Source organism: Leclercia sp. (genome assembly GCF_036780805.1).
Classification (GTDB): Bacteria; Pseudomonadota; Gammaproteobacteria; order Enterobacterales; family Enterobacteriaceae; genus Enterobacter.
On the sequence record NZ_DAIQCE010000001.1, the window covers coordinates 230687 to 288357 of the forward strand.

At 52.7% G+C, this 57671-nt stretch carries 54 protein-coding genes and 2 riboswitches (2 of these 56 running past the window's edge); of the genes, 28 read left to right on the forward strand and 26 right to left on the reverse strand.

Annotation, left to right across the window (positions count from 1 at the left end):
* Positions 1-192, forward strand: the 3' portion of a protein-coding gene (locus tag V7Q49_RS00980) for an SDR family oxidoreductase (RefSeq protein WP_333848864.1). Its footprint begins 582 nt before the window's first position; the window shows 192 of its 774 coding nt (coding positions 583-774); the start codon falls outside the window, past its left edge; it ends in the stop codon at positions 190-192.
* A 1-nt stretch (position 193) separates the two neighbouring features.
* Here V7Q49_RS00980 and V7Q49_RS00985 read toward each other — a convergent pair whose 3' ends face one another.
* Both V7Q49_RS00985 and V7Q49_RS00990 read right to left on the reverse strand, forming a co-directional pair.
* Entirely contained in the window at positions 194-754 is a 561-nt protein-coding gene (locus V7Q49_RS00985) for a DedA family protein (protein ID WP_333848865.1), read from the reverse strand.
* 24 nt (positions 755-778) lie between these two features.
* Positions 779-1045: a hypothetical protein gene (locus tag V7Q49_RS00990; protein WP_333848866.1), complete on the reverse strand. Its 267-nt coding sequence runs from the start codon at positions 1043-1045 to the stop codon at positions 779-781.
* A gap of 150 nt (positions 1046-1195) precedes the next feature.
* Here V7Q49_RS00990 and V7Q49_RS00995 point away from each other — a divergent pair, with 150 nt between their 5' ends.
* Together V7Q49_RS00995 and pbpG are read left to right on the forward strand one after the other, a co-directional pair.
* Positions 1196-1783 carry a Yip1 family protein gene (locus V7Q49_RS00995; RefSeq protein WP_333848867.1) on the forward strand — a complete coding sequence of 196 codons (588 nt, stop codon included), beginning with the start codon at positions 1196-1198 and terminating at the stop codon, positions 1781-1783.
* Between the two features lie 167 nt (positions 1784-1950).
* Positions 1951-2871: a D-alanyl-D-alanine endopeptidase gene (gene pbpG / locus V7Q49_RS01000; protein ID WP_333848868.1), complete on the forward strand. Its 921-nt coding sequence runs from the start codon at positions 1951-1953 to the stop codon at positions 2869-2871.
* A 77-nt stretch (positions 2872-2948) separates the two neighbouring features.
* Here pbpG and V7Q49_RS01005 read toward each other — a convergent pair whose 3' ends face one another.
* Together V7Q49_RS01005 and dld are read right to left on the reverse strand one after the other, a co-directional pair.
* The gene (locus V7Q49_RS01005; protein WP_333848870.1) at positions 2949-3503 is read right to left on the reverse strand and encodes a GNAT family N-acetyltransferase; all 555 of its coding nucleotides are present in this window, start codon (positions 3501-3503) and stop codon (positions 2949-2951) included.
* Positions 3504-3606: 103 nt separating this feature from the next.
* Positions 3607-5364, reverse strand: a complete 1758-nt coding sequence (gene dld / locus V7Q49_RS01010) for a D-lactate dehydrogenase (RefSeq protein ID WP_333848871.1) — start codon at positions 5362-5364, stop codon at positions 3607-3609.
* A gap of 189 nt (positions 5365-5553) precedes the next feature.
* Between dld and bglX the strand changes: the two genes are divergently transcribed.
* From bglX to V7Q49_RS01035, 5 genes are all read left to right on the forward strand, one after another.
* Positions 5554-7851 (forward strand): beta-glucosidase BglX, encoded by a 2298-nt coding sequence (gene bglX / locus V7Q49_RS01015; protein ID WP_333848872.1) that lies wholly within the window; start codon positions 5554-5556, stop codon positions 7849-7851.
* A gap of 145 nt (positions 7852-7996) precedes the next feature.
* On the forward strand, positions 7997-8914 hold the full coding sequence (gene osmF, locus V7Q49_RS01020) for a glycine betaine ABC transporter substrate-binding protein OsmF (protein ID WP_333848873.1): 918 nt from the start codon (positions 7997-7999) through the stop codon (positions 8912-8914).
* 16 nt (positions 8915-8930) lie between these two features.
* Positions 8931-10088: an ABC transporter permease gene (locus V7Q49_RS01025; RefSeq protein ID WP_333848874.1), complete on the forward strand. Its 1158-nt coding sequence runs from the start codon at positions 8931-8933 to the stop codon at positions 10086-10088.
* A complete protein-coding gene (locus tag V7Q49_RS01030) occupies positions 10081-11031 on the forward strand; it encodes an ABC transporter ATP-binding protein (protein WP_333848875.1) in 951 nt (316 codons plus the stop codon). The genes V7Q49_RS01025 and V7Q49_RS01030 overlap by 8 nt, the downstream gene beginning before the upstream one ends.
* Positions 11015-11752 (forward strand): ABC transporter permease, encoded by a 738-nt coding sequence (locus V7Q49_RS01035; RefSeq protein ID WP_333848876.1) that lies wholly within the window; start codon positions 11015-11017, stop codon positions 11750-11752. The genes V7Q49_RS01030 and V7Q49_RS01035 overlap by 17 nt, the downstream gene beginning before the upstream one ends.
* Here the strand turns inward: V7Q49_RS01035 and V7Q49_RS01040 are convergent.
* Together V7Q49_RS01040 and mlrA are read right to left on the reverse strand one after the other, a co-directional pair.
* Positions 11727-11840: a protein YohO gene (locus V7Q49_RS01040; protein WP_333848877.1), complete on the reverse strand. Its 114-nt coding sequence runs from the start codon at positions 11838-11840 to the stop codon at positions 11727-11729. The genes V7Q49_RS01035 and V7Q49_RS01040 overlap by 26 nt on opposite strands.
* Positions 11841-11899: 59 nt before the next feature.
* A complete protein-coding gene (mlrA, locus tag V7Q49_RS01045; RefSeq protein WP_333848878.1) occupies positions 11900-12634 on the reverse strand; it encodes an HTH-type transcriptional regulator MlrA in 735 nt (244 codons plus the stop codon).
* A 217-nt stretch (positions 12635-12851) separates the two neighbouring features.
* Here mlrA and V7Q49_RS01050 point away from each other — a divergent pair, with 217 nt between their 5' ends.
* From V7Q49_RS01050 to V7Q49_RS01060, 3 genes are read left to right on the forward strand one after another with little or no spacing between them, the layout of a single operon-like run.
* Positions 12852-14540, forward strand: coding sequence for a sensor histidine kinase (locus tag V7Q49_RS01050; protein ID WP_333848879.1), 1689 nt, complete (start codon positions 12852-12854; stop codon positions 14538-14540).
* Complete coding sequence (gene btsR, locus V7Q49_RS01055; RefSeq protein ID WP_333848880.1) at positions 14534-15253, forward strand: two-component system response regulator BtsR; 720 nt, start codon at positions 14534-14536, stop codon at positions 15251-15253. Before V7Q49_RS01050 ends, btsR begins: the two co-directional genes overlap by 7 nt.
* Positions 15254-15300: 47 nt before the next feature.
* Positions 15301-15771: a DUF1456 family protein gene (locus V7Q49_RS01060; RefSeq protein WP_333848881.1), complete on the forward strand. Its 471-nt coding sequence runs from the start codon at positions 15301-15303 to the stop codon at positions 15769-15771.
* Between the two features lie 107 nt (positions 15772-15878).
* Here V7Q49_RS01060 and metG read toward each other — a convergent pair whose 3' ends face one another.
* Positions 15879-17912: a methionine--tRNA ligase gene (gene metG / locus V7Q49_RS01065; RefSeq protein WP_333848882.1), complete on the reverse strand. Its 2034-nt coding sequence runs from the start codon at positions 17910-17912 to the stop codon at positions 15879-15881.
* Positions 17913-18048: 136 nt separating this feature from the next.
* Here metG and apbC point away from each other — a divergent pair, with 136 nt between their 5' ends.
* Positions 18049-19158 carry an iron-sulfur cluster carrier protein ApbC gene (gene apbC, locus V7Q49_RS01070; protein ID WP_333848883.1) on the forward strand — a complete coding sequence of 370 codons (1110 nt, stop codon included), beginning with the start codon at positions 18049-18051 and terminating at the stop codon, positions 19156-19158.
* A 106-nt stretch (positions 19159-19264) separates the two neighbouring features.
* Here the strand turns inward: apbC and V7Q49_RS01075 are convergent, their stop codons facing one another.
* A complete protein-coding gene (locus V7Q49_RS01075; protein ID WP_333848884.1) occupies positions 19265-19597 on the reverse strand; it encodes an RcnB family protein in 333 nt (110 codons plus the stop codon).
* Positions 19598-20093: 496 nt separating this feature from the next.
* Between V7Q49_RS01075 and V7Q49_RS01080 the strand changes: the two genes are divergently transcribed.
* From V7Q49_RS01080 to V7Q49_RS01090, 3 genes are read left to right on the forward strand one after another with little or no spacing between them, the layout of a single operon-like run.
* On the forward strand, positions 20094-21233 hold the full coding sequence (locus V7Q49_RS01080; protein ID WP_333848885.1) for a polysaccharide export protein: 1140 nt from the start codon (positions 20094-20096) through the stop codon (positions 21231-21233).
* Positions 21233-21697 carry an arsenate reductase/protein-tyrosine-phosphatase family protein gene (locus tag V7Q49_RS01085; protein WP_333848886.1) on the forward strand — a complete coding sequence of 155 codons (465 nt, stop codon included), beginning with the start codon at positions 21233-21235 and terminating at the stop codon, positions 21695-21697. Before V7Q49_RS01080 ends, V7Q49_RS01085 begins: the two co-directional genes overlap by 1 nt.
* A complete protein-coding gene (locus tag V7Q49_RS01090; protein WP_333848888.1) occupies positions 21679-23877 on the forward strand; it encodes a polysaccharide biosynthesis tyrosine autokinase in 2199 nt (732 codons plus the stop codon). The genes V7Q49_RS01085 and V7Q49_RS01090 overlap by 19 nt, the downstream gene beginning before the upstream one ends.
* A 43-nt stretch (positions 23878-23920) precedes the next feature.
* On the opposite strand, the gene V7Q49_RS01095 is transcribed toward V7Q49_RS01090, so the two are convergent.
* The 6 genes from V7Q49_RS01095 to V7Q49_RS01120 all read right to left on the reverse strand — a co-directional run bounded on the left by V7Q49_RS01095 (position 23921) and on the right by V7Q49_RS01120 (position 30192).
* Positions 23921-25387, reverse strand: coding sequence for a pyridoxal phosphate-dependent decarboxylase family protein (locus tag V7Q49_RS01095; RefSeq protein ID WP_333848889.1), 1467 nt, complete (start codon positions 25385-25387; stop codon positions 23921-23923).
* A gap of 18 nt (positions 25388-25405) precedes the next feature.
* Positions 25406-26788: a diaminobutyrate--2-oxoglutarate transaminase gene (locus tag V7Q49_RS01100; RefSeq protein ID WP_333848890.1), complete on the reverse strand. Its 1383-nt coding sequence runs from the start codon at positions 26786-26788 to the stop codon at positions 25406-25408.
* Between the two features lie 226 nt (positions 26789-27014).
* On the reverse strand, positions 27015-27491 hold the full coding sequence (locus tag V7Q49_RS01105) for a hypothetical protein (protein WP_333848891.1): 477 nt from the start codon (positions 27489-27491) through the stop codon (positions 27015-27017).
* A gap of 456 nt (positions 27492-27947) precedes the next feature.
* The gene (locus V7Q49_RS01110; RefSeq protein ID WP_333848893.1) at positions 27948-28340 is read right to left on the reverse strand and encodes a hypothetical protein; all 393 of its coding nucleotides are present in this window, start codon (positions 28338-28340) and stop codon (positions 27948-27950) included.
* Entirely contained in the window at positions 28337-29722 is a 1386-nt protein-coding gene (locus V7Q49_RS01115; protein WP_333848894.1) for a PAAR domain-containing protein, read from the reverse strand. Before V7Q49_RS01115 ends, V7Q49_RS01110 begins: the two co-directional genes overlap by 4 nt.
* Positions 29722-30192, reverse strand: a complete 471-nt coding sequence (locus V7Q49_RS01120; RefSeq protein WP_333848895.1) for a PAAR domain-containing protein — start codon at positions 30190-30192, stop codon at positions 29722-29724. The genes V7Q49_RS01115 and V7Q49_RS01120 overlap by 1 nt, the downstream gene beginning before the upstream one ends.
* A 221-nt stretch (positions 30193-30413) precedes the next feature.
* Positions 30414-30510: riboswitch (TPP riboswitch) on the forward strand.
* A 67-nt stretch (positions 30511-30577) separates the two neighbouring features.
* On the opposite strand from V7Q49_RS01120, the gene V7Q49_RS01125 reads away from it, so the two are divergent.
* Positions 30578-31879, forward strand: a complete 1302-nt coding sequence (locus V7Q49_RS01125) for an integrase (protein ID WP_333848896.1) — start codon at positions 30578-30580, stop codon at positions 31877-31879.
* A gap of 225 nt (positions 31880-32104) precedes the next feature.
* Here V7Q49_RS01125 and V7Q49_RS01130 read toward each other — a convergent pair whose 3' ends face one another.
* The 3 genes from V7Q49_RS01130 to V7Q49_RS01140 form a co-directional block, all read right to left on the reverse strand.
* Positions 32105-33100: a hypothetical protein gene (locus V7Q49_RS01130; protein ID WP_137455908.1), complete on the reverse strand. Its 996-nt coding sequence runs from the start codon at positions 33098-33100 to the stop codon at positions 32105-32107.
* A 1-nt stretch (position 33101) separates the two neighbouring features.
* Positions 33102-34784 carry an AAA family ATPase gene (locus tag V7Q49_RS01135; RefSeq protein ID WP_333848897.1) on the reverse strand — a complete coding sequence of 561 codons (1683 nt, stop codon included), beginning with the start codon at positions 34782-34784 and terminating at the stop codon, positions 33102-33104.
* Positions 34785-35283: 499 nt separating this feature from the next.
* On the reverse strand, positions 35284-35859 hold the full coding sequence (locus V7Q49_RS01140; RefSeq protein WP_333848898.1) for a recombinase family protein: 576 nt from the start codon (positions 35857-35859) through the stop codon (positions 35284-35286).
* A gap of 471 nt (positions 35860-36330) precedes the next feature.
* Here V7Q49_RS01140 and V7Q49_RS01145 point away from each other — a divergent pair, with 471 nt between their 5' ends.
* Entirely contained in the window at positions 36331-37137 is an 807-nt protein-coding gene (locus V7Q49_RS01145) for a chaperonin (protein WP_333848900.1), read from the forward strand.
* 42 nt (positions 37138-37179) lie between these two features.
* On the opposite strand, the gene V7Q49_RS01150 is transcribed toward V7Q49_RS01145, so the two are convergent.
* The 4 genes from V7Q49_RS01150 to V7Q49_RS01165 form a co-directional block, all read right to left on the reverse strand.
* Positions 37180-37536, reverse strand: a complete 357-nt coding sequence (locus V7Q49_RS01150) for a hypothetical protein (protein ID WP_333848901.1) — start codon at positions 37534-37536, stop codon at positions 37180-37182.
* An 11-nt stretch (positions 37537-37547) separates the two neighbouring features.
* Positions 37548-38321, reverse strand: a complete 774-nt coding sequence (locus V7Q49_RS01155) for a hypothetical protein (RefSeq protein ID WP_333848902.1) — start codon at positions 38319-38321, stop codon at positions 37548-37550.
* Between the two features lie 886 nt (positions 38322-39207).
* Positions 39208-40737, reverse strand: a complete 1530-nt coding sequence (locus V7Q49_RS01160) for a type III restriction endonuclease subunit R (RefSeq protein ID WP_333848903.1) — start codon at positions 40735-40737, stop codon at positions 39208-39210.
* Positions 40738-41091: 354 nt separating this feature from the next.
* Positions 41092-41268, reverse strand: a complete 177-nt coding sequence (locus V7Q49_RS01165; RefSeq protein ID WP_333848904.1) for a hypothetical protein — start codon at positions 41266-41268, stop codon at positions 41092-41094.
* A gap of 451 nt (positions 41269-41719) precedes the next feature.
* Positions 41720-41816: riboswitch (TPP riboswitch) on the forward strand.
* A 35-nt stretch (positions 41817-41851) separates the two neighbouring features.
* Here V7Q49_RS01165 and thiM point away from each other — a divergent pair.
* From thiM to V7Q49_RS01210, 9 genes are all read left to right on the forward strand, one after another.
* A complete protein-coding gene (thiM, locus tag V7Q49_RS01170) occupies positions 41852-42622 on the forward strand; it encodes a hydroxyethylthiazole kinase (protein WP_333848905.1) in 771 nt (256 codons plus the stop codon).
* The gene (gene thiD, locus V7Q49_RS01175; RefSeq protein ID WP_333848907.1) at positions 42619-43419 is read left to right on the forward strand and encodes a bifunctional hydroxymethylpyrimidine kinase/phosphomethylpyrimidine kinase; all 801 of its coding nucleotides are present in this window, start codon (positions 42619-42621) and stop codon (positions 43417-43419) included. Before thiM ends, thiD begins: the two co-directional genes overlap by 4 nt.
* A gap of 106 nt (positions 43420-43525) precedes the next feature.
* Complete coding sequence (fbaB, locus tag V7Q49_RS01180) at positions 43526-44578, forward strand: class I fructose-bisphosphate aldolase (protein ID WP_333848908.1); 1053 nt, start codon at positions 43526-43528, stop codon at positions 44576-44578.
* Positions 44579-44916: 338 nt separating this feature from the next.
* Positions 44917-46071, forward strand: coding sequence for a mandelate racemase family protein (locus V7Q49_RS01185; RefSeq protein WP_333848909.1), 1155 nt, complete (start codon positions 44917-44919; stop codon positions 46069-46071).
* Between the two features lie 33 nt (positions 46072-46104).
* Positions 46105-47721 (forward strand): ABC transporter substrate-binding protein, encoded by a 1617-nt coding sequence (locus tag V7Q49_RS01190; protein ID WP_333848910.1) that lies wholly within the window; start codon positions 46105-46107, stop codon positions 47719-47721.
* Positions 47718-48755 (forward strand): ABC transporter permease, encoded by a 1038-nt coding sequence (locus V7Q49_RS01195; RefSeq protein WP_333848911.1) that lies wholly within the window; start codon positions 47718-47720, stop codon positions 48753-48755. The genes V7Q49_RS01190 and V7Q49_RS01195 overlap by 4 nt, the downstream gene beginning before the upstream one ends.
* On the forward strand, positions 48752-49657 hold the full coding sequence (locus V7Q49_RS01200; RefSeq protein ID WP_333848912.1) for an ABC transporter permease: 906 nt from the start codon (positions 48752-48754) through the stop codon (positions 49655-49657). The genes V7Q49_RS01195 and V7Q49_RS01200 overlap by 4 nt, the downstream gene beginning before the upstream one ends.
* Positions 49629-50492, forward strand: coding sequence for an ABC transporter ATP-binding protein (locus V7Q49_RS01205; protein ID WP_333850461.1), 864 nt, complete (start codon positions 49629-49631; stop codon positions 50490-50492). Before V7Q49_RS01200 ends, V7Q49_RS01205 begins: the two co-directional genes overlap by 29 nt.
* Before the next feature lie 9 nt (positions 50493-50501).
* Positions 50502-51275: an ABC transporter ATP-binding protein gene (locus V7Q49_RS01210; RefSeq protein WP_333848913.1), complete on the forward strand. Its 774-nt coding sequence runs from the start codon at positions 50502-50504 to the stop codon at positions 51273-51275.
* Positions 51276-51357: 82 nt separating this feature from the next.
* On the opposite strand, the gene yegS is transcribed toward V7Q49_RS01210, so the two are convergent.
* Positions 51358-52257, reverse strand: a complete 900-nt coding sequence (gene yegS, locus V7Q49_RS01215; RefSeq protein WP_333848914.1) for a lipid kinase YegS — start codon at positions 52255-52257, stop codon at positions 51358-51360.
* A 1108-nt stretch (positions 52258-53365) separates the two neighbouring features.
* Here yegS and V7Q49_RS01220 point away from each other — a divergent pair.
* Positions 53366-53656, forward strand: coding sequence for a hypothetical protein (locus V7Q49_RS01220; protein WP_333848915.1), 291 nt, complete (start codon positions 53366-53368; stop codon positions 53654-53656).
* Between the two features lie 495 nt (positions 53657-54151).
* Here V7Q49_RS01220 and trhP read toward each other — a convergent pair whose 3' ends face one another.
* The 4 genes from trhP to ycgZ form a co-directional block, all read right to left on the reverse strand.
* Entirely contained in the window at positions 54152-55513 is a 1362-nt protein-coding gene (gene trhP, locus V7Q49_RS01225; RefSeq protein WP_333848916.1) for a prephenate-dependent tRNA uridine(34) hydroxylase TrhP, read from the reverse strand.
* Positions 55514-55685: 172 nt separating this feature from the next.
* Positions 55686-55964, reverse strand: a complete 279-nt coding sequence (locus tag V7Q49_RS01230; protein ID WP_333848918.1) for a biofilm development regulator YmgB/AriR family protein — start codon at positions 55962-55964, stop codon at positions 55686-55688.
* A gap of 39 nt (positions 55965-56003) precedes the next feature.
* A complete protein-coding gene (locus V7Q49_RS01235) occupies positions 56004-56318 on the reverse strand; it encodes a hypothetical protein (RefSeq protein ID WP_333848919.1) in 315 nt (104 codons plus the stop codon).
* A gap of 140 nt (positions 56319-56458) precedes the next feature.
* Positions 56459-56698: a regulatory protein YcgZ gene (ycgZ, locus tag V7Q49_RS01240; protein ID WP_333848920.1), complete on the reverse strand. Its 240-nt coding sequence runs from the start codon at positions 56696-56698 to the stop codon at positions 56459-56461.
* Positions 56699-57003: 305 nt separating this feature from the next.
* On the opposite strand from ycgZ, the gene V7Q49_RS01245 reads away from it, so the two are divergent.
* A protein-coding gene (locus V7Q49_RS01245; RefSeq protein WP_333848921.1) for a diguanylate phosphodiesterase crosses the window boundary here: on the forward strand, positions 57004-57671 show its 5' portion. The gene runs 553 nt beyond the window's last position; the window shows 668 of its 1221 coding nt (coding positions 1-668); it begins with the start codon at positions 57004-57006; its stop codon lies beyond the right edge, outside the window.

Genomic DNA, 57671 nt, shown 5'->3' on the forward strand with positions numbered 1-57671 from the left:
AATATGGACGACAGCGAAGTCAAGCCGGGCTCCATGCCGAACATTCCGCTGGCAAGGCCGGGGCATACCAAAGAGATCGCCAGCCTGGTCGCCTGGCTCTGTGACAGCGACGCCAGCTACGCCACCGGACAATCCTTTATCGTCGATGGCGGCTTTATGCTGGGCAATCCGCAGTTTAAACCGGCGGAGTAAGTTAGCGGCGATCCCGGCGTTTCAGCCACCAGCGTACCGCGAGAACCAGCACCACCACCAGGATCAACCAGATCCAGTGGCGCAGGTGCTGGTTGAGCGTGTGCAGCCACGGCTCCAGCACTTGACCCCCGACGTAGCCTAAGGTGGTGAAGATCAGCGCCCAGGCAATAGCGCCGATAATGTTCAGCGGCAGGAAAATTTTCGGCGGCAGGCGACTGGCACCAATCAGCAGCGGGCCAATGATACGGAACCCGTACATAAAGCGGGTACCGATAACGAACAGGTAGGGGTGACGCTGGATCAGCTGTTGGGCGCGGTCGATTTTCTTCTGGTGACGCGAAAAACGTCTCAGGATCGTCGGACCAAACCGCACCCCCACCAGGTAGAGCAGCTGATCACCGATCATCCCGCCCAGCGCCACGGCGGCCACCACCAGCGGAAAACGTAATAATCCCTGATGCGCCGCCACGCCACCCAGCAGGGTGATGGTTTCGCCTTCCGCTATGCTGCCAACAACCAACGCGGCATAGCCATATTGTGCAATGAGAGTATTGATATCCATAGGTTAAGCGTAGCGCAGGATACGCTAGTTGCCGAACAGGTATCCCACGACCGCCATAATGACAATGAGCAGCCCACTAAAGATGGCACCTGTCGCCCAGGCGAAGGGGGCGATCTCTTCTTCTTTTTTGATATCGGCCAGACGGGCCAGCGCACGCTGGCTGTCTGCGGCAAGTACCTCTTCAAACTGCTTTTTATAGCCCTGGGCGAGCAACAGCGCGGCCCCCTGCACGTCAGCCTTCTCCAGCGCAGTGGTTTTATTTCCTTTTTTGAAAAAAACGAATTCCGGCATCAGAGACTCCTTCCTGTAAAACCCTGTTTAACAGGGATTAACATACCAGAACCCTGGCCCCTCAGCGGCAATTTTATACTGTACAAAAAATAATCTCAGGCCTGCATTATACTTGAGTTATCGCTAGCGGGCCGACAACAAGGGGGCGTTATGAACCATGTCTGGGGACTCTTTTCCCATCCCGATCGTGAAATGCACGTCATCAGAGGCGAAAACGAAACGGTCAGTCATCACTATACGCACCACGTATTGCTGATGGCCGCCGTGCCGGTCATTTGCGCGTTTATCGGTACCACGCAAATTGGCTGGGATTTTGACGACGGCAACATTGTGAAGCTCTCGTGGATGACCGGTCTGGCACTGGCCGTAGTGTTTTACGGACTGATGCTGGCAGGAGTGGCAGTGATGGGGCGGGTGATTTACTGGATGGCGCGCCGCTATCCACAGCGGCCCTCGCTGACACACTGCATGGTCTTTGCCGGTTACGTCGCGACGCCGCTGTTTCTGAGCGGGATTGTGGCGCTCTATCCGATAGTCTGGCTGTGCGCGCTGGTGGGGACCCTGGCGCTCTGTTACACCGGCTATCTGCTTTATATCGGCATTCCTACCTTCCTGAATATCAACAAAGAAGAGGGGCGCAGCTTCTCCGGTTCAACGCTCGCCATCGGCGTGCTGTTGCTGGAGGTTCTGCTCGCGCTGACAGTTATTCTTTGGGGTTATGGATACCGTCTCTTCTGACATCACTGCATTGCTGGCGTAATTGCCAGCAATGCAGCATCTGTTCATGATTAACTACTGGCAGCAAGGCATCCGGACGGCTATGATGCCTTAGCCAGCCCGCGTTCGCGCTATGATCCGGGCGGTGTACGTTATTACGTGCATGAATAATTATCAGAAATCTCACCATGCTGAAATTCCGCGTTTCATTACTGAGTCTTGCGCTGTTGCTGGCTGTGCCAGTGGCGACCCCGGCGATCGCCAAACCTGCGGCTGTGACTACGGCTGCACAGCCGGAGATCGCCTCCGGTAGCGCCATGATCGTCGATCTGAATACCAACAAAGTGATCTATTCCAGCCACCCGAATCTGGTGCGCCCGATCGCTTCGATTACCAAATTAATGACCGCGATGGTGGTGCTGGATGCACGACTGCCGCTGGATGAAAAACTGCGCGTCGACATCAGCCATACGCCGGAGATGAAAGGGATCTACTCCCGCGTGCGCCTGAACAGCGAAATCAGCCGCAAAAACATGCTGCTGCTGGCGCTGATGTCCTCGGAAAACCGTGCCGCGGCAAGCCTCGCGCACCACTATCCGGGCGGCTATGACGCGTTTATCCGCGCGATGAACGCGAAAGCGAAAGCATTGGGAATGGTCCAGACGCACTTTGTGGAGCCAACCGGCCTGTCGATTCATAACGTCTCGACGGCGCAGGATCTGACGAGACTGCTGATTGCCACTAAGCAGTACCCGCTGCTTGGCCAGCTCAGCACGACGCGCGAAGAGATGGCGACCTTCTCGAACCCGGCGTATACCCTGCCGTTTCGTAACACCAACCATCTGGTCTACCGCGATAACTGGAATATCCAGCTGACCAAAACCGGCTTTACCAACGCCGCGGGCCACTGTCTGGTGATGCGTACGGTGATTAATGGCAAGCCGGTCGCGCTGGTGGTGATGGATGCCTTCGGCAAATATACCCACTTTGCCGATGCCAGCCGTCTGCGTACCTGGATTGAAACCGGGAAGGCGCAGCCGGTACCGGCCGCGGCCCTGAGCTATAAAAAGCAGAAAGCCGCCCAGATGGCGACCGCGCAAAACGATTGAGTGGTCTGTCAATGCTGGGTGGCGCTACGCTTACCCGGCCTACATAACCCGTAGGCTCGTGCAAGCGTAGCGCCGCCTTAACCAGGCGGCGTCCAGTCACCGTCGTTGAGGGGGCGCTGCATAATCAGCGTATCGCGCCAGTCCCCTTTTTTGTATCCCACGCTTCTCAGCTGTCCCGCCACTTCGAATCCGTGCTTTTTATGCAGGCGTAGCGAACCGGCATTGTTTGGCCCATCCCCGACGATAGCGATCATCTGCCGCCACGGCCCCTCTTCGCTGCGGGCAATCAGGGCGCTCAGCAGCGCGCTGCCAAAGCCGCGTCCGGGCGTGCTGGCCTCAACGTAAATTGACTCTTCAATGGTGTAACGGTATCCGGGGCGTGAACGATAGTGGGTGGCGTAACAGTAGCCCACCACAATCCCCCGATAGAGCGCCACCAGCCACGGCAAACCCTGGCTGGTTACCGCGTTCATGCGCTGGCGCATTTCGTCTACGGTAGGGGGAACCTCTTCAAAGGAGGCGCGCCCGTTAAGAACGTGCCAGGCGTAGATGCCAGTAATGGCATGCGCATCCTCCGCCTCGGCATCGCGAATCTGAACGTCAGTTTCGGAGAAAGTTTCAACAGCCGACATAATATGTCCGCTCCTCATCAAAAAAAGCCAGAGAAACGATTCTCTGGCGACCCGTGGCTACTCTAGTACGAATTGTATGGGCTTAACAGCGGGCCCAATCCGGCTAACTGGTTTGATCAGTGGCTTGCAGGTCATTACTCACTGCTTCAGGTTCCCCTTTCCAGTTTTTCTGCTTGCTGGTTTTACCAATGCCCGGGTTCATGCTGTTTGTCGGGTCATTTGCACGATAAAACTGCTTTAATGCGGCCGGAGCTTCGTAAATGTGACCGACATTATGTTCCGCCGGGTATTGCGCCCCGCGCGCCTGTAATAACGTCAGCATCTGTGCCTTCAGGGCGTGGGCGTCGACCCCTTTTTTGACGATGTAATCCTGATGGAAGACGTAGCACATAAAGTGGCCGTAATAGAGCTTATGTACCAGCTGGCTGTCGATCTCCAGCGGCAGCGTCTCGAACCAGTCGGTATCGTTGCGGCGCAGGGCGATATCCAGCGCCAGAATGTCTTCCACCTCGTCGGCGTGTACCGCCTGATAGCGGATCGCGGCCCCGGCGGCGGCAAAGCGGTGTAAAAAGGCCTTGCTGCCCTCTTCAGGGGTACAGGCAAAGAAGTCGCCCTCGGCGTTTTTGAAGAATTCGCTCAGCCAGCTCTGCGCTTCGGCAATGCCGTCGCCCGCCATCTTCAGCAGCAGGTGGTGCTCGTACTTATCGCGCCAGCTTTTCATCCGCGGCGGCAGGTGCGCCGGGAAGGCGTTGCCCAGCTTTTGCATAAAACGGTCGGTAAAGTGCGGCTTAAACAGCGACACCTTCTCCAGCATCGCATCGGTGCGCCCCTTCATGGTGAAGAAGAAGGGCATCTTGTCAGTGCCGAGCTTGTCGATCATCAGGAAGGTATCTTTGCCGTAGCGTTCGGCAATGTCGTAAATATCCCGGTGCATATACTCACCGGCGACCGGCAGGTGGGCGAACTCTCCGAGAATGTGGCGACGAATAGTGGTCAGCACCTCAGGCTGGTTAGTGCCGATGTAAAACACCTGCTGGCGTTTCTCTGCCGGGAAGGTGTCGAGGCGCACGGCGAAAACCGCCAGCTTGCCCGCGCAGCCGGAGGATTCAAACAGGCGGTCCGGGTCGGCGTTATAGCGCGCCGGGGTGTCGGCGTCGATTTCGCGCACCCGGCTGATGTAGTCATGATCGTGGGCATGACGTCCGTCGTGCAGCACATCGCTGTCCTTGACGCGATCGTCATCCAGCTTGCTGAGGATCTGCTCTGGCGTAACGCCCAGATCGATCCCCAGGTGATTCACCAGGGTCAGCTTGCCCTGCTCATCAATGCGGGCGAACAGCGACATTTCGGTGTAGGCCGGGCCGCGCTGCACCAGCGAGCCGCCGGAGTTGTTGCAAATGCCGCCGATCACCGAGGCACCGATACAGGACGAGCCAATCACCGAGTGCGGCTCCCGGCCCAGCGGCTTCAGCGCCTTTTCCAGCGAATAGAGCGTGGTGCCCGGATAGGCCAGCACCTGCTCGCCCTTGTCCAGCAGATGCAGCTTGTCGAGGCGCAGGGTGCTGATGATCACAATGTCGCGGTCGTAATCGTTGCCGTTCGGCGTGGAACCTTCGGTCAGGCCGGTATTCGCCGCCTGCATCAGAATGATTTTGTCTGCCGCCACGCAGGCGCTCAGCACCCGCCACAGCTCCAGCAGGGTGCCAGGGAACACCACCGCCAGCGCGTCCCCTTGTCCGGAGCGAAAGCCCTTGCGGTAGCGGGCGGTTTTCGCGGCGTCGGTCAGCAGGTGCGCAGATCCCACCAGTCGCGTCAGTTCATTAATAAAGTCGGTGTTATTGTGCGGTTGTTCAAAAGACATCATCCACCCCTTGTGGTCAGTCGAATACGTCGTCCAAAATCATAGCGCGATTAATGTTTAAGCGAACCAGTATTCACCAGAAAAATCAGAGAATAAACCCTGCAAGGTTCACAGGGTTTATGGCACACTGCGCTTTTCGTACGGTCTGGCCGCGACTATCCGGCGGTTATTGATGAGAGAGTAAACGAGATGAAATGGCTTTGTTCTGTAGGGGTAGCTGTAAGTCTGGCGCTGCAACCCGCGCTGGCTGACGACCTGTTTGGCAATCATCCGCTGACGCCGGAAGCCCGTGACGCATTTGTCACCGATCTGCTCACAAAGATGTCGGTCGATGAGAAAATCGGCCAGCTGCGTCTGATCAGCGTCGGACCGGACAATCCGAAAGAAGCCATTCGCGAGATGATTAAAAACGGCCAGGTGGGGGCGATTTTTAATACCGTCACCCGCCAGGATATCCGCAAAATGCAGGACCAGGTGATGGAACTCAGCCACCTGAAAATCCCGTTATTCTTCGCCTATGACGTGGTGCACGGACAGCGTACCGTCTTCCCGATTAGCCTTGGCCTGGCCTCCTCCTTTAACCTCGACGCGGTGAAAACCGTCGGCCGCGTGTCGGCTTACGAAGCGGCGGACGACGGTCTGAACATGACCTGGGCACCAATGGTCGACGTCTCCCGCGATCCGCGCTGGGGCCGCGGCTCCGAAGGCTTCGGGGAAGATACTTATCTGACCGCAACCATGGGCAAAACCATGGTTGAAGCGATGCAGGGCAAAAGCCCGGCCGATCGCTACTCGGTGATGACCAGCGTCAAGCACTTCGCCGCCTATGGCGCAGTGGAGGGCGGGAAAGAGTACAACACCGTCGACATGAGCCCGCAGCGCCTGTTTAACGACTATATGCCGCCGTACAAAGCCGGGCTTGATGCCGGTAGCGGCGCGGTGATGGTGGCCCTGAACTCGCTGAACGGCACGCCTGCGACCTCGGATTCCTGGCTGTTGAAAGACGTGCTGCGCGACCAGTGGGGCTTTAAGGGCATCACCGTTTCCGACCACGGCGCGATTAAAGAGCTGATCAAGCACGGCTCGGCATCGGACCCGGAAGACGCGGTGCGGGTGGCGCTGAAGTCCGGCATCAACATGAGCATGAGCGACGAGTACTACAGCAAGTACCTGCCGGATCTGGTCAAGAGCGGCAAAGTCACCATGGCGGAGCTGGATGACGCCACGCGCCACGTCCTGAACGTGAAGTACGACATGGGGCTGTTTAACGATCCGTACAGCCATCTGGGGCCAAAAGATTCCGACCCGGTGGACACCAACGCCGAGAGCCGTTTACACCGTAAAGAAGCCCGCGACGTGGCGCGCGAAAGCCTGGTACTGCTGAAAAACCGTCTCGAAACGCTGCCGCTGGCGAAGTCCGGCACCGTGGCGGTGGTAGGGCCGCTGGCTGACAGCAAGCGCGACGTGATGGGCAGCTGGTCTGCGGCAGGCGTGGCCGATCAGTCCGTGACCGTGCTGACCGGCATTAAAGATGCGCTGGGCGACAAGGGCAAGGTGATTTACGCCAAAGGTGCCAACGTCACCAGCGACAACGACATCGTCACCTTCCTCAATCAGTATGAAGAGGCGGTGAAGGTCGATCCGCGACCGGCGCAGGAGATGATTGACGAGGCGGTTAACGCCGCGAAGCAGTCTGACGTCGTCGTTGCCGTGGTGGGTGAAGCCCAGGGCATGGCCCATGAGGCCTCCAGCCGTACCGATATCACCCTGCCGCAGAGCCAGAAGGCGCTGATTGCTGCGCTGAAAGCCACCGGCAAACCGCTGGTGCTGGTGCTGATGAACGGCCGTCCGCTGGCGCTGGTTGACGAGAATCAGCAGGCTGACGCGATCCTGGAAACCTGGTTCGCCGGTACCGAGGGCGGTAACGCCATCGCCGACGTGCTGTTTGGCGATTACAACCCGTCGGGCAAACTGCCGATGTCCTTCCCGCGCTCCGTCGGGCAGATCCCGGTGTACTACAGCCACCTCAACACCGGCCGTCCGTACAACGCGGATAAACCGAACAAGTACACCTCGCGCTATTTCGACGAAGCCAATGGTCCGCTCTATCCGTTTGGCTATGGCCTGAGCTACACCACCTTCACCGTTTCTGACGTGAAGATGTCTGCTCCGACGATGAAAGCGGACGGTAACGTCACCGCCAGCGTCGAGGTGACCAACAGCGGCAAACGCGAAGGGGATACGGTGATCCAGATGTACGTCCAGGATGTCACCGCCTCCATGAGCCGCCCGGTGAAACAGCTGCGTGGCTTCGAGAAGGTGCACCTGAAACCCGGCGAAACCAAAACCGTCAGCTTCCCGATTGACGTGGATGCGCTCAAGTTCTGGAATCAGCAGATGAAATACGCCGCTGAGCCAGGCAAATTCAACGTCTTTATCGGCGTCGATTCTGCCCGGGTGAACAGAGGCGAGTTCGAGCTGCTGTAACCTTCCTGCCTTTGCATCCCCCGTCTCGCGGGGGATGCGTCTTACCTTATGCTAAAAAGGCATTTTGACGGTTAATTCCGCCGTTTTAAGCTACGCTTTTCTCTCAAGCCTCTGAAAAAGGCAGCAAAAAAATGAGGATAGCGCTATGACGATTGCAAAGGGGATGTTGGGATCTACGGTGTTGCTGGCGGCGCTGAGTCTGCCGTTACAGGCGGCGGAGCCGGTAAAAGTCGGCTCTAAAATCGATACCGAAGGCGCGCTGCTCGGCAATATCATTTTGCAGGTGCTGGAAAGCCACGGCGTAAAAACCGTCAATAAAGTGCAGCTGGGCACCACCCCGGTCGTGCGCGGCGCGATTACCTCCGGCGAGCTGGATATCTACCCGGAATACACCGGCAACGGTGCTTTCTTCTTCAAAGACGAAAACGATCCGGCATGGAAAAATGCGCAAGCCGGGTATGACAAAGTCAAAAAACTCGATGCCGACCAGAACAAACTGATCTGGCTCACCCCGGCACCGGCCAACAATACCTGGACCATCGCGGTACGTAAGGACGTGGCGGAGAAAGGCAAACTCACCTCCCTTGACGATCTTAGCCGCTACCTGAAAGAGAAGGGCGATTTCAAACTCGCCGCCTCGGCGGAATTTATCGAGCGCCCGGATGCCCTGCCGGCGTTTGAAAAAGCCTATGACTTCAAGCTGGACCAGAGCCAGCTGCTGTCGCTTGCGGGCGGCGATACCGCAGTTACCATTAAAGCGGCAGCCCAGCAAACCTCGGGCGTGAATGCGGCGATGGCCTACGGCACCGACGGCCCGGTGGCGGCGCTGGGTCTGCAAACCCTGACCGATCCGAAAGGCGTTCAGCCAATCTATGCCCCGACGCCGGTGGTGCGCGAAGCGGTGCTGAAGGCTTACCCGGAGCTGGACGCCTGGTTGAAGCCGGTATTTGAAAGTCTGGACGAGAAAACCCTGCAACAGCTGAATGCCAGTATTGCGGTGGAGGGGCTGGATGCCAAAAAAGTGGCGGCAGATTACCTGAAGCAAAAGGGACTGGTGAAGTAGCCCCCAGGATAACGCTGTGCCGATAAAATGCCATAACCGCGTCCTGCTGCTGCTGGCGATTGTCGCCCTGGTCGCAGGCGCATTACCTTTCGTCAATTTCGCTCCTAACCGGCTGGTGTCCGGGGAGGGGCGCGCCCTCTGGCAGGTGTGGTCGTTTTCCCCTGTGCTGCTGCTGTTACCGCTGGGCCTGCTGCTGGGGTTAACCCTGGCTCGCGGACGCTGGGCGCTGGCAGCGACGCTGGTGGTCTGCGAACTGCTGTTCGCCGCGCTGGTCTGGAGCGCCGGGCTGGCGGCGTCCCACCTCGCCACCAGCGAAAGCCCGCTGGCGCGTACCGCCGTGGGCAGCGGCCTGTGGCTGTGGCTGGCGCTCTGTCTGCTGGCCTGTAGCGATGTCATTCGTCGGCTTAGCCCGCAGCCGCTCTGGCGCTGGGTGCTACAGGCGCAAATCTGGATCCTGCCGCTGGCGGTGTTGTTTAGCGGCGAGCTCAATTCTCTCTCCCTGCTGAAAGAGTATGCCAACCGCGAGGATGTCTTTGACGCGGCCCTCGCGCAGCATCTTACCCTGCTGCTGGGAACCCTGGTTCCGGCGCTGCTGGTCGGCGTGCCGCTGGGGATCCTCTGTTATCGCCGCCCGACGGCACAGGGGCCCGTGTTTGCGGTGCTCAACGTGATTCAGACCGTGCCGTCCGTGGCGCTGTTTGGCCTGCTGATTGCCCCGCTCGCCGGGCTGACCCGCGCCTGGCCGTGGCTGTCATCGCTGGGGATTGCCGGGACAGGCATGACCCCGGCGCTGATCGCCCTGGTGCTCTATGCCCTGTTGCCGCTGGCGCGCGGGGTGTTGGCGGGGCTCAGCCAGGTACCGGCCGAGGTGCTGGAGAGCGCCGACGCGATGGGGATGAATACCCGTCAACGCTTCTGGCAGATCCAGCTTCCGCTGGCGCTGCCGGTGCTGCTGCGCGGCCTGCGGGTGGTAGCGGTGCAGACGGTGGGGATGGCGGTGATTGCGGCCTTAATCGGTGCCGGAGGGTTCGGGGCGCTGGTGTTCCAGGGGCTGCTGAGCAGCGCCCTGGATCTGGTGCTGCTGGGGGTTATCCCCACCATCGTGCTGGCAGTGGTGGTGGATGCGCTCTTTGCCCTGTGGATCGCCCTGCTGCGAAGGAGAACCAATGATTGAATTCCATGATGTAAATAAAACCTTTGCCGGCGAACCTGCAGTCAGCGATCTCAATCTGACCTTTGCCGAAGGGGCATTCTCGGTGCTGATTGGCACGTCGGGGTCGGGTAAATCGACCACCCTGAAGATGATCAACCGGCTGGTGGAGCACGACAGCGGCCTGATCCGCTTTGCCGGAGAGGAGATCCGCAGCCTGCCGGTGCTGGAGCTGCGTCGGCGGATGGGCTACGCCATTCAGTCCATCGGGCTGTTTCCGCACTGGACGGTGGCGCGCAATATCGCCACCGTGCCACAGCTGCAAAAATGGCCGCAGCAAAAAATCAACGATCGGGTGGATGAGCTGATGGCGCTGCTGGGGCTGGAGCCGGTGCTGCGCGAGCGTTTCCCGCATCAGCTCTCCGGTGGGCAGCAGCAGCGGGTAGGGGTGGCGCGTGCGCTGGCCGCTAACCCGGAGGTGCTGCTGATGGATGAACCCTTTGGTGCCCTCGATCCGGTGACCCGCAGCGCGCTGCAGCTGGAGATGACCCGTATCCACCGCATTCTGGGCCGCACCATTATTCTGGTCACCCACGATATCGATGAGGCCCTGCGGCTGGCGGACCATCTGGTATTGATGGATCACGGCAGGGTGGTACAGCAGGGAGCGCCGTTGACGCTGCTGACCCAGCCCGCAAATGCCTTCGTGCGCGAGTTCTTTGGCCGCAGCGAGCTGGGCGTGCGCCTGCTGTCGCTGCGCACGGTGGGCGAGCTGATGCGCCGGGAGATTGCCGCCAGTGACGACACTCCGCTGCGGGCGTCCATGAGCCTGCGGGATGCGCTCTCGGCCTTTGTCAGCAGCGGGCGTGAAAGCCTGTCGGTGGTGGACGACCAGGATCGGCCCTGCGGTACGCTCTGGTTTCGCGATTTGCTCAATCAGGAGATGGCGCATGACGTGGTTACGTGACCCACTCCCGTGGCTGGTGGCGCTGTTTGTGGCGCTGTTGCTGGCGATGCCCTACAGCGCGCCGCTGTTCAGCGCGCTGTTTCCCGAGCTGCCGCGCCCGGTCTATCAGCAGGAGAGCTTTGTCAGCCTGACGCTGTCACACTTCTGGCTGGTGGGGATCTCAAGTTTGATTGCCATCGTGCTGGGGGCCGGTGCCGGGATTGCGGTCACGCGCCCGGCTGGCCGTGAGTTTCGCCCGCTGGTCGAGACCATCGCCGCGGTCGGGCAGACCTTCCCGCCGGTGGCGGTGCTGGCGATTGCGGTACCGGTCATGGGATTTGGACAGCAGCCCGCGATTATCGCGCTGATCCTCTACGGGGTACTGCCGATTTTGCAGGCGACGCTGGCAGGGCTGGCGTCAGTGCCTACAGCGGCCATCAGCGTGGCAGAAGGAATGGGGATGAGCGGCTGGCAGCGTCTGCGCAACGTTGAGCTGCCGCTCGCCGCGCCGGTGATGCTGGCCGGGATCCGCACCTCGGTGATTATCAATATCGGTACGGCGGCCATTGCCTCAACGGTGGGGGCCAATACGCTGGGGACGCCGATCATTATCGGCTTAAGCGGGTTTAATACGGCCTATATCATCCAGGGTGCGCTGCTGGTGGCGCTGGCGGCGATTGTGGTGGATCGTGCGTTTGAGCGGCTGGCGCAGAGCCTCAGCCGACACCGCCACGGACAATAAACGAATACCCTGCCAGCATCACGCCCCCAATACCGCTGACGGCCATGAGTAAGAACAGGGTGATAACCGCGACTTTGGTTGCCTTCATAATGTGCTCCTGATGTTAACAGAGCGATTATACGGTGAAGCGCGGCTGTTAATGAACCATTAATTGCCTTTCAGCGGGAACACGGGATAACCATGCGCCTGCCACTGGGTAAGCTGTTGCTCCTGCGCTGCCGTCGGGGATTCGCCGCACCAGACCAGCAGCGTCTGCCCGTCGAACAGCTCCGGGCGCAGCTGCACCAGCGAGTGCGCCAGCACGTCAACGCGCCAGCCCTGCTGCGCGGCAATCCACGCCTCCAGCCACAGCCGGGTTGTGTCCTGTACGTTCCAGCCAACCACCAGCGCATCCTTGCTGTTCTTCTTTCGCGCGGTGGCCAGACAGATGCAAATATAGTTGATCAGCACCCCGTCGAGCGCGCTCAGCAGCGCCTGCAGGGTGGGCTGCTGCGACTGCAGCCTTCGGCGTAACGGAATGAACAGGTGCGAAATTAAGGTTTGCGCAGGGTATTCGCTGCCGCGCTCCTTGAGCCACACGCGCAGGCGATGCAGATGGCCGGACTGCAGATAACGCAGTAGCACCTCCTGCTGTTCGCGCCAGATGTCCTGCTGCTCCTGACCCTCCGGGCTCAGTAGCGTTTTGACCTTGCCGACCTGAACGCCGTTATCGATCCAGCCCTTGATCTCACGGATGCGGTCGATATCCGCATCGGTAAACAGCCGGTGTCCGCCGTCGGTTCGCTGTGGTTTAAGTAATCCGTAACGTCGTTGCCATGCGCGTAACGTCACAGGATTGATATCACACAGGAGTGCCACTTCCCCAATCGTGTAGAGCGCCATGTTATCCCCCGGCTTGCACATACCCAGATTAACTGTAGACGGAGAATGGCGAACCAGGAAGGATCCCTCTTTTTTTGGACTATTTACGTGAATTTAAGATTACGTTGAATAAAAGGTGTGATGCCTGGCACGAAAACACATTTTTATCCTCATGCTGCCAGGAAAGTTAATGCGCTTCGGTGTATGTTACGCGGTTTTACCGTTGTGGTTTGTGGGCATGTACGAATTTAATCTGGTGTTGCTGCTGCTTCAGCAGATGTGTGTATTTCTGGTCATCGCATGGCTGATGAGCAAAACGCGCCTGTTCATTCCCCTGATGCAGGTCACCGTTCGCCTGCCGCACAAGCTGCTCTGCTACGTCACCTTCTCCATTTTCTGCATTCTCGGCACCTATCTCGGCCTGCATATTGAAGACTCCATCGCCAACACCCGGGCGATTGGCGCGGTGATGGGCGGCCTGCTCGGCGGCCCGGTGGTCGGCGGGCTGGTGGGCCTGACCGGGGGGCTGCACCGCTACTCAATGGGCGGAATGACGGCGCTGAGCTGTATGATCTCGACTATCGTCGAAGGGCTGCTGGGGGGCCTGATCCACAGCGTGATGGTCCGGCGCGGTCGCCCGGATAAAGTTTTCAGCCCGCTGACCGCGGGCATGGTCACCCTGGTTGCCGAGCTGGTGCAGATGCTGATCATTTTGCTGATTGCCCGCCCGTTCGAGGATGCCCTGCATCTGGTCAGCAGCATTGCCGCCCCGATGATGGTCACCAACACCCTGGGTGCTGCGCTGTTCATGCGCATTCTGCTCGACAAGCGGGCAATGTTTGAAAAATACACTTCCGCTTTTTCGGCGACGGCGCTAAAAGTGGCGGCCTCGACGGAGGGGATCCTGCGTCAGGGCTTTAACGAAGAGAACAGCATGAAGGTGGCCCTGGTGCTGCATCAGGAGCTGGATATCAGCGCTGTTGCCATCACCGATCGCGAAAAGCTGCTGGCCTTTACCGGCACCGGCGACGATCACCACCTGCCCGGCAGACCGATTTCGTCCACTTATACGCTTCGCGCCATTGAGACCGGTGAGGTAGTCTACGCCGACGGGAATGAAGTGCCGTACCGCTGCTCGCTGCATCCGCAGTGCAAGCTGGGCTCGACGCTGGTGATCCCGCTGCGTGGCGAAAATCAGCGGGTGATGGGCACCATCAAACTGTACGAAGCGAAAAACCGCCTGTTCAGCTCCATCAACCGTACCCTCGGGGAGGGGATTGCCCAGCTGCTCTCGGCGCAGATCCTCGCCGGGCAGTACGAGCGGCAGAAGGCGCTGCTGACCCAGTCGGAGATCAAGCTGCTGCATGCGCAGGTCAACCCGCATTTTCTGTTTAACGCCCTGAACACCCTGAAAGCGGTGATCCGCCGTGACAGCGAGCAGGCGACGCAGCTGGTGCAGTTTCTCTCGACCTTTTTCCGTAAGAACCTGAAACGGCCTTCGGAAATCGTCACCCTGGCCGATGAGATTGAGCATGTGAACGCCTATCTGCAAATTGAGCAGGCCCGGTTCCAGTCACGCCTGCAGGTGACGCTCTCGGTGCCTGACGAACTGGCCTGGCAGCAGCTGCCGGCCTTTACCCTGCAGCCGATCGTGGAGAATGCGATTAAGCACGGCACTTCGCAGCTGCTGGGCACCGGACAGATCGCCATCACCGCCAGCCGCTTTAACCGCTATCTGGTGCTGGATATTGAAGACAACGCCGGGCTCTATACCTCTGCCAAAGAGGGCGGCGGCCTGGGGATGGGGCTGGTGGATAAACGCCTGCGCGCCCATTTTGGTGAGGATTGCGGCATCACCGTCGTCTGCGAGCCCGACTGCTTTACCCGCATAACCTTAAGACTGCCTCTGGAGGAACACGCATGTTAAACGTGCTGATTGTCGACGATGAGCCTTTGGCGCGGGAAAACCTGCGGTATTTGCTGCAGGAACAGAGCGATATCGAGATTGTGGGCGAGTGCGCTAACGCCATCGAAGCCATCGGCGCGGTGCATAAGCTGCGCCCCGACGTGCTGTTTCTGGATATCCAGATGCCGCGCATCAGCGGCCTGGAGATGGTGGGGATGCTCGACCCGGAACATCGGCCCTACATCGTGTTTCTTACCGCCTTTGACGAATACGCCGTCAAGGCCTTTGAAGAGCACGCCTTTGACTATCTGCTGAAACCCATCGAAGAGCAGCGGCTGGAAAAGACCCTCAATCGCCTGCGCCAGGAGCGCAACGTGCAGGATGTGTCCCTGCTGGCGGAACATCAGCAGCCGCTGAAGTTTATCCCCTGTACCGGCCACAGCCGCATTTATCTGCTGCAGATGGACGACGTGGCCTTTGTCAGCAGCCGGATGAGCGGGGTATTTGTCACCAGCGGAGAAGGCAAAGAGGGCTTTACCGAGCTAACCCTGCGCACCCTGGAGAGCCGCACGCCGCTGCTGCGCTGTCATCGTCAGTATCTGGTGAATATGGCGCACCTGAAGGAGATCCGCCTGGAGGAGAACGGGCAGGCGGAGCTGGTGCTGCGGGCCGGGCAGACGGTGCCGGTCAGCCGTCGCTACCTGAAGAGTTTGAAGGAGGCGATAGGGCTGTAAAACTGCTACACTGCGCGCCATAGCATCATCGACAGTGAAAGGCACACATGATTAGCAACGATATTCTTCGTAGCCTGCGCTACACCCTGAAAGCAAACAACAACGACATGGTGCGCATTCTTGCGCTTGCCGAGATGGAAGCCACGTCTGCCGGTTTCGATACCTGGATGACCAAAGAAGATGAAGAGGGGTTTGTTCGCTGCCCGGACATCATCCTGTCAGGCTTCCTGAACGGTCTTATCTATGACAAGCGCGGCAAAGATGAGTCCGCGCCTGAGCTGGCGCTGGAGCGTCGGGTCAATAACAACACGGTGTTGAAAAAGCTGCGCATCGCGTTCTCGCTGAAAACGGACGATATTGTGGCGATTATGACGGAGCAGAAATACCGCGTATCCGTGCCGGAAGTGACCGCCATGATGCGCGCACCGGACCACAAAAACTACCGCGAGTGCGGGGACCAGTTCCTGCGTAACTTCCTGCGTGGTTTAACCCACCGGGTGCATCACCCGAAAGCGTAAATGCGGCATGGGTGCGGCCTGATGCCCTCACCCCGACCCTCTCGCACAGGGAGAGGGAGAAAACAAAATGCCATAAAAAAAGCCGGAGATTATCTCCGGCTTTTTTGTTATTTCACCTGCTGACCCGGCTTCGCGCCTTCGTCAGGGCTTAACAGGAAGATATCTTTCCCGCCAGGGCCTGCTGCCATCACCATCCCCTCAGAGATGCCGAAGCGCATTTTGCGCGGTGCCAGGTTGGCAACCATCACCGTCTGACGACCAATCAGCACCTGCGGATCCGGGTACGCGGAACGGATACCGGAGAAGACGTTGCGCTTCTCGCCGCCCAGATCCAGCGTCAGGCGCAGCAGTTTGTCAGAGCCTTCGACGAATTCCGCGTTCTCGATCAGCGCCACGCGCAGGTCAACTTTCGCGAAATCATCAAAAGTGATGGTCTCCTGAATCGGATCGTCCGCCAGCGGGCCGGTTACCGGTGCGGCTGCGGCTTTCACCTCTTCTTTAGAAGCGTCAACCAGAGCTTCTACCTGCTTCATCTCGATGCGGTTGTACAGCGCCTTGAAGGCGTTCAGCTTATGGCCGAGCAGCGGCTGGTTAATGCTGTCCCAGCTCAGTTCGGTGTTCAGGAACGCTTCGGTACGCGCGGCCAGCTGCGGCAGAACCGGCTTCAGATAAGACATCAGCACGCGGAACAGGTTGATACCCATGGAGCAGATTGCCTGCAGGTCGGCGTCGCGGCCTTCCTGTTTTGCCACAACCCACGGGGCCTGCTCGTCAACGTAGCGGTTAGCCAGATCGGCGAGGGCCATGATCTCACGTACCGCTTTGCCGAATTCGCGGCTTTCCCAGGCTTCACCAATCACGGCAGCCGCGTCGGTGAAGGTTTTGTACAGCGCTGGATCCGCCAGTTCAGCCGCCATTACGCCGTCAAAACGTTTGGCGATAAAGCCGGCATTACGGGAGGCCAGGTTCACCACTTTGTTGACGATGTCGGCGTTCACGCGCTGGACGAAATCTTCGAGGTTCAGGTCGATGTCGTCGATACGGGAAGAGAGCTTCGCCGCGTAGTAGTAGCGCAGACTGTCGGCGTCAAAGTGGTTCAGCCAGGTGCTGGCTTTAATGAAGGTGCCGCGGGATTTGGACATCTTCGCGCCGTTCACCGTCACATAACCGTGAACGAACAGGTTGGTAGGCTTGCGGAAGCCGCTGCCTTCCAGCATGGCTGGCCAGAACAGGCTGTGGAAATAGACGATGTCTTTACCGATGAAGTGATACAGCTCGGCGTCGGAATCTTTTTTCCAGTATTCCTCGAAGCTGGTGGTGTCGCCGCGCTTGTCGCACAGGTTCTTGAAGGAACCCATGTAGCCGATTGGCGCGTCCAGCCAGACGTAGAAGTATTTGCCCGGTGCGTTCGGGATTTCGAAGCCAAAGTACGGCGCATCGCGGGAGATATCCCACTGCTGCAGGCCGGATTCGAACCACTCCTGCATCTTGTTCGCTACCTGCTCCTGCAGCGCGCCGCTGCGGGTCCACGCCTGCAGCATTTCGCTGAACGACGGCAGGTCGAAGAAGAAGTGCTCGGAATTACGCATCACAGGGGTAGCGCCGGATACCACGGATTTCGGCTCGATCAGCTCGGTCGGGCTGTAGGTCGCGCCGCACACTTCGCAGTTATCGCCGTACTGGTCCGGGGATTTACATTTCGGGCAGGTGCCTTTCACAAAACGGTCCGGCAGGAACATGCCTTTTTCCGGATCGTAGAGCTGAGAGATGGTGCGGTTTTTAATAAAACCGTTCTCTTTCAGGCGGGTGTAGATCAGCTCCGACAGCTCGCGGTTCTCGTCGCTGTGCGTGGAGTGATAGTTGTCGTAGCTGATGTCGAAGCCAGCAAAGTCCGTCTGATGCTCCTGACTCATATCAGCAATCATCTGCTCCGGGCTGATACCGAGCTGCTGTGCTTTCAGCATAATCGGGGTGCCGTGTGCGTCGTCTGCACAGATGAAGTTTACCTGATGGCCGCGCATTCGCTGGTAACGGACCCAGACATCAGCCTGGATATGCTCCAGCATGTGGCCGAGGTGGATTGAGCCGTTAGCGTACGGCAGAGCGCACGTCACCAGAATTTTTTTCGCGACTTGAGTCATAGTGGACATTACTTCTTTTGTAGTGAAAAGGGTTTTGATAGTACCAAAAGGGGCATTATTAAGTAAGCACAAACCATGGCCTTTCAGGTAAACTTGTTCAACAAAGCTCTTATCCACAATAACAAAAGGAGTCGGGATGAGTTCTCAATCCCAGGCCAAATCACCGGAAGCCTTGCGCGCAATGGTCGCCGGGACGCTGGCTAATTTTCAGCACCCCACCCTGAAGCATAATCTCACTGCTCTCAAGGCGTTGCATCACGTGGCGTGGCTGGATGATACCCTGCATGTTGAGCTGCAGATGCCGTTCGTCTGGAACCATGCGTTTGAGACGCTGAAAGAGGAAACCAGCGCTGAGCTGCTGCGCATCACCGGGGCAAAGGCGATTGACTGGAAGTTGTCCCACGCCATCGCCACCCTGAAGCGGGTGAAAAACCAACCGGGCATCAACGGCGTGAAGAACATTATCGCCATCAGCTCCGGTAAGGGTGGGGTGGGCAAATCCTCCACCGCCGTGAATCTGGCGCTGGCGCTGGCCGCCGAAGGGGCGAAGGTCGGTATTCTGGATGCCGATATCTATGGTCCGTCGATCCCGAACATGCTGGGCGCGGAAAATCAGCGTCCGACCTCGCCGGATGGCACCCATATGGCGCCAATTATGGCATACGGTCTGGCGACCAACTCCATTGGCTATCTGGTGACCGACGACAACGCCATGGTGTGGCGCGGGCCGATGGCCAGCAAAGCGCTGTTGCAGATGTTGCAGGAGACGATGTGGCCGGATCTCGATTATCTGGTGCTGGATATGCCGCCGGGTACCGGTGACATTCAGCTGACGCTGGCGCAGAACATCCCGGTTACCGGGGCGGTGGTGGTCACTACACCGCAGGACATCGCGCTGATCGACGCCAAAAAAGGCATCGTAATGTTCGAGAAGGTAGAAGTGCCGGTGCTGGGCGTGGTCGAAAACATGAGCATGCACATTTGCAGCAACTGTGGTCACCATGAAGCGATCTTTGGCACAGGCGGGGCAGAGAAGCTGGCGGCGCAGTATCACACCCAGCTGCTGGGCCAGATGCCGCTGCACATTACGCTGCGTGAAGATCTCGACAGCGGGAAGCCGACCGTGGTTAACCGTCCTGAAAGTGAGTTTGCTGAGATGTACCGCCAGCTGGCGGATCGCGTTGCGGCACAACTATACTGGCAGGGAGAAGTGATCCCGGGCGATATCGCATTCCGCGCGGTATAACATTTGGGTGCGGCCTGATGCCCTCACCCCGGCCCTCTCCCACGGGAGAGGGTGCAAATACAAAAAACGGTCACCTCAGGGCGACCGTTTTGCGTTTACCTTGCGATTAACGGTGGTAGAAGATATCGCCGTTATACGCTTTATAGATCTTGCCGTCAGTATCCCCGACCAACACGTAGTTCTCACCCATATAGGTCCAGTGCGTGCCAGCCTGCGGTTCAGGCAGGTTGCGCAGCTTATACTGCTTAATGGTGTACTCAGGTGTCAGGTACTGCGCAGGGGCGAAATCACCAATCTTGAATTTCGTAAAATCGGCTACAAACTCCTGTTCCTCATAGGCCTGGATGCCAGAGGGTGCCGCTACGGCTTGCGGTGCAGCAAAGGCCGCGCTCGCCAGTGACATCAGTACGCCCAGAAGTAGAATTTTACCTTTAGTCATTTTTTCTCCAGATTAACCGTGGCCATTACTCGTGGTCTGCTGATCCGTGACCGAGCAACAGAAACCCTATTTTATGTTTTGCCGGCTGGCTGAGTGGGTAAAAAATGTAACAAATCAACACATCCCTGCACAGACCGAATCGGCTTTAATTATTTCCATCATGAATATATCGTTATTTAAACGTTATATTAATTATAGTTCTTTTTATAAAATCCGAAAACATTCCTTACTGCCAATATAGCCGTGTCCGGACTGTATTATTTCTTTCCTGGAATGATTATGATAACGCCTAATTTATTGGTGCTGTTTTTTCTTTCTCTGGCGAAAGAAATTGCCAGACAATCCCCAGCCCGACTGGTGCGTTTCTTTTATCAGGCTGTTTTACTGTAACTGTATAATAGTAATAAATATTTTTAATATTTATTCGTGTCGATATTATTGCGAGTTAGCAGGAATTAATGGGCTATTAACCTATTTCGTAGAGTATTATTAATTAATGACAATTCCACTCCGCGCCGGCGTGGGTTTTTTTGCTGCCTTGTTATTAGCAGGCTGTACGATTACGCCCGGCCAACATATAAATACTTCCGGAAAAAATAACGTGGCTGTTGCCGACAATCCGCTTGATTTGGATAAGAAAGTGGACGTCTGGCCGTTAACCCCCTCCATCATTGAACAGCTGCGGGGCGAGCGGGAGAAATCTCAAGCAAATCCGAATCTGGACGAGGAATTAAAGAACTGGGAATACCGGATTGGTCCAGGGGATGTACTGATGATCACCGTCTGGGATCACCCGGAACTCACCACTCCAGCCGGGCAGTACCGCAGCGCCAGCGACACTGGCAACTGGGTGGGTGCCGATGGCACGCTCTTTTATCCCTATGTGGGAAAACTCCAGGTTGCGGGTAAAACGCTCGCCCAGGTGCGCGAAGAGGTCACCGCCCGGCTGGACAGGGTGATTGAAAGCCCGCAGGTTGACGTCAGTATCGCAGCGTTTCGTTCGCAGAAAGCCTATGTCACTGGCGAAGTGGTCAAATCCGGCCAACAGCCAATTACCAATATTCCGCTGACCATCATGGACGCCATCAACGCGGCAGGCGGTCTGTCGAAAGATGCCGACTGGCGCAACGTGGTGCTCACCCATGACGGCAAAGATACGCGGATTTCGCTCTATGCCCTGATGCAGCATGGCGATCTGACGCAGAACCGGCTGCTGTGGCCGGGCGACATTCTGTTTATTCCGCGCAATGACGCCCTGAAAGTCTTTGTCATGGGGGAAGTGGTGAAACAGAGCACCCTCAAAATGGATCGCAGCGGCATGACGCTGGCGGAAGCGTTAGCCAGCGCTGGCGGCCTGAATCAGAGCATGGCCGATGCGACCGGCATCTTCGTGATCCGCTCTACCTCCGGCAACAACCAGGACGGCAAAATTGCGCGTATCTGGCAGCTGAATGCCCGCGACGCGTCTGCCATGGTGCTTGGCACAGAGTTTCAGCTCCAGCCCTACGATATCGTCTACGTGACGACCGCGGCGGTCTCTCGCTGGAACCGGGTACTGACGCAACTGGTGCCGACCATCACCGGTGTACATGATCTGACGGAAACCGTGCGCTTTATTAAGTCGTGGCCTGAATAATGATCCAATCCATTCTGGTGATATGTACTGGAAATATTTGCCGTTCACCGCTCGGAGAACGGCTCTTACAGCAGCAGTTACCCACATTGTCCATCGCCTCCGCGGGCCTCTGTGGCCTGGCCGGTCGTAGGGCGGATCCTCAGGCCCAGCAAATCGCGGCGATGCACGGTTTGTCGCTGGCAGATCACGTTGCCCGGCCGCTGACGGCGGCAATGATGCGGGAATACGATCTGCTCCTTGCCATGGAGTCAGGGCAGATTAACCGGATCTCACTCATCGCACCCGAGGTACGCGGCAAAGCCTTGTTGTTTGGACAATGGCTGAAAGAACAGGAAATCCCCGACCCGTACGGTAAAAGCATGGAAGCTTTTGAATATGTTTTTCGCCTGCTTGGCGAAGCAAGTCAGGAATGGACCAACCGACTTACAGTTAAGGGATTACGGACATGCCGTCGAAAAGCATAAATGCACAACATTCTGAAGTTGATAACCAGGCGCTGGATCTGGCGCGACTTCTGGGAGAATTAATTGATCATCGCGTGTGTATTCTTAGCATCACGTTATTTTTTGCGCTCTGCGGGACGTTGTATGCGTTATTTGCATCACCGGTCTATGTCGCTGATGCCATGGTGCAGATTGAAAATAAGCAGCAGAACGCCATTCTCAAAACTTTGAACCAGCTGACGCCTGAGCTGCCGTCGGGTTCCGGCGCGGAAATCCAGCTCCTGAAATCGCGGATGATCCTTGGTGAAACCGTGGAGGCATTGCACTTACGCGATGAGATAACTCAGGTTCGCCTGCCCTTTATCGGCAAGGGGCTGGCGAAGCTTACCGGGCAACCCGCCGCCACGCTGATCCTCGACAATCTGGTCCTTCCCACCACGCAGGGCACAGCGCTGGCTCTGACCCTTACCGCTGAAGAGAACGGACACTACCTGCTGGAAGGGGAGGGGTATAGCGCGCGCGGAACCGTCGGCACACCGTTACAGCACGGTGGGATGACGATTGCCGTACGCGAATTGTCGGCGCTGCCGGGCACACGCTTCAGGGTGCGTCAGCTCGCGCAACTGGACGCGATAAACGCCCTGAGTCGCCAGTTTAACGTTACGGAACAGGGTAAAGAGAGCGGGATCCTCTCGCTGAGCCTGACAGGCCAGGATCCCGTGCGCATCGCCACCGTGCTGAATCACATTGCACAGAGCTATCTGCAACAGAACGTCGCCCGACAGGCTGCGCAGGACTCACAGAGCCTCAACTTCCTGCAGCGCCAGATGCCACAGGTGCGCAGCGAGCTGGAGCAGGCAGAAGAGCGTCTGAACAGCTACCGTAAGCAGCGCGATTCGGTGGATTTAACTCTGGAAGCGAAGTCGGTGCTGGAGCAGATCGTCAATGTCGATAATCAGCTGAATGAGCTGACCTTCCGCGAAGCCGAGATCTCCCAGCACTTTAAAAAAGACCATCCGACCTATCGGGCGCTGCGTGAAAAACGTCAGACGTTAGAGAGCGAGCGGGAGCGGCTGAATAAACGGGTGGGAACGATGCCGTCCACCCAGCAGGAGATCCTGCGTCTCAGCCGCGATGTCGATTCTGGCCGGGCGATTTACCTTCAGCTACTTACCCGGCAGCAGGAGCTGAACATCTCCCGATCCAGCACCATCGGCAACGTGCGCATTATCGATTCGGCGGTGACGCAGCCTGCGCCCGTCAAGCCGCGCAAGGCGCTGATCCTGGCCATGTCGGTCCTGTTGGGCTTCTTCGTTTCGACAGGCGGTGTGCTGGTAAGATCGGCACTTCGACGCGGCATCACTGCGCCGGAACAGCTGGAGAGCGAAGGGATTAGCGTCTATGCCACCTTGCCCCATTCGCAATGGCTGCACGGTAAAACCCGGGTGGGGAACCGCTATTTCTTCCACTACTGCAAACGGCATAAAATCACCGACGTGCCCTTTTTACCGATAGACAGGCCGTTGGATAATTTTGTCGAAGCGGTGCGCGGGTTACGTACCAGCCTGCACTTCGCCATGATGGATGCCGAAAACAATATTCTGATGTTCAGCGGCCCGGCCCAGGACTGCGGTAAAACGCTGGTCAGCACCTCGCTGGCGGCGCTGATGGCCCAGGTCGATCAGCGGGTGCTGTTTATTGATGCTGATATGCGTAAAGGCTACGTGCACAATATTTTTGGCCTGCCCAACGACGCCGGTCTGTCGGACGTGCTGTCCGGGAAAGTCTCTTTCCCTGAGGCGGTTCAGACTTACGCCAGCGGCCGGTTTGATGTGTTGACCTGCGGTCAGTGCCCGCCTAATCCGTCGGAGCTTTTAATGCATGACCGTTTTCGTGCGTTTATGACCTGGGCCAGCGAGCAGTACGACATAGTGATTGTCGATACTCCGCCCGTTCTGGCGGTCACGGATGCCGCACTGGTGGGCCGGATTGCGGCTTCTACGCTGCTGGTGGCACGGTTTAACGTTACCAGCGTCCGCGAGATGGCAGTCAGCCAGCGTCGTTTGCAGCAGATGGGGGTCAACATTAAAGGGGCAATTCTGAACGACGTCGTGAAATCGGCGGCCAGCTATTACGCTTCCGGTTACGATGCTTATGGCTATTCCGCTGCGCAGAGCGCAAACGCGAAGAAGAAAAAATAATGGGAATAAAGACCCGGCAGCGAACGCTGCCGGGTTGAACAACTTACTTCGCCAGCAGCTCGTGCGCCGTGCGTTCCACCAGTGACAGCAGGACTTTAACATCCTCCAGCGTCACAATTGGGTTCAGCAGGGTCAGCTTCAGGCAGGTGATACCGTTATGCTCGGTCACACCAACGTTAGCACGGCCCGATTCCAGCAGCGCATCACCGATCTTCTGGTTAAGCAGCGCAATGGCCGCATCGTCCAGGTTCAGCTCAGGGCGGAAGCGGAACAGCACGCTCGCCAGCTGTGGTGGCATCACCAGCTCCAGCTGTGGCTGTTCGGTCACGTACGCGGCAACCTGCTGCGCCATAGTCACACCGTGATCGATGATCTCAGCGTATTTCTTCTGGCCCAGCGCTTCCAGGCTCATCCACAGCTTCAGCGCGTCGAAACGACGGGTGGTCTGCAGGGATTTGGACACCAGGTTCGGTACGCCAGCCTCTTCATCAAACTCAGAGTTCAGGTACGCCGCCTGATAACGCATCAGCTCATAGTGACGCGCCTCTTTCAGCAGGAACGCACCGCAGCTGATGGTCTGGAAGAACTGCTTGTGGAAGTCCAGGGTAACGGAATCCACCAGTTCGATACCGTCGAGGTAATCGCGATATTTTTCAGACATCAGCAGCGCGCCGCCCCAGGCCGCATCCACGTGAACCCAGATATTCTGCTTCGCCGCCAGCTCTGCAATCGCCCGCAGCGGATCGATAGCGCCCGCATCGGTGGTGCCCGCGGTGGCAACGATCGCCAGAATCTGTTCGCCGTTGGCATTGCACTGCTCGATTTTCGCCGCCAGATCGGTCAGATCCATACGCGAACATGCGTCAGTTTTCACCTGGATAACGGACTGATAGCCTAGGCCCATCAGCGCCATGTTTTTCTGGACGGAGAAGTGCGCGCTGTCGGAGCACAGCACCCGGATCTTACGCAGATCGCCCACCAGACCATCCTGCTGGACGGAGTGGCCCTGACGCGCGAAGAAAGCATCGCGCGCCAGCATCAGACCCATCATGTTGCTCTGGGTGCCGCCGCTGGTGAAGACACCGGCATCGCCAGGCTGGTAACCCAGACGGGTACGCAGCCACTCGATCAGTTTTATCTCGATAATGGTCGCAGACGGGCTCTGATCCCAGGAGTCCATGCTCTGGTTAGTGGCGTTGATCATCACTTCCGCCGCCTGGCTTACCACCAGGCTCGGGCAGTGGAGGTGCGCCACGCACTGCGGATGGTGCACCGCCAGGCTATCTTTCAGGAAATATTCAACGGCACGCTCGATGGCGGTCTCGTTGCCCAGCCCTTCCGGGCTGAACTCCAGGTTGATACGTTCGCGCAGCTCGGCGACCGTTTTACCCTGGTACATTTCCGGCTGTTTCAGCCACTGCATAACCGCCTGGGTGCTCTGCTCGATGGCCTGCTGATAGGCTTCGATGCTTTGCGCCGACGACGACAAAATCGGGTTTAAATCTGACATTGTATCCATTGTCTCCGGTTAGGCTGGGCGAACGCCCGCAGCAAGCAGCGCCTGCTCAAATTTGTCCAGGAACACGTTCAGCTCCCGATCGCTGATCAGCAGGGAAGGCAGCAGACGCACAACGTTACCGTTACGGCCGCCACGCTCCAGAATCAGACCGGCTTCGAAGCACTTCTTCTGGATTAGCGCAGACAGCTCACCGTCGCCCGGGAAGCAGCCCATGTGGTCGGCAGCTTCGTGCGGTTTAACGATCTCGATACCAATCATCATGCCCAGACCGCGCACGTGACCAATAACCGGATAGCGTTTCTGCAGCTCAACCAGCTTCGCTTTCAGCCACTCGCCCTGGGCGGCAACTTTATCGGCGATGTTCTGCTCTTTGAGGATCTGCAGGGTGGTGAGGCCGGTCGCCATCGCCAGCTGGTTGCCACGGAAGGTACCGGTATGGTGACCCGGAGACCAGGCATCGAACTGCTTTTTGATACCAAGAACGGCCAGCGGCAGACCGCCACCGACGGCTTTGGACATCACCACGATGTCTGGCTGGATACCCGCATGTTCGAAGGCGAAGAATTTACCGGTACGGGCAAAGCCCGCCTGGACTTCGTCGAGGATCAGCAGAATGCCGTGCTCTTCGGTCACTTTACGGATGCGCTGCAGCCACTCAACCGGGGCCGGGTTCACGCCGCCTTCGCCCTGGACTGCTTCCAGGATCACGGCAGCAGGTTTACGCACGCCGCTCTCGACGTCGTTGATCAGGTTTTCGAAGTAGTAGGTCAGCGCTTTCACGCCCGCTTCACCGCCGATACCCAGCGGGCAGCGGTACTGGTGCGGGTAAGGCATGAACTGCACTTCCGGCATCATGCCGTCAACCGCTTCTTTCGGAGACAGGTTGCCGGTCACGGACAGTGCGCCGTGGGTCATGCCGTGATAAGCACCGGAGAAGCTGATAATGCCGCTACGGCCGGTTACTTTTTTCGCCAGCTTCAGCGCGGCTTCAACGGCGTCCGCACCGGATGGGCCGGTAAACTGCAGGCAGTACTCTTTGCCCTGACCTGGCAGCACGGAGAGCAGGTATTCTGAGAACGCGTCTTTCAACGGCGTGGTCAGATCCAGGGTATGTAACGGCAAGCCGCTGGTAATGACACTTTGGATGCTTTTCAGCACATCAGGATGGTTATGACCCAGCGCCAGCGTTCCCGCACCGGCCAGGCAATCAAGATACTCTTTGTTATCCGCATCGGTGATCCACACCCCGTCCGCCTTAGTAATGGCTAAAGGCAGTTTGCGCGGATAACTCCTGACATTGGATTCCATTTCGGCCTGACGGGCCAGATAGGTTTCGTTGGTTTTGAAAGAAGAGGCATTCAAAGTATCAATACGGACTTTATCCGTCATCATATCACTCCTACAACCGCAGCTCAGCACGTGGCCACGATTGAATAATTAATTAAGAAAATGAGAAGGGCATCAAAAATCGCGGCCAATATAGAGCCTTTTTGCGCGGGGCTCAATGGTTAATTGTTTATCGTTTTGTTACGCGCGTTGAAACAACGCGCGTAAGCCGTAACCCCGCATGGCAACTGAGGTTTCCTGGGGGGCGCTCTGCGTAAAAAAGTGGGGTATTTTAGAATGCTTTAGGACTACTTTGGACAACGTTCAGAATCCCATGATCGCGGCCCTTGGTTTTATTCCATGATGCGTCGGTGACGCCGTCCGCATCGAGAGAGATTGACAGGATATAACCCGCCCCTTTGATCTCGTAGAAGTTCGCACTGGAACGCTTCACCGTGGCTTTCTTGCCGTTGATGGTGGCCTGGGTGAAACCATTGTTGATGGTGGCTTTGATGCCGTTTGCGCTAAAAGAGGCTTCACGCAGCGGGTCGGCAACATGGGCCGCCTGCGCATGTTGTGTTGCGGCCTGGGCATTTTCCAGGGCCTGTTTTTCAGCGGCGGCATTGATGGTGGCCTGACGGTTCTGGTCGGCAACATAACAGGCATCACGGCTGACGCCCTTTGCCTCACACTGCGCTAAACGCTGCTCCTCTGAGACGCAGCCCGCCAGAAGCGCCGCAACCATACCCACCAACAGAATCTTTTTCATACATTAACCTTTAATAAATTAAGAGATTATTGATTTATTAATCAATAGTTTAGTTGTTTTTATGCATGCAGCTATTATCACGTCGTTTCTATAAAAGTAACGAGGTGATGACTATCACGGAAGGCAGGGTGTTACTACTTGACGAAGATCACATTTCGCACGAATAGCTAAAATGATGGGAGTAATCCTGGCGAGGAGTAGTGGCAGCAGAGGGGGCTTGCTATTGCCAGACGCATCCTCTATTGCATTCCGTTTATCATAGTGTCTGCTTTTCGGCATTGCTGATTGGGTGAAAAACATTGTTTACCTACAGCAGACTATAGGCCACGAGAAGAGCGGAGGAATTACAAACGCTATCTACATACGTCTCCTCTGTTCACATTTTTATGTAATTAACTGGAGATAATTTTTAATAAAAAATGCAAGGGGCAGTGAAGCCCCATGGTCAATCTAAAATCATGCTTTTTCAAGTTTAAAAATAATTAACAACCCAATAAAGCTTAATAATCCAATTACTGTTGCAAGGTATTTTCTATAAAACCATGAAATTTCAGATCTATCTAATTCCTTAAAAAAATTGACTTCTTCTTTTGTTAATATCTTTTTTGTTGCAGGAAAGTTCGTGAAAAACAATGCACAAATCAAATAGGACTCTTTATAACCCCAAAAGAAAAAACCACCATTTTTCCCAACCGCCATTGAAAATGGCATGTATCCAAATTTTTTATTAAATTTTTCTGCTATAGCGTCAAATTTCTTTTCTGTAAATTTCCCATAGGCCAGATAGAATAATAAAGATAGTAAAAATAAGGACGATAAAATGATTATAATCCAATCAAATGGTTTCACTTGCCCTCCTCGATCACACTATAGAGCGAGTTACCTATTTTCTCTCCTCCCCAGCTACCAGCCTCACCGCCAGCGTAACCTAAAGTCCCGCCCGCAATTATGGTACAAACTAAGCCGCCTGTTCCGGCGGTTCCAATGCCAATAGCAATGCACAGAGGTACAGCAAGAGAGCCTGTTAAAATACCACCACCAACTGCTCCAGAGAAACTACCTATTTCAGTGTATGCCTTTTTGGTACATTCAGCTTCACGACCAATTGAACAAGCCTCATTTATCTCATTTATTGAGTGAATTGCACTGAACCCAATACCTAAATAACCAGTGTAACGCATTGCTTTTACGTATTTAGCTGCCCGTTCAATGTGGGCAGCGTAGCCTTCAATGTCACCGATCCCCGTTTCGTTCCATTTGTGGGTAATAGAACTGCTGGAGAGGCCGAGTGCATTTTTTATTTTGGTATACTCGCCGAATTTCATAGCCTTATTCAGGAAGCTGACTTTGAGTATGGATTCAAGTTCTTTAAACAACTGGCTACGTCTGACATAAAATTGTTCACCAATCAATGAGCCTCTGGTTATGTAGGTATTCTTATACGTGTCTTGAATCTCCTTGAGTATTTTTTCGATACTCTCAAAGTATTTTCCAACAGGATCAGCAGCAAGGCCAATTCCCGTATCAGCGTAGCTGGTGAAATTAGCTATGGTAGCGTAATGCTTATGTAGGAAGTTAGCTTCCTCGTGTGTCAGCGGCTCAAGGGCTACATCAATCCGTGCTTTTGCATTCTGCATGTGGGCGATCTGTTCGTCGTCCTGCTTGTCAGGATCAACCAGAAGCATAATAGACCCGGCTTTATAGCTTTTGTCTGCACCATTCAGCGTGGCGAATAACTCTTTGGCTCCTGCTGGTGGGTTTTCAGTGAACAGCAGACGTTGCCAGGCCTCTGTGGTACCGCCATAGGGGAGAACGGCAAAACCTGCATCTATGCCCGTTTTCTTCTTCGCGGCCTGGGCGTGCTGCGCTGGTTCTGGCTCAATCGGCCCAGGGAGTACGGGCATCTCGACGAGGTGAGATAGATCGGTGTGCGTTACTGCTGCTTCTCCACCAAGCTCGTAATCATCATCAAAGTTTGAAGGGACGAATTTCGATTTGCAGGGGCAGGAGCTATAGCTGTGCAGCGTTCCAGCAATCCTTTTACTATGTATATAGTCGGTATCAAGACCGCCACAGATACGGTAACGACCTGGATGTTTACCACAGGTCACTTGATGGCCTTCACAAGCCATGTCTTTACCGAAAAACTGGTGATCGGTACATCCTTCAAGAATTCTTCCACCGCATACTGTCTTATCACCCCTGAACAGAAAGTAACCTTTGGCTGCCATTAGTGCTTACTCCCTGGCATGGTCAGGAATCCTTTCGGGAATGTGTCACCTTCACGGAAAACCAGTCTGCTGCCGGATTGTGGTGTTGAGATTATTTCGTCTCCGTTCTCCAGCATACTTCCCACCAGTGCCGCAGATGCGCCCTGCATAATACGCGCTCCACCTGCTCCGGAAATAATCGTGGCTTCACTGCCGTCAGCGTAAACAACTTTATCCCCAACTCGTGCCATTTTATATCCGCCAGCCGTACTACTTCCCGAAACATTGCGGATCACTCCCCCGTTGCGGGTAACGCTTCCAACGACAGCGAATCGAAAAATGTGAGTTACCGGGCGGCTAACTTGTTGGTTAAAATTTTCATACTCTCCGCGTGTCTTGCTGTCACAGCTTGCTAAGAAATCTTTGTCGTAGGGTGGCTGTGAAGATGATTCACGAAGTTCAGGCGTGAGCTCATTGGTATATTGCTGCATAAGTCCCTCTACTTGTTATAAAAATAATCCTCATGGTCATTTTACAAACAATCACTACATGCGCAATAAGTATTAGATTTAAGTGAAACTACGTTTCGTAACAGTTGATCTTCCACAAAAGCACATTTCAACAGTGCTTTAGTGAGAGGGGTTGTATCTCTGTTTGCCTGCTGGCATGATCCTGACCGGGATTAATGCAGAGCACTAATCACCAGTTTGATGTAAATGACTCGGGGTGCCCTTCTTCGTTGAAGGCTGAGAAATACCCGTACCACCTGATCTGGATAATGCCAGCGTAGGGGGCCAAAATTTGGCCTACTTATCATGAGATTGCATTTCTTTTTGTCCGTGCTGAATGCACTTGAGGTACAAAAAGGGCTTAATCATGAGGTACAAAACTCTTCCATACACGTTTCAACGAAACGGCAATTACTATCTGCAAATCCGGCTTTCAAATGGCAGGATGTATAAAAAATCTCTTCTCACTGATAGTTATCGTGAAGCATCTGCTTTGATGATTGGTGTTATTCCACACATTCCTTTTGTTAAATCATTAGTCACACCGATCCCGATGTTTGATGCCTTTGTGTCAAACCTGATTATGTCAGAACGTAAATCTCTGAAAGTTCCGCAGTTATTCAGTCAGCCGATTATTGTACCTACTGAAATCGTTGAGACAGGGGCACAAGTTGTAACGGAAGAAGTGTTAACCCTTTCTGATGCTTGGGCTATGTACAAAGACGAAAAAGGGCGTAAATGGACAAAATCGATCTCAATGGCAAATGAGCGTTACATAGAAGTGTTGCTAACTGTCTTGGGGGGAGAAACTGATGTAACAATGATCACAAAGCAGGACATTAAGCAGGTGATGGAAGTGGTTGAAAATCTCCCTAAGCGTACTGTTCAGCCATATCGCTCAATGACCATTCGGCAGTTGATAGATTGTGATGACGTACCAACTGATGAGCTTGTGGGCGTTGAGGCTATCCATAAGCATCTCAAGCTCTACAAATCCTTATTCAAAACATTTCTCACTGAAGGCAAAGATATTTTACCTAAGTCGCCAACTGATGGCGTAGTGGCGGCACCATCAAAAGCCAGATTTGGTGCATACAGTTTGGCAGAGATGAAGAAGTTTGTAGAGTGGGCACTTAAGCAGTCGGATGGTTGGCCAAAGTGGATTACATTATTGTTGGCGTACACTGGGGCCAGGAGAGGTGAAATTGCCAAACTGGAAAAATCACAAATCAAATATGATGAGGATAGTCAGCGATATTATTTCCTGATTGCAGAAGGAGGGCAGGGGAAAACAGAAAATGCCACCCGGCAAGTAGTGATCCACCCTTTGTTGATCGAATGGGGTTTCATGGAATACGTTGATCGCCAGTGGAAAGAGCGGATTTTTTCAGAAGTGGCAGGTACGAACATGACGAAGATAGGTAAAGAATTTGCTGATGTGCGTAATCAGCTTGGCATTCCGTACTTAGATGATTTTGGACAGCGGAGGCTGCTGCATAGCATTCGTCACTCTGTTTGCTCTGCTGCGATGGCTGGATGGGTTAAGAACATCTTGCACCTGCAACAAACGGTAGGCCATGAGAAAAGTGGTGGGATTACAAAACGCTATTTGCATACGTTTCCGCTAACAACAGTTAGTTATGTGATTGATGGAATTTGTTGGATTTGAAATTAACAATTCGCAGCACGATATAGTTATGATAATAGAGGTCTTATTAACCTATCGGTTAGACTACAATGTTAATGTAGAGTTTTGTTTTTTAGCAAAGATTTAATCTTATAGAAAAAAATTGTTTTTTTATATAGTGCATGTAATCTTTAATAAACGAACTACCTTGGCAACCTTAAATTAAAAGGTTGCCAAGGTAAGCTTTTTTAATATTATGAAATCTAATTAAAATTTAACAGCGTAGTGTACGCAGCAACAATGCCTTCCTTCAATTTCAAAGTGTTGAGTTAACTTTCTTAATGATGAGTATAAAGTTGGTTCTACAATTGTTTCTGTAATAATTATTGGTTCAGGAAGTTCAAATATTTCAACATTCAATCCTGTAACATGAGAGACGTAACGCCCCCACCATTCTTCAAAGCGAGAGCCTGTGTAGTAAGTTATCAAAAAATTCTTATTAACACGGAGAGGGTTATAATTATTAAGCAATTTTTTATAATGTAAAGCTATATACGAAGAATTGATGCAATCTAAAATCATCGCTTCGATAATCGTAAAAAGGAATCCTTGCTCTTCAATTACTAAATCTAACTCTCCAGCACTATTACCTGCCGAGGATAATCCTTCCCTTGTTTGATCTTTAACTTCATAATGCTTACATAAAAGCAAATTACGTAAATGATCATTAAAATCATCCTCTGTATTTCCTTTGCTTTTAGTTCGAGCTAATCTATGTAATATCCAACCAATATCATGAGACAGTTCTTCAAAAGAAATTTTTCTATTGAGAGTGCTGTGAATATTTTCCGGCGTTAAATTTTGTAAATTATAAAGTGAGATTCTTTGATTTATTAACTCATCCATGAAAGGGCGATAACGTTCATTATTGGCGGTGATTATTTTTTTATCAAAAGTAGTCACCGCCTTTTGTACAATATCAAATATAATATCTTCAACAGATGAATTAATATTAGTATCTGTTTTGAGTACCTTACCGTCACTTCGAACGTCTAATTGATTCTGCCAAACTTTATATAAAGAAAAGGCATTTGCATCAGTTTCAACAGCTTTACTATATTCTAAAGTCAATCTACCTTGAGAATCGGTAATTATTTGATCATCAGATTGCAGCAAAACACGAAGGAAAACATTATTAAATACCAAAGGATCAGAAATATGATTTGCAATAAAATCAGGGCAAATACAATGAGCATTTGGCATTTCAGTTCACCCCATTTTTATTCAGCATTCTGTCTAATTTTTTCTGCTGAATAAGTATAGTATCACTTATTTCCACATCCATGAATTCAGAAGGCCAAGATATATCTCCATCAGGAGAAACAGGGATTTTTCTCATGTTGGTTTTGTTACCAAGTTTATCTCTTTCAAGATAATACATGGCTAAGTCATTTTCTGAAAGAAGGCTATCTTCATCTACGATACGTAATCTTAATCTACGTACTAAAGCATCACTATGAGTTTCAATAATGAACTTCTTAGATGAATTTAAAGCAATCCTTATTAAAGCATCAGTTAACCAAGCTTGCATTTTTGGATGCAAGTGAATTTCAGGTTGTTCAATTATAGTTATAGAGTTAGCAGGTGAAAGATATGCCTGAACTAAAATAGGTAGTACCTGAGAAATACCAAATCCAACATCTGTTAACTCTAAATTTACGGCATCTTGGTTGACGGTAATTTTATGGATGATATCATTAACTTTCTCAACTTCAACAGCTATATTAAACTCGGAGAATAATTCGTTAATAGAATCTTTAATATGTTCATTGTTCTTTAATACTTCTGCTAATTCAGTGCCATCAAAAGCGTTGAGTTGACTATGATATATAGCTTTGTCTAAGAGGTAATATCTTTGTGGTAAGGCTCGCAAAGGGCTCACATGATTAATACTAACCCCATAAAAGGATTTTTTTAATTCTTTAAAGGAAGATGCAAGTACTTTTGAAAAATAAACAGCAACAGGATTAATTGATTCTGAGAAATATGCACTGGGAGAGGATCTTAATCCGGGTTCAGTGCTAAAAACAATTAGTGAATTGAAGTCTATAAATTTTTTAATATCATTTTTAGAACGCCTTAAAATATCATTGTCGATTATATCGGAAGATAATTCAATTTCATTTTGACGCTCTACAGCCACGCAAAGTATTGATTCTTCGAGTTTATTAACTAATTTTGCTTCTATTAATGTAATGCAATCTCGTCTTTTATTATATTGGAATTTATATGTTATTTTTTGTGCGGCCAGTTTACTTAACGGGACAGTTAATAATCCAGTTAGACAATCACTGATTCGTTGATAGGAAACATTTTCAATAAACTGTTGTAACGGTTTAGACGATGGCATTTTAGCTTTGCTATAAAGCTCTTGTCTATTAGCCCTATAGAGTCGGATAAGAGAACATATTTTAGATGATATTTTTTTTAACTGTTTGTTGTTGAAGCTATCGTTAGAATAATAAAATTCTTCTAATTCATTTAAGACAGGAAAAACTTTTTCATAAAGATTTTTATCCCTCCTAAAAACTTGGAAAATAAATCTTGAGAAAGCGAAGTGGGTTTCCATACATTCTCTTTTTGCCATGTCAATTTGAGATTTTATGGAACTTTGATCATCAAATTCAAAAGTAAAAGAGATTATGTTCTCTGATTTTTTATCTTTTATAATATTTAAAGATTCACCCATTCCAACTCGATTACCATTTAACCGGAATGGGGTTTCAGTATGAGAGGAAGTTTCGATTGACTGTGCTAACATTAAAAAAGAATTTAATATAGCACTTTTACCACAGCTATTTGCCCCTAAAAGAATAGTTAATGGTTTAAGATCAAGTTGGAAGGACTCAAAAGCTTTATAATTACCACCTGAAAATCTTAGTAACATAAAAACTCCATATTCTATTGTTTATTCTAATTAATTTGACAACCACATAAAAAGTATATCCTTAAAGTTATTTTTTTTCCATAATTATTTTCGTGTAAATTATATTAAATATCAATGGGTTATGTCTTGATTGGAAACTAAGCTTGTTCGATATCTTTACTCCTCATTCAGTATGTTTTCATTCATTAGATTGTATTTTTAGAAATACCTTTTAAGCTGGTTTAATATCTTTCTCATGAATAATCCTGACTTACAGCAACAATTTATGTGTAGCGATTAAGCATGCTAAATCGCTGCATATCGAATCTACTTCTAAAGCTTGATTGAGTGTTGTGAACTGCCTTGATTGTTCATTTCTACACTTTATAATTAATCGCAACAGACAAATCAATACAATGTTGGAAGTTACACAGAATTAATTACATGCTCGTTATGGATATCGAGAGGATTCGAACAGTACTAAACTGCAAGCCCTTTGACTTTATCCCCTCCTACTATATCAGCGTTCAATGCTGCTAATACTGGCAAGCATTTCTTTCTTTACACGAAAAACTGTAGCCCTGCCGCAATCACATAACTTTGCGATCTCGTCTGGTGTATTCTTCCCGGCCTGTAACATATCGATAATCTTGTTATGTAGTTCTTGGTTCTTTTGCTTGCCTTTGTACTTCCCTGCTTCTTTGGCAAGAATAATCCCCTCGTTGCGGCGTGATGCGATCATACCTCGTTCAAATTCAGCAACGGCTCCCATCATGGTTAGGATCAGGCGTGATTGTGGGGAGTTATCAAAGCTCATTGAGTTAGCCAGGAACTGAACAGCGATCCCACGAGCAACCAGGTTATCAATTATTTCCAGTAAATCGCGAGTATTGCGGGCCAGGCGGTCGATGCTGTGGGCTACGAGCGTGTCACCTTCGCGGAGGTGTGAAAGCAGATTCAACAATTCAGGTCTTTCGCTGGTGGATTTGCCTGATTCTTTCTCTGTAACGATTTTATCGCAAACAGGTTCAAGTATTGTTAGCTGACGCTGAAGGTTTTGGTCCTTACTTGAAATTCTCGCATATCCGAAAATCATTTCCTTGCCCTCACTCGCTGTAAGTATCATTTTAATTAACCTAATGATACAGTATCATTTAAATTCAATCAATTTCTAAATGATACAAAGCAGGGCAGGAAAACGGAGTATCGTTGGGGAGTACCCAAAAGAGATTCTTGATCGTTCCTTTTTTAGGCACTATAGGGTTAGTGGGAAGTTCGGCACTGAGATCTGAGTACATGGAATTTTGTCGGCAGGGTTGAACCTGATCAGGCGAACGAAATTTTAAATCAGACGGAAAAAAACTGATTGTACTTTTATCTCAGTAAACGATCCCTTTAACTTTTTTATCAAAAATCGAGATGCCTGGGATTAGATAGTTTTTTGCACTAAAGGCGGGTACCTTATCCGCATTCTTAAATGCGAAGGCTGTTAAGGAGATTAAGATAGAAATGCGTAGGTTACCTATTTGCGATAAAATCAGTCCAGAGTGCTATTCCGAGGTTTCTTATGGGTAAAATTTCCGAACGTTTGAGACATGCAAGAATTAGTGAGGGGCATTGCGTCATTTGCGGTTCATATGGTCTATTAAGTAAGGATCATGTACCACCTCGTTGTGCAACGACTATTCAACCAATGTTTCAAAAAACAGTGTCTGAACATTATTCCTCTGATGAAATAAAACCAATAAATGCCCACGCCGGAGCGACATTTAAAACCATATGCAAGAATTGTAATGGCAACATACTTGGGAGTTTGGATCATGAGATCAAAGTTCCCATCGAGAACTTTATAAATCAACTTAGGCAATATTTAGCTGGTGTTCATTTTTACGGAAACATTATCTCGACGCCTTTCAATGCAGTACCTTTTTTGCGTGCAATGGTGGGTCATTTACTCGCAGCAACATCCGTAGAAGTATGCAAAAGTGATCTTATTGATAGTGAATATTACACGCCATTAAGGAAATTTGTTTTAGGAGAAAATAAAAAAATAGGAGATACTCATGATTTCTATTATTGGTTTTATCCTAACAGAACACAGATAACAGCTCAGCAAACTTCGTTTTTTAACAACGGACATCTTTGCCACTGTAGCTGTATGCACTTCTTCCCTATGGCTTTTTTAATTACTTTTAAAGATGAAGGGACATATCCGGCACATGCTTCTAAATTAAAAATAAATGACGAAAAGTTATATTTCAATATGACTCAAGGGAATTTGGACTATGTTGCATTTCCATTCACAACCCTTAAAGGAAATGAAATGTTGCTGATGACAGACAGTTTTACTTCAGCAAGTTACCCTCAGAAATAAAGTCCCAAAAGGCCGCTTACGCGACCTCTTTTAACACAGCAATCATTGAGAGCGATCAAGTACCATGTACGCTGGCTCGCACATGCTGCCGCGTTCCTGTAGCCAGTAGTAATCAAGATCGGCTACACGCACATTCAGCCCTGCATCCACACGGTTGATCTGTAACCGTAGCCCTACAGTATCCTTGTAAGATAAACCAGCTTTAACGTTGTACTTGTACTTAACCCCGCTTTCTTCTTCAAATGATCTGAGATAAGGGGTAATTTGCTTCTGAATTTCTTTTAAACAAATAACTTCATTGCCAATAACAAAGGGCTTTTCGATTTTCCCGTCCGGTACTGCCGCTATTGACGAAACAGAGCAACAACATAACAGTGCTGCTATAGAAGCCTTTTTCATTTTAATCTTCCTTATTGAAGTGCAGTACTTAATACTTCACCAGTATCAGCATTGAACGTACAGGAGTACTCTATATTTTTAAACGCACCGAAACCGTTTTGAGCCTGTGCTCTGTGTCCGTAAAGAGTGACTAATTTCTTGTCCTTGTCGTACCAGTTATATGAAGAGAATTTTGGTTCAGTAATTCCGTCAGTCCATTTAAACTGGTACTGAGCAGAATTTTCTACGGCAACCTTACAAATATAGTCTCCTGCTTTATGTTTTGAAGCGTAGCAATGAGCATCATCGAGACATTTAGCTTCTTCCTCTTTTGCCTGTCGTTCTTTTTCGGCGGCAAGAGTGGCATCCTGAGCGGCCTTTTCTGCGGCTTTGATGCGTTGTTCTTCGGCAAATTTAGTGTAGTCAGCAACATTCGAAATATTATTTTCACGGGCTATAGAAAACTCTTTACCGTCTTTAAAACCAAGTTTATGTGCTCTGGCTTCATCACTTGATGAGCGGGCAGCACTTGCCACAAAAGCAAGCACAATGATCAGTACTGGCACTGTATAATTATTAACGAATTTATAAGGTAGGTACTTAGATTTCAGTGTTCCAAATACCAGCACTGACCAGCCTATAGCCGTAATACATGCCAGTAGTTGGCACAATCCTGCGACTGTAAGCATCACTACCGACCAGATTCCCGTACCTATTGCGAAAAGATCACCAAACTTCTCCATTGACGCAAGGAGTAAAAATACTCCCCAAATGCCATATATTCCTATTTTTAAATATTTACTCACCGTAATTATCCTTTATGAATTTTCCAAGTAGATGGTTCGTTCCATTTGTATTATCGGCAATAATTCGTTTGCCTTTAGGAAGCGTCCTTAAAAAGGAATCCCCCAAAATCCATAGATTATTAGTTGTACAACTCTCATAGTTTTGTCGCTCTCGTTAGCTTCTTTCAGGCCAAAAGTACGGACTTAAGGCCGTCCGTATTTAGGTACTCAAGAGTAACACGCACGCCAATATCGATCGATATTAACGATTAATATTTCACAAATTGATCGTTAAAAACTATCAAAATCTATTAATTCAATACAAATCAATAGGTAAAATCGATCAAGCGGATTCTTCATCCATATAAGTGGTTATGTACCTGATTTCAATATGGAGAGATTGGCGATACCATCATGCAAACGCTCTTAAAGCGTCGCTACGCCGTTTTATGGGGTCGGGTATGTCAATAATGAACATCGCATTCAGGGGCTTCCTATGCGTTTTGTCCGAAACACCACCATGAAGGGGGATAGATCGGATCGGGGTCGCTTCGCTCTGTTCAGTACTGATAGGGCTTTTCCAGTAACTGAAACAGCAGACACCCCGCTAAGTACTTAAAGGAATTATTAGTAGAATAAGTAAGGAAATAACAGGCAGTTATGTACTTACTGACAGAACAATAAAACGCGATTGGGTTCGCTCTGTAAGTGACTGAAGGGAACGCAGCAGTAGAGCCGAATCCAGCGAACAGTACTCGCTTGCGGGTACTGTTTAATCGTTTTATATGTATAACAATGAGATAAGCTATCAAGTACTCACTCCGTGAGTACTCTTACTAACTACCCGAAACAGTTCGCTTGCTTCGCCGCGTCTGCTTTCAGGTAGTTAATTCGCTTTCGCTCGTTGTTATGTCCGAAATTTATTAACTAAAGGTTTATAAGGTATTATTTTTCGGACATTTATCCGTTTATATGTTGGGGTTTTGAGCTTCAATTTCTGCTTGTTTTTTTGTATTTCATTTTCGTATTTTTCCCACATGGCCTTTTTTTCTTCAGTGCTCAGATTTGCGTTGGTAGAACTGGCAAGAAACGCCCTGAACGCTTTTAAATCAAGCCCTGGATTGCTGCGTTTCCAACGGCGAAAACGCTTTGCTTTGGTATCATCAAGAGTGAAACGCTTTTCCTTGTTCATGGAGCCTTGCGGTCTGCCTCTCTGCCCTTGCTCGTCGTCATCAATACCGAGATCTATGTACTCAATATTATCCGTAAGTGATCTGGCCTGCCATTCATCAAAAACATAAACGGTCTGGGTTTCAGTACTTTCAAAATTCCTCGAAATCCCTCGTAGTACGAACTGGTGTAAACTTTCATACTCCCTCGCAAGGTGAATCGCCTCGCCGTCAATCTCAAAGAACAATTCACACTGTTTAGCCTCTGTTTCAGAGGGACGCATACAAGCCAACCAGACGCACGTCATAAGGTGATGGTACTGGTTCAATCCTCTGGCATCCGGGCTTATCTCTTTGCCATTTTTAAGACTCTGAGAATCGCTTTTGTTCTTTGTCCAATAGAATTCCTTCTTCTCAAGCTTTTTATCAATATAAGTGTATATTTTTTGTGCTTTATCAGGATTGTTAGTTTTCCATGTTCTTGATAGTTTGAATTTTTTTGAAAAGTAATAAACTTTTAATCTGTCTTTAAGTTCTGTTTTGCGTTTCAGTAATCCTTCAAGTTCAGTACTTTTAAATAATTCTTTATTTCCTTTATAGATCAACGAGTTTTCGAAATTAGCCCCAAGAAAGGTAATTGATACATCTTTGTACTTATTGAGATCTTTCCATGCCGTGATATTAAGCTGTACTTTTTCAGGATTAGTAAAGTATTCATTATTCAGGATAAAAATATCGTTATCATTTAAAACGGAAAATTCTTTGTTAACTATATTTTTCATTATGTCCCCCTGTTCATCAGGGTTTCTTTTTGCGGCAATATACATATTATTATTATCTAACGACTGTATACCTTTAATGAATGCCTCGTATATTATTTTTTTAATTTCAGTACTTCCATCATTGATGCTCTGGAAAGAGTGGAAATTAGTCACATCATCTATGTAAACAACTCTGTCGGATAGAAGTTCAACAGGTATTTTGAAAAACGTTTTATCCGTTATGATTAGTGTTTTTTTGCATCCCGATGAAAGAAAGTTAATGACAGAACTAATAACACTTTCCTCTCTTGAGACTGTATCAGTAATAATATACATACAATTATTAATTTTCTTTGCTGTCTGCTTAATAAGTTCTTGTGTATTTTGTACTACAATATATTTTTCAGTGCTGTTATTGATTATATTACATATAGCGGTAGTTTTACCTGAACCACATTCAGCAGATACGTACTTAAATTTGGTAAAGATAGATGTAGGATTAATCATTTGTACATGCTCCATATTGATTAATTTAGAAAGGCCGATTCATGTGAGTGAATCGGCCTTTCGTTTTTTTTTGGTTTAGATTATTTGTTTAACTGGGGTGTTATGTAAATGCTTAAGTTTTACTTTTTGATACCAGTTTTTGTATTTCGTGAGTTTGTTATTCCTTAGCTTCCCTATGTATCCTTTGGGTAATCGCACTTTTAATATGTTACATATTCGTGCTGAGGTCATATCGCTACATAGAATGTTTTCATATTGATCAAAAGTTAGTGATATTCCTGATGCAATTCTTTTTTTACGAACTGATTTATTCAGCGTCTTTCTATTGGTACGTATTCCGTTTATCTTCATATATTATTCTCCACCATCTGTTTTTTTATTTCTCTTTGAGGTTCTTTTTTTAACCCATTCTGCTGCAATAGTTGAAGTGTCTAATGGAAAATTGTTAGTGGAAACCATTAGTTCATATTCTTCTTCTAATGCTTTTAATTTGGATAGTATTTCATTTTCATAATGATTTTTCATTTTCATTTGATTACCTATTTTATGATTTGCCTGTCACTGCAAATATAGGTCATTTTTAGATTGCGTTTCGCAGAATTTTATACAATTTCATTACTGATGAGAGAGTTGTTTTTATATAAAGTAATTACGTGATAATACTTAAATGAAAAGAACCGGTATCTGCTTCATCATTTTTAAATATGATTTAATACTCCATTTATTGATAGTTGCGGTTAATCCTTCTCGCACATTTTGCTTGTGGTGGTTTATATGAATCTGGATTGACATTGAATATGGAGATTTTAATAGATTAAGTAGGTTAGAAGTAGACTTAAAAGGTATTAAGTTCTTTTGTTTTTCTGTGGGGTACAAAATGGGGTACAAGGTGAGGTACAGCGTGAAAATGTAATATTCAGAAGTTCAATCTTGTATCAGCACGAGACTTGGCGTAACCTATTAATTGATAAAGAAATGTAATCAACATGACTCGGGGTGCCCTTCCTTGTGAAGGCTGAGAAATACCCGTACCACCTGATCTGGATAATGCCAGCGTAGGGAAGTCAGATGCCCTCCGGGCAATCGCTTCTTCGCGCAAGGCAGGAGCGATACCATGCAGCCTGACCTGCTCAATTTACACGCCTTACACCACTTCCGAACCCGTTCTCCGCTGACCCACTGCATGACCAACGACGTGGTGCAGACCTTTACCGCCAACGTACTGCTGGCCCTCGGCGCTTCACCGGCGATGGTGATTGAAGCCGAAGAGGCCGAACAGTTCTCCGCTATTGCCGATGCGCTGCTGATTAACGTCGGCACCCTGACTTCCTCACGCGCCCAGGCGATGCGCCGGGCGATTGAAAGCGCGGTGGCGGCGGGCAAGCCCTGGACCCTCGATCCGGTGGCCGTTGGCGCGCTGGCGTACCGGACCCGTTTTTGCCAGCAAATTCTCGGCCTCAAACCGGCCGCCATTCGCGGCAATGCCTCTGAAATTCTCGCTCTGGCGGGGATGAGCGCAGGCGGACGCGGCGTGGACACCACCGACACCGCGGCCAGCGCGCTGCCTGCAGCTCAGGCCCTGGCGCGACAAACCAATGCCGTGGTGGCGGTGACCGGAGAGGTGGATTACGTTACTGACGGATTGCGTACCCAGACCATCACCGGCGGCGATCCGCTGATGACCCGGGTGGTGGGTACCGGCTGTGCGCTGTCGGCGGTGGTGGCCGCCAGCTGCTCGCTGCCGGGGGATCGGCTGGATAACATCGCCGCAGCCTGCGGCTGGATGAAGCGGGCCGGCACGCTTGCCGCGAGTGAACGTCGTGGCCCGGGCAGTTTTGCCCCCGCATTTCTTGATGCTTTGTGGGAACTGGGGGCGCAACAATGAAACGGATCAACGCCCTTACCATTGCCGGCACCGACCCAAGCGGCGGGGCCGGGATCCAGGCTGACCTGAAAACCTTCTCGGCGCTCGGCGCATACGGCTGCTCGGTGATCACCGCCCTGGTGGCGCAGAACACCCGCGGGGTGCAGTCGGTCTACCGCATCGAACCTGATTTTGTGGCGGCCCAGCTGGAGTCGGTGTTCAGCGATGTACGCATCGACACCACCAAGATCGGCATGCTGGCCGAAACCGATATTGTTGAGGCCGTGGCGGAGCAGCTGCTGCGTCATCAGGTGAAAAACGTGGTGCTGGATACGGTGATGCTGGCGAAAAGCGGCGACCCGCTGCTATCGCCCGCCGCCGTCGACACGCTGCGTAAAAAGCTGCTGCCGCAGGTGGCGCTGATCACCCCCAACTTACCTGAAGCGGCGGCGTTGCTGGATGCACCTCATGCCCGCAGCGAGCAGGAGATGAAAGCGCAGGGCCATGCATTGCTGGCGATGGGCTGCGAGGCGGTGCTGATGAAGGGCGGCCATCTGGACGATCCCGAGAGCCCCGACTGGCTGTTCACCCGCGACGGGGCCACGCGTTTTACCGCCCCGCGGGTGAACACCAAAAATACCCATGGCACCGGCTGCACCCTTTCGGCCGCGCTGGCGGCGCTGCGCCCGCGGCACGCCAGCTGGGCGGATACGATTTGTGAGGCCAAAGCCTGGCTCTCCTGCGCGCTGGCAAAAGCCGACACCCTCGAGGTCGGGCAGGGCATTGGGCCGGTGCATCATTTTCATGCATGGTGGTAGACGGCTGGCAATTTGTCGACCCGCAGACCAGGCTTAGGGGGCTTGCAATCCTGTGAGCCTGGATAAAACACGCCGACGTTTTGTCGGCACTGACGGGAGGAAAACCATGACTGATATTACGCAATTGCTTGGCAAAGACGCCGACAGCCTGTTACAGCATCGTTGTATGACCATTCCAGCCGACCAACTTTATCTGCCTGGCCACGACTACGTCGACCGCGTGATGGTGGACAACAACCGTCCACCGGCGGTGCTGCGCAATATGCAGACGCTGTATAACACCGGACGTCTGGGCGGGACCGGCTATCTGTCGATCCTGCCGGTGGACCAGGGCGTAGAGCACTCTGCAGGGGCGTCCTTTGCCGCCAACCCGCTCTATTTTGATCCGAAGAACATCGTTGAGCTGGCGATAGAGGCAGGCTGTAACTGCGTGGCTTCCACCTACGGCGTGCTGGCCTCGGTCTCGCGGCGTTACGCGCACCGCATTCCGTTCCTGGTTAAGCTCAACCACAACGAAACCCTGAGCTATCCTACCGAATATGACCAGACCCTCTACGCCAGCGTTGAGCAGGCCTTCAACCTCGGTGCCGTCGCGGTGGGGGCGACCATCTATTTCGGCTCGGAGCAGTCGCGCCGTCAGATCGAAGAAATTTCTGCGGCCTTCGAGCGTGCCCACGAGCTGGGGCTGGTGACCGTGCTGTGGGCCTACCTGCGTAACCCGGCCTTCAGCAAAGACGGCACCGATTATCACGTCTCTGCCGATTTAACCGGCCAGGCCAACCATCTGGCGGCGACCATCGGGGCGGATATCGTCAAGCAAAAAATGGCCGAAAACAACGGCGGCTACAAGGCGGTGAAATTCGGCTATACCGACGATCGCGTCTACAGCAAACTGACCAGCGATAACCCTATCGACCTGGTGCGCTACCAGCTGGCGAACTGCTATATGGGTCGCGCCGGGTTAATCAACTCCGGCGGTGCCGCAGGCGGGGAAACCGATCTCACCGATGCGGTGCGCACGGCGGTGATCAATAAACGTGCGGGCGGCATGGGGCTAATCCTCGGTCGCAAGGCGTTTAAAAAATCGATGGCCGACGGCGTGAAGCTGATTAATGCGGTGCAGGATGTATATCTGGATAAGAAGGTGACCATCGCGTAACCGTACTCGCAGCATGCACAATCCGTAGGCCCGGCAAGCGTAGCGCCGCCGGGCATTGCCGCATCAGGCGCGGTGCGGCAAAAAAGCCGGGTGGCGATTACGTCTTACCCGGCCTACAAACTATTTCATTTCATTCAAAGATCCCTCTCGATCCACTTCACATTTCCCCAGGCTTTTGTGAAAAGTGTCACCTTCCCCCGTGCAGATGCACAAAAAACGGTCAGCGCTTAGCGGAATTTGTCTAAGGCAGTGGATGAATTTTGCGCTTACAGTTAGTTTCGAAACAGCTTTTCAAAATGACAGAACATGCTGAACCTACGTTGTTTTAAGGACTGAAAATGAAAATCGAATCTGTAAACGTCACCGTCTTTCAGTATCCCACGCGCCGGGTCTCCGACACCGCCGGGCACTCCCATCCGGGCCCGGAGAGTCTGGCAAAAATGGCGATGCTGACCATTACCGCAGACGATGGCACTAAAGGGTATTCTTTTGCACCGCCGGAAGTGGTGCGCCCTTTTGTGGTCAACACCTTCTTTCGGAAAGTGATGGTCGGCCAGGATGCGTTCAATCGCGAGAAGATCTGGCAGGAGCTGGCCCACTGGCAGCGCGGCAGCGCCCACCAGCTGACCGAACGCGCGCTCGGGTTTGTTGAGCAGGCGCTGTGGGATCTGATTGGCCGCAAGTTGAATATGCCGGTGTGGAAACTGCTCGGCGGCTATCGCGACAAAGTGCCGGCATACGGCAGCACCATGTGCGGCGACGACCTGCCCGGCGGTCTCTCCACCCCGGAAGAGTACGCCAGCTTTGCCGAGACGCTGGTTGCCCGCGGCTATAAGGCCATCAAGCTGCACACCTGGATGCCGCCGGTCTCCTTCGCCCCCAATCCCAAGATGGACGTCAAAGCCTGTGCCGCGGTGCGCGAAGCGGTCGGCCCGGACATCGACCTGATGATCGACGGCTATCACTGGTACAGCCGCACCGAGGCGCTGTACATCGGCAAGGCGCTGGAGAAGCTCAACTTCGCGTGGTTTGAAGAGCCGATGGAAGAGGAGAGCATGTCCTCCTACGCCTGGCTGGCGGAAAACCTCTCCATTCCTATCATCGGGCCGGAAAGCCTCGGCGGGAAGCACCACAGCCGCGCCGACTGGATCAAAGCCGGGGCCTGCGACATTCTGCGCGCCGGATCGAACGGCGTCGGCGGCATCTCGCCGACCCTGAAGGTGGCGAACCTCGCGGAGTCGTTCGGCATGGACTGCGAAGTGCATGGCAACGGCGCGGCGAGCCTGGCGGTGATTGGCGCCATCAAGAACTGCCGCTGGTACGAGCGCGGCCTGCTGCACCCGTTCCTCGATTACGACGAACCGGCGGCGTATCTGCACAGCTTGATTGACCCGATGGATGACGAGGGCATGGTCAGCCTGCCGACGCGCCCGGGACTCGGCGAAGACATTAATTTTGCATATATCGAAGCCAATACCGTCAGCCACGACTGACAGATAAAAACGTACCCTACAGGCGATATATACATGAAACGAACCTCTCTGGCAGGCGCGTGTTTACTCGCGCTCTCGCTGATGATGGGGAGCGGCGCGGCGTACGCAAAAACGCCGCCCGATCAGCTTATCATCGGTATGAACATGAACAACCTGCTGACCCTCGACCCGGCCGCCATGACCGGTAACGAAGTGGTCGGCATCGTGGTCAATCTCTACGATTCGCTGGTGGAGCTGGATCCCAATACCCTCACCAACGTCAAACCGGCGCTGGCGAAATCCTGGGATATCGCCCCGGATGGCAAAACCCTGACCTTCCACCTGCGCGATAACGTGACCTTCCACTCCGGCAACCCGCTTACCGCCGAGGACGTGGTGTGGTCGATGCGCCGCCTGCTGCACCTGAACCTTGCCCAGGCCTCGGTGTGGAAATCCTACGGCTTCAGCAAGAAGAACATTGACCAGCAGATTAAAGCCCTCGATGACTACACCGTGCAACTCACCCTGCCGAAGGCCAACGATCCGCAGCTGGTGATCTACTCCCTCGGCGCGCTGGGCAACCTCGGCGTGCTGGACCGCAAAACGGTGCTCAGCCACGAGGTCAATAGCGACTGGGGCAACCGCTGGCTGACCACCAACGAAGCCGGTTCCGGGCCGTTTATGCTGGAGACCTGGCAGGCTAAAGACGTGCTGCGCATGCAGCGTAACCCGAAGTACTGGCGTGAAGAGCCGAAGATGAACCGCGTCGTGTTGCGCCATTTCCAGGAGTCGCAAACCCTGCGCCTGATGGTTGAGAAGGGCGATCTGGATATCGCCAGCAATATGGCGGTGGCAGATATCAACGCCCTGCGTAAGGATCCGCAGCTGACGGTGGAAGCCGTGCAGAAGGGCACGGTCTACTACGTGGCGATGAGCATGAAGGAGGCGCACTTCGCCAACCCGAAAGTGCGCGAAGCGGTGCGCTATCTCATTGACTATCAGGGCATCAACAAGGCGCTGATGCCGGGCTACGGCGTGCTGCATCAGCGGCCTATCAAGGCGGGGATGCCGTCCACATTACCGGACCCGGGTTATAAGCTCGACATCGCCCGCGCCAAAAAGCTGCTGGCGGAAGCGGGCTATCCGGAAGGTTTCGACACCACCCTGCGGGTGCTGGCGGATCAGCCGTTTCTCAATATCGCCATCGCCGTGCAGTCCACCCTGATGCAGGCGGGCATCAACGCCAAAATCATCACCGGTACCGGGAACCAGATCTACGGCGCGATGCGCGAGCGTAAGTTCGACATGCTGGTCGGGCGCGGCGGCAGCGGCGTGGAGCCCCATCCGCACTCCAGCCTGCGTGCGCTGGTCTACAACCCGGACAACAGCGACGAAGCCCGACTGACCAACTTCCAGGGCTGGCGCACCGGGTTTTACGACAAGCCGCTGAACGAGATGATCGATAAGGCCCTGCTGGAGCGCGATCCGCAGAAGCAGATCGCCGATTACCAGCAGATCCAGCTGCGTTATGACCAGCTGATCCCGGCCCTGATCCCGCTGTCGCAGATGGTCGATTCGGTGGTGGTGCGCAACGAAGTCAAAAACTTCCAGTCGCATCCGTCCGCCACCACCTTCCTGCGGGAAGTGTACAAAACCGGAGGTGAAAAATGAGCGTTGCGATACTCGCCCCGGGCTCCCGCACCCGGCGTTTCTCGAAACGACTGACCCAGGTGCTGGTGACCCTGTTCGGCCTGCTGGTGTTGACCTTCTTTATTGGCCGCGTGATGCCGGTGGATCCGGTGCTGGCGATTGTCGGCCCGGATGCCGACCACAGCACCTATCAGCAGGTTTATCACCAGCTGGGCTTTGATCAGTCCCTGCTGACCCAGTTCGGCATCTACCTCAACAACCTGCTGCATGGCGATTTCGGCAATGCGCTGCTGACCGGCAAACCGGTACTGGATGACATTCTGCGCGTCTTCCCGGCGACCCTGGAGCTGGCGACGATGGCGATTATCGTCGGGGCCGGTTTAGGCATTCCGCTGGGGGTGCTGGCCGCCGCACGCCGTAACAGCGTCTCGGATTACGTGGTGCGCATCATCAGCCTTGCCGGTTATTCCACGCCAATCTTCTGGGTCGGGATGATGGGGCTGCTGCTGTTCTACGCCTGGCTCGGCTGGGTGGGCGGGGCCGGACGGTTGGATCTGGGGCTGGATGGCCTGGTGCCGCGCCGTACCGGACTCATGACCGTTGATGCCCTTTTGGCAGGTAACAGCGCGGTGTTCTGGAACGCCATCAACCACCTGGTACTGCCGGCCTCGCTGCTCGGCTTTCACTCTCTGGCCTACATCAGCCGCATGACCCGCAGCTTTATGCTGGCCCAGCTGTCGCAGGAGTTCATCATTACCGCCCGGGTGAAAGGCCTGACCGAGCGCCAGGTGATCTGGAACCACGCGTTCCGCAACATCCTGGTGCAGCTGCTGACGGTGGTGGCCCTGGCTTACGGCTCGCTGCTGGAAGGGGCGGTGCTGATTGAAACCGTCTTCTCCTGGCCGGGCTTTGGCTCTTATCTCACCGGCAGCCTGCTGCTGGGGGACATGAACGCGGTGATGGGCTGCGTCCTGCTGGTGGGGATGATCTTCGTGATGCTCAACCTGCTCTCCGACATGCTGTATCAACTCTTTGACCCGAGGACGAAATCATGACCGTTTCTCTGGATACACCGCTGCAACCCGTTCGCAGCGAAGGACGCCAGCGTCTGGCGCGGATGGCCCGTCGCACCTTCGGGTTTGCCGGGCAGATGGCGCGTAACCCGCTAACGGCCATTGGCGGCGGCATCATTCTGCTGCTGTTGATCGTCGCGGCCTTTGCCCCCTGGATCGCGCCCTACAACCCGCTGGTGCAGGATCTGAATAACGCTTTAGTGGCCCCGAACGCCCAACACTGGTTCGGCACCGACGAGTTTGGCCGGGATATCTTTAGCCGCCTGGTCTACGGCTCGCGCATCACGCTTTACATCGTGCTGCTGGTGTCGGTCACCGTCGGCCCGCTGGGGCTGCTGCTGGGCGTCACTGCCGGGTACTTTGGCGGTAAGGTCGATGCGGTGCTGATGCGCGTCACCGATATCTTTATCTCCTTCCCGAGCCTGGTGCTGGCGCTGGCGTTTGTCGCGGCGCTCGGCCCGGGGCTGGAGCACGTGGTGATTGCGATTACGATCACCGCCTGGCCGCCGATAGCCCGTCTGGCCCGCGCTGAAACGCTGTCGTTACGCCAGGCCGATTTTATCTCCGCCGTGCGGCTGCAGGGGGCTTCTCCGGTGCGGGTGCTGTGGCGGCACATTGTGCCGCTGTGCCTGCCGTCGGTGATTATCCGTATCACCATGAACATGGCGGGGATCATCCTGACCGCCGCCGGTCTCGGCTTCCTCGGCCTCGGCGCGCAGCCGCCGGAGCCGGAGTGGGGGGCGATGATCTCCAGCGGGCGCACCTACATGATGGAGTGCTGGTGGGTAGTGACTATTCCGGGGCTGGCGATCCTGATTAACAGCCTGGCGTTCAACTTCTTAGGAGATGGCTTACGTGACATCCTCGATCCTCGCAGCAACTAATGCGCCGCTGCTCGACGTGCGCGATCTGCACGTCGACTTTATCAACGGACGCGCGGTGACCCACGCGGTGCGCGGCGTCTCCTTTCAGCTCGGGCGCGAGAAGCTGGCGATTGTCGGCGAGTCGGGCTCGGGGAAATCCACCGTCGGGCGGGCGCTGCTGCGCCTGCACCCGGCTAAGGCGCAGATCACCGCCACCCGGATGCAGTTTGGCGACGTTGATCTTCGCAGCGTCAGCGAGGCGCAGATGCGCGGTATTCGCGGCAAGCGCATCTCGATGATCATGCAGGATCCGAAGTATTCCCTGAATCCGGTGGTGTGCGTCGGGGATCAGATTGCCGAGGCCTGGCTGACCCACCATCCTGGGCGCAAGGCGGAGGCGAAAGCCAAAGTGCTGGAGATGCTTGACGTGGTGCGTATTCGCCAGCCGGAGCGGGTGTATCAGCTCTATCCGCATGAGATCTCCGGCGGGCAAGGGCAGCGCATCATGATCGCCATGATGCTGATCACCGACCCGGAGCTGGTGATCGCCGATGAACCGACCTCAGCGCTGGACGTCTCGGTGCGGCTGCAGGTGCTGGGATTGCTGGACGATTTAGTCCAGTCCCGCGGGCTGGGGCTGATCTTTATCAGTCACGATATCAACCTGGTGCGCAGCTTCTGCGACCGGGTGCTGGTGATGTACGCCGGGCGGGTGGTGGAGTCCATTGCCGCCTGCGACCTGCACAACGCGAAGCACCCCTATACGCAGGGATTGATCAATGCCCTGCCGGAGATGAATCACCGCCGTCCGGTGCTGCCGGTGTTGCAGCGCCAGGCCAGCTGGCTGACCGAATAAGGAGCGAAGATGATCGAGGTAAAAAACCTGAATCTGGCCTTCGGCGAAGGCGAGAAACGCAGCCAGGTGCTGTACGACGTCAATATTAACGTCCAGCCGGGGGAGATTTACGGCCTGGTGGGAGAGTCGGGCTCCGGCAAAACCACGGTGCTGAAGTGCCTGGCCGGGTTGTTCACCCACTGGGACGGGGCGCTGGCGATCAACGGGCAGCCGCTGGAGCGGCGTATCAGCCCCCAGCGCTGCCGACTGGTGCAGATGGTGTTTCAGGATCCCTACGGTTCGCTGCATCCGCGCCATACCATCGGCGATATTCTGGAAGAGCCGCTGCAGATCCACGGCATCAACGATCGGGAGCGCCGCATTCATGCCCTGCTGGATAAGGTCGGCCTTAACCGCGCCTTCCGCGACCGCTATCCGCATCAGCTCTCCGGCGGCCAGCGCCAGCGCGTGGCGATTGCCCGGGCGCTGATCCTGGAGCCGCAGGTGCTGCTGCTCGACGAGCCGACCTCGGCGCTGGATGTCTCGGTGCAGGCGGAGATCCTAAACCTGCTGGCGGAGCTGCAGCGCGAGTCGAAGCTGACCTACCTGATGGTGACGCACGATCTCGGGGTGATCGCCCATCTGTGCCAGAAGGTGGCGGTGATGCAGTACGGGAAAATCCTTGAAACGCTGACGGTGGATGAGCTGGTGGCGGGTGAAGCCAAAACCGATTACACCCGGATGCTGGTCAACGCCAGCCAGCAGTACTCCCGCGAGATGGCCCGGGAGGTGGCGGTATATTAGTGGTATTGCCCGGCGGCGCTGCGCTTGCACGGGCTTACAGGTTTTGTAGGCCGGGTAAGGCGAAGCCGCCACCCGGCAACCCTCACCGTAGTAAAGGGCAATCCGGCGGCAGTCGGCAGCGTATTGCCCCTGGCAACAGCGCAATGCGGAAACGATCGCCGCTCAGCGGCTCGCCGTCCAGATTAAAGGTCATCCCGTGCGGAGCCTTAATTTCAAACCACGCCGACTCGCCGTCGACAATATGCGGGCTCTCATTCGGTTTGGTCAGGGTGGTGAGCAGGGCGGGGAGCAGTTCATCGCCGGTGATGATTCGCACCCCGAGCTGCCCGTCGTTGATCAGCGCGTCCGGGCAGAGCTGCTGCCCACCGCCGGCCTGACGGCCATTGCCGATACCAATCACCAGGGCGTTACCCTGCCAGTGAAAGTTCTCGCCGCGTATTTCGCACAGATCCGGTTTCAGGGTATCTAACCGCGCCAGACCGTGAATCAGGTACGAAACGCCGCCCAGCGCGGCTTTCAATTTCTCCGGGGTTTCGCTGGTGATACGCGTGCCGAACCCGCCCGTGGCCATATTAATAAAGCAGGTTTCGTCGTTGACCCGGGCGATGTCCACCGCCGTGGCTTTGCCGGCAATGGCCAGCTGCAGCGCTTTGTCGAGCGCCTCCGGGATCCCGGCGCTGGTGGCAAAATCGTTGGCGGTGCCGAGCGGCAGAATGCCCAGCGCCGGACGCTGCGCCTCTGGCAGGTCAATCAGCGCCGTTGCCACTTCATTTATGGTGCCATCGCCGCCGCCCGCAATGACGGTCTCTACCCCGAGGTCGCAGGCTTCCTGAATATAACGGGCTGCATCCCCTTTCTCCCATGTCACGCGGACATGGATCACTACCCCTTCTTCACGAAGAAGGGTCACGGCTTCGCGCAACAGATCGTTGCCTGTTCCTTTGCCGTTCAGAATTAATAAACTTGCCGGATAGGTCGCCATCCACATTGCTCCTGTGCTTATCTTTCAAAAGTGTATCGCAGCGCGGGGAAAAGCGGGTAAGAAGAGGATGAAAGGATAAAAATTAAATGAGTGGCGAGCCAAAACGTGCGCCACTCGGACCTTAATCTTTATGACGCAATAGCGCCATACGGACATAACGCGAAGACACAATCAGGGTGACGTTTGCAGCGGGTAATCAGAGTGCCATCGTTGCCAGGGCATCCCGAATTCGCGACAAAGGATGACCAAAAGGTGGAGTTATAAGGAAATGTTCGCAGGATGTGTAGCTTTCTGAGTCTGCCATCAATGGCAATGCCGAAGGGACCGGTAATGAGAACGGAGCCAATGCTGATAAAGTAATCGCCTTTATACCAGATTATCAGCCTGAGATTTTTTACTGTCAGAACGTGAATGAATATGGTTCCGGTACGAGGGCACACCATCCTGTTTTCAACCACCCAGTACATACATTTCTCCTTCTCCTTAAGTGAAATTTCATTCATAAGAAGAATAGCATCATGTATGTGGCTGAATACCCTGTATTTAATAAATTGATGATTTCAGTTACTTCTCGTTGAAAATAAAGATAAAATTACATTAGAAACGTGAATGAGTGGCATGAAGAGACGTGCAGATCGGGGGACCGATGCCCGGCGCTGACGCAATGGTCTACCCCGAGATGGGCTCGAGGTCATGGTCGATACTGCCTTCCTCGTTCTGCTTGCAACCGCCAGGAGCAAGATTAAAGCGTAAAAAATAGGCTAGAGTCGTCAGACCGGGCTCGCAATTCAGTAAAAATAGAGGGCATGATTTCTACCGAAACGGTGGGAAGGCGAATCAGTGATTTTAGACAGGTTACGTCGAGCGTCTAATTATGCAATCAACTAATGTTATTCAGGTTGAGAATGTCTGGATTAATATTATTCATAACTTAGCTCATTTATATTGGCCAATAACGTCCACTGAAAAAGTTGTCAGATATTCAGGGGGAAATATGACTCTGATATTGATTTTATCCTAAAGTGAATGCCTGTAATGGATTTCTTAAATTACGCAGGTAAGATGGCGTCAGTTACCATGGATAGTAACAGTAAAAGAGGAAAATTAAATGAAAGAACTAAATTCACAAGAAATGGAAATGGTCTCCGCAGCAGGTTTGATTTCGAATCTGACCGGCAGTGTTTTTAAACTGTTTGGCGGCGTGATTGATGCTGGCACCTCATTGTTTGGGCTTAAAACCGATGCCCAGTCGGTCGGAGCCAAAATGGGCACGGGTGTTGGTCATATCGTTGAATTCGATTTTGTTAAAGGGTTTACGGAGATTGCCTGCGGAATTTATGGGGCTATCGAACTGAGTATTGATGCCGTTAATCAAATTAAAGCTAAACAAAGCGCTTAATCCGGTTCTCTTTATTTAAAAAGAGAACCTATATGCGTAAGTAAAACGAAAATGCTGTTTATCGGGGAGGCAATATATTGCCTCCCCATTAATTTTATACTCCATAAATAGATTAAGTTCTATCTGCGGTCAGTCTGCATTGTTGGAACGTTCAGGCTATAGGTCTTCTGTAAAATATGTTTTTTTATCTGTGCTGTTTATTACTTATGGAAGAAGTGAGCATGGGTAAATGTGCTTCGTTGTCAGGGCGAGGGCAAGATCTGTCACACGACGGGGTTGACCTGCACGTCGTATCGATTCGAAGACGATGAAGGGGCTTGCTCAAAAAAAAATTAGCCTGCGTAAGGGAGATTACACAGGCTAAGGAGGTGGTTCCTGGTACAGCTAGCATTTATGGGTTATGTTTTTCAGCGTGATAGATAATACCCGTATCAAACGCAGCGGTATGTGATCGGATTCTAAGAATCATCTCATACCAAAAAATAACCCATCATCTTAGCCAACGTGCGGATTACGGGTATTTTCCCCGGTAAAATTACGCATCAGCAGGGCATAATCCAGCGAAATATCTTCCGGCACCGGCAGCCAGACGGTATGTCCATCTCCCGGCGCGACCTCTACCGCTTCACCTTTACCGTTCTGCATATGTTCAAGGGTGAAATTGACGTTGCCCTGCGGGGTCATTAACTCCAGGCTGTTGCCGACGAGGAATTTATTTTTAACCGCTACCGCCGCAAGAGGGCCCTTGCGCTCGCCGGTGAACTCACCGACAAACTGCTGGCGCTCGGAAAGCGAGTGGCCGTAGTCGTAGTTCTGATAATCGTCATGGGTATGACGACGCAGGAAGCCTTCGGTATAGCCGCGGTGCGCCAGCCCTTCCAGGGTTTCCAGCAGGGTCGGGTCGAAGGGTTTCCCTGCCGCTGCGTCGTCAATCGCCTTACGATAGACCTGGGCGGTACGCGCGCAGTAGTAATAGGATTTGGTGCGGCCTTCAATCTTCAGCGAGTGGACGCCCATCTGGGTCAGACGCTCAACGTGGGCGATGGCGCGCAGATCTTTGGAGTTCATGATGTAGGTGCCGTGCTCGTCTTCGAACGCGGTCATGTACTCGCCCGGGCGCTGGGCCTCTTCAATCATAAACACGCTGTCGGTCGGTGCCCCGATGCCCAGCGTCGGCTCAATGGTCTGCACCGGGATAGGTTCGTGCTTATGCACGATGTTACCCACCTCATCCTGCTTGCCTTCCTGGACCTTATATTCCCAGCGGCAGGCGTTGGTGCAGGTGCCCTGGTTCGGGTCACGCTTGTTGATATAGCCCGAGAGCAGGCAGCGGCCGGAGTAGGCCATGCACAGCGCGCCGTGGACGAAAATCTCAAGCTCCATTTCCGGTACCTGGCTGCGGATCTCTTCGATCTCTTCCAGAGACAGCTCGCGGGAAAGAATCACGCGGGTAAGCCCCATCTGCTGCCAGAATTTCACCGTCGCCCAGTTAACGGCATTGGCCTGTACCGAGAGGTGAATGTCCATCTCCGGGAAGTTCTCCCGCACCAGCATGATTAAACCCGGGTCCGACATAATCAGCGCATCCGGCCCCATCTCCACCACCGGTTTCAGGTCGCGAATAAAGGTTTTCAGCTTGGCGTTATGCGGCGCGATGTTGACCACCACGTAGAATTTTTTCCCCTGCGCATGGGCTTCGTTGATGCCGAGCTGCAGATTCTCGTGGTTGAATTCGTTATTACGCACGCGCAGCGAGTAACGCGGCTGGCCCGCATAGACGGCATCGGCGCCATAGGCGAAGGCGTAACGCATATTTTTCAGCGTCCCCGCCGGGGAGAGGAGTTCCGGTTTAAACATGATTTTTCTCGTTCTGATGACAGGTCAGATGCGCACACCAGGTGGGCGCCGGGAGGAGATCCCATACTTTAAGGGCGGGCATTGTAACGCTGCGGGACAGGGAGGTAAACCATTCATATGACGAAACGCCGACGGCAGGACAGTACCGTCGGCGTTTAATTCAGCGGGGGGCTCAGAGGTCGTCCTGGGTGTGATCGACAATAATTTCCAGGGTCTTACGAATGATATCGGCTTTTACGACGTCGCGCGTGGTCTCAATCTGCTTGATCAGTCGTACAATAATCGCTTTATTGGTCAGCGGTTCCTTCGCCTCCAGAATTGCGCTCACGACGGATTCCAGCAGCGCTCGCTCTTCGGCTAACAAGCCGCCAGCGCTGCGAAAATAGTTGGACAACGCGTCGTTGGGCAGTTCTTCATAAAAGTCTGATTTCTGGAGCATCGCCTGGCTCATAGGTGTCACACCGGTTAAGTTAAGGAATTAATAGTACAGTTAGTGTTTTTTGCTGTTGGCTTGCTGGCTATTGCCAAACAGGGGATACACATTGCTGTTGTGTCGACCATCCGTGTCCCGATCCTGCTGTTCACTCCTGGTTTCACGCCGGGGGCTCGCCTTACCATCACTGGAAATTTCCAGAATAATTTGGGAAAGCACATTCCGACGCTGGCCGTCTCGCTCTGCCGATAACATCTGTTGCAGCCTTTGCAGCAAGAGTTTCATGCTGATAGGGCCGTTTTCCTTAAGCAGAGAAAGGGTGGCTTCGCCAATAAGTTCATCAGTAAGTCGTTCATGGTCACTTCTGTTCATAACTACGTCTCTGTTGCCACTTTCACCCGCAGAGGGGAATCGCGGCATTAAGTCAGTCTGTAGCGACAGTATAAAAAACCTGTCCGAAAGAAAAAACTGACTTGAAAACAATTCAATTAGCGGCTGTGGGCGTACGTCTCTTAACGATCAAACAGCAGGCCAATCAGCGTTTGGTAGCGGCTCTCCTCTTCCCGATCCGATGCCTGATCCATCCGGTAAAGCAGTCGGGTGCAGATGGCTTTTCTGTTGAGGATTTTCCCTTCCCGCAGGATCTCCACCACAATTTGTCCCAGCGTTTCCTGCTGGGAAGGCTGGTTTGCCTTGTTAAAATATTGGGCAATGGCATTCGCTGTATTCGGTGCAAACCCGTTCTCGCGCATATGTCACTCCTGGAATCCGCGGTGCTAAAAGATGGTTAATGTCTTGTTAATTGATAAATACTGTACATACTAATTGTACAACTTAACAAATATATTTTGATCAATACGTGCTAACTAATAAAAATCAATGTGTTAAATGAAATAATTTTTGTAAAACAGCTCAGAAATATTGTACATTTTCCGCCATTTTTAGTGATATTGCCGAAACAGGTACAGGGCGTGGCAACCCCCGGGTGGGTTAATAAGACGTAACGCCAACCATCTGATACTGTGGACTTTCATTCACCTCCTCTATTGGAAACCCGATGCTCACTACCATCATTTACCGTAGTCATTTTCGTGACCACGTACCGGTTACTGTGCTGGAAGACATGGTTGTTGCAGCAAATAAAAAGAACAGGGAAGCCGAAGTCAGCGGCATTCTTCTGTTTAACGGCAAGCTCTTTTTTCAGCTGCTCGAAGGACCTGAGGAGAATGTAAGAGCCATTTACCGCGCGATATGCGAAGACCCGCGCCATCACAACGTAGTGGAACTGCTATGTGATTACTCCCCTGCGCGGCGTTTCGGCAAGTGCGGCATGGAACTCTTTGATTTACGTAAATATATTCGCCATGACGTACTGCAAAATGTGCTGGATAAAGGCACAACCAAATACCAGCTTACCTATAACGACAGGGCGCTACAGTTCTTCAGAACCTTCGTCGAGGAGAGTGAAAAAGAGAACTATTTTGAGCTGCCGTCAGGGGATCACTGGGAGTTTATCGCCGATACCGAGGCCCTCAGCGTTCGCTCTCTGCCGCGGCGCTTCAGCGAGGTGTGCAACTTCGCCTTCCAGCCGATTATCGATCCGCTGGCGCGTGAAATTGTCTCCCTGGAAGCCCTGATCCGCACCCCCGAAGGGGAGCTTTCCCGGCACTGGTTTGAAGGGTTGGTGGGGGACGAACTCTACGAAGCCGACCTCAAAAGCAAGAG

Excerpts from the sequence above, each read along its gene's own strand:
- V7Q49_RS00985 (WP_333848865.1), bottom strand. The coding sequence starts at position 754 with ATGGATATCAATACTCTCATTGCACAATATGGCTATGCCGCGTTGGTT.
- V7Q49_RS00990 (WP_333848866.1), bottom strand. The coding sequence starts at position 1,045 with ATGCCGGAATTCGTTTTTTTCAAAAAAGGAAATAAAACCACTGCGCTG.
- V7Q49_RS00995 (WP_333848867.1), top strand. The coding sequence starts at position 1,196 with ATGAACCATGTCTGGGGACTCTTTTCCCATCCCGATCGTGAAATGCAC.
- pbpG (WP_333848868.1), top strand. The coding sequence starts at position 1,951 with ATGCTGAAATTCCGCGTTTCATTACTGAGTCTTGCGCTGTTGCTGGCT.
- V7Q49_RS01005 (WP_333848870.1), bottom strand. The coding sequence starts at position 3,503 with ATGTCGGCTGTTGAAACTTTCTCCGAAACTGACGTTCAGATTCGCGAT.
- dld (WP_333848871.1), bottom strand. The coding sequence starts at position 5,364 with ATGTCTTTTGAACAACCGCACAATAACACCGACTTTATTAATGAACTG.
- bglX (WP_333848872.1), top strand. The coding sequence starts at position 5,554 with ATGAAATGGCTTTGTTCTGTAGGGGTAGCTGTAAGTCTGGCGCTGCAA.
- osmF (WP_333848873.1), top strand. The coding sequence starts at position 7,997 with ATGACGATTGCAAAGGGGATGTTGGGATCTACGGTGTTGCTGGCGGCG.
- V7Q49_RS01030 (WP_333848875.1), top strand. The coding sequence starts at position 10,081 with ATGATTGAATTCCATGATGTAAATAAAACCTTTGCCGGCGAACCTGCA.
- V7Q49_RS01035 (WP_333848876.1), top strand. The coding sequence starts at position 11,015 with ATGACGTGGTTACGTGACCCACTCCCGTGGCTGGTGGCGCTGTTTGTG.
- V7Q49_RS01040 (WP_333848877.1), bottom strand. The coding sequence starts at position 11,840 with ATGAAGGCAACCAAAGTCGCGGTTATCACCCTGTTCTTACTCATGGCC.
- mlrA (WP_333848878.1), bottom strand. The coding sequence starts at position 12,634 with ATGGCGCTCTACACGATTGGGGAAGTGGCACTCCTGTGTGATATCAAT.
- V7Q49_RS01050 (WP_333848879.1), top strand. The coding sequence starts at position 12,852 with ATGTACGAATTTAATCTGGTGTTGCTGCTGCTTCAGCAGATGTGTGTA.
- btsR (WP_333848880.1), top strand. The coding sequence starts at position 14,534 with ATGTTAAACGTGCTGATTGTCGACGATGAGCCTTTGGCGCGGGAAAAC.
- V7Q49_RS01060 (WP_333848881.1), top strand. The coding sequence starts at position 15,301 with ATGATTAGCAACGATATTCTTCGTAGCCTGCGCTACACCCTGAAAGCA.
- metG (WP_333848882.1), bottom strand. The coding sequence starts at position 17,912 with ATGACTCAAGTCGCGAAAAAAATTCTGGTGACGTGCGCTCTGCCGTAC.
- apbC (WP_333848883.1), top strand. The coding sequence starts at position 18,049 with ATGAGTTCTCAATCCCAGGCCAAATCACCGGAAGCCTTGCGCGCAATG.
- V7Q49_RS01075 (WP_333848884.1), bottom strand. The coding sequence starts at position 19,597 with ATGACTAAAGGTAAAATTCTACTTCTGGGCGTACTGATGTCACTGGCG.
- V7Q49_RS01080 (WP_333848885.1), top strand. The coding sequence starts at position 20,094 with ATGACAATTCCACTCCGCGCCGGCGTGGGTTTTTTTGCTGCCTTGTTA.
- V7Q49_RS01085 (WP_333848886.1), top strand. The coding sequence starts at position 21,233 with ATGATCCAATCCATTCTGGTGATATGTACTGGAAATATTTGCCGTTCA.
- V7Q49_RS01090 (WP_333848888.1), top strand. The coding sequence starts at position 21,679 with ATGCCGTCGAAAAGCATAAATGCACAACATTCTGAAGTTGATAACCAG.
- V7Q49_RS01095 (WP_333848889.1), bottom strand. The coding sequence starts at position 25,387 with ATGTCAGATTTAAACCCGATTTTGTCGTCGTCGGCGCAAAGCATCGAA.
- V7Q49_RS01100 (WP_333848890.1), bottom strand. The coding sequence starts at position 26,788 with ATGATGACGGATAAAGTCCGTATTGATACTTTGAATGCCTCTTCTTTC.
- V7Q49_RS01105 (WP_333848891.1), bottom strand. The coding sequence starts at position 27,491 with ATGAAAAAGATTCTGTTGGTGGGTATGGTTGCGGCGCTTCTGGCGGGC.
- V7Q49_RS01115 (WP_333848894.1), bottom strand. The coding sequence starts at position 29,722 with ATGGCAGCCAAAGGTTACTTTCTGTTCAGGGGTGATAAGACAGTATGC.
- V7Q49_RS01120 (WP_333848895.1), bottom strand. The coding sequence starts at position 30,192 with ATGCAGCAATATACCAATGAGCTCACGCCTGAACTTCGTGAATCATCT.
- V7Q49_RS01125 (WP_333848896.1), top strand. The coding sequence starts at position 30,578 with ATGAGGTACAAAACTCTTCCATACACGTTTCAACGAAACGGCAATTAC.
- V7Q49_RS01130 (WP_137455908.1), bottom strand. The coding sequence starts at position 33,100 with ATGCCAAATGCTCATTGTATTTGCCCTGATTTTATTGCAAATCATATT.
- V7Q49_RS01135 (WP_333848897.1), bottom strand. The coding sequence starts at position 34,784 with ATGTTACTAAGATTTTCAGGTGGTAATTATAAAGCTTTTGAGTCCTTC.
- V7Q49_RS01140 (WP_333848898.1), bottom strand. The coding sequence starts at position 35,859 with ATGATTTTCGGATATGCGAGAATTTCAAGTAAGGACCAAAACCTTCAG.
- V7Q49_RS01145 (WP_333848900.1), top strand. The coding sequence starts at position 36,331 with ATGGGTAAAATTTCCGAACGTTTGAGACATGCAAGAATTAGTGAGGGG.
- V7Q49_RS01150 (WP_333848901.1), bottom strand. The coding sequence starts at position 37,536 with ATGAAAAAGGCTTCTATAGCAGCACTGTTATGTTGTTGCTCTGTTTCG.
- V7Q49_RS01160 (WP_333848903.1), bottom strand. The coding sequence starts at position 40,737 with ATGATTAATCCTACATCTATCTTTACCAAATTTAAGTACGTATCTGCT.
- V7Q49_RS01165 (WP_333848904.1), bottom strand. The coding sequence starts at position 41,268 with ATGAAAATGAAAAATCATTATGAAAATGAAATACTATCCAAATTAAAA.
- thiM (WP_333848905.1), top strand. The coding sequence starts at position 41,852 with ATGCAGCCTGACCTGCTCAATTTACACGCCTTACACCACTTCCGAACC.
- thiD (WP_333848907.1), top strand. The coding sequence starts at position 42,619 with ATGAAACGGATCAACGCCCTTACCATTGCCGGCACCGACCCAAGCGGC.
- fbaB (WP_333848908.1), top strand. The coding sequence starts at position 43,526 with ATGACTGATATTACGCAATTGCTTGGCAAAGACGCCGACAGCCTGTTA.
- V7Q49_RS01185 (WP_333848909.1), top strand. The coding sequence starts at position 44,917 with ATGAAAATCGAATCTGTAAACGTCACCGTCTTTCAGTATCCCACGCGC.
- V7Q49_RS01190 (WP_333848910.1), top strand. The coding sequence starts at position 46,105 with ATGAAACGAACCTCTCTGGCAGGCGCGTGTTTACTCGCGCTCTCGCTG.
- V7Q49_RS01195 (WP_333848911.1), top strand. The coding sequence starts at position 47,718 with ATGAGCGTTGCGATACTCGCCCCGGGCTCCCGCACCCGGCGTTTCTCG.
- V7Q49_RS01200 (WP_333848912.1), top strand. The coding sequence starts at position 48,752 with ATGACCGTTTCTCTGGATACACCGCTGCAACCCGTTCGCAGCGAAGGA.
- V7Q49_RS01210 (WP_333848913.1), top strand. The coding sequence starts at position 50,502 with ATGATCGAGGTAAAAAACCTGAATCTGGCCTTCGGCGAAGGCGAGAAA.
- yegS (WP_333848914.1), bottom strand. The coding sequence starts at position 52,257 with ATGGCGACCTATCCGGCAAGTTTATTAATTCTGAACGGCAAAGGAACA.
- V7Q49_RS01220 (WP_333848915.1), top strand. The coding sequence starts at position 53,366 with ATGAAAGAACTAAATTCACAAGAAATGGAAATGGTCTCCGCAGCAGGT.
- trhP (WP_333848916.1), bottom strand. The coding sequence starts at position 55,513 with ATGTTTAAACCGGAACTCCTCTCCCCGGCGGGGACGCTGAAAAATATG.
- V7Q49_RS01230 (WP_333848918.1), bottom strand. The coding sequence starts at position 55,964 with ATGAGCCAGGCGATGCTCCAGAAATCAGACTTTTATGAAGAACTGCCC.
- V7Q49_RS01235 (WP_333848919.1), bottom strand. The coding sequence starts at position 56,318 with ATGAACAGAAGTGACCATGAACGACTTACTGATGAACTTATTGGCGAA.
- ycgZ (WP_333848920.1), bottom strand. The coding sequence starts at position 56,698 with ATGCGCGAGAACGGGTTTGCACCGAATACAGCGAATGCCATTGCCCAA.